Here is a 54,710-nt window from a genome sequence, read left to right as displayed (position 1 = left end):
CCAGGACGCGACCGCCTTCGGCTCGAAGCGGTCGAACGCCTCGAAGTCGAGCCCGTCGAGTCCGGAGGCGTCCTGGTGGGCCTTCAGCGCCCGCAGGGCGGCGGGGAGGAACTCGTGGGGGTCGGGGGCCGGCCAGAGCGGGATCGCCCGGGCATTCGGTGTCGCCGTCCCCAGCAGTTCCGGGTCGTTCTCGGCGCGTTCGTTGAGGGTCAGCAGGTACCAGATGAACCGGCCGTCCTCGTGGTAACGCACCTCGAACGTGCTCTCCTCGTCGCGGTGCAGTACGTGGACGACGTTCCCGTACTCCGCGACCATGCTGTCCAGCGCCCGTGCGCGGGCCTCCGGCTCGGGCAGCGCGACCGTGAGACCGTCCCGCACCGGCGCGGGATAGGACTCGGTGATGTAGACCTTGGTGACATAGCCGATCACCGGACCGCGGCCGCGCACCCGGGGTGAGGGGTAGCGGCCGGGGACCCTCACGGTGGCCTTGTAGGCCATCTCCCAGCCTTGCTCCGGGACGCCCATACCGTCCCAGCCGTCCCTGGCGGGGAACATCGGCGGTGGACGCAGACCGTGGGCACGGTGCAACTCGGCCAGCCGAGGATCATCGGTGCGGCTGCCGAGCAGGCCTTCCAGCAAGGCGAAGGACGGCGAAATGATCACACCTGGACGGTAGCGGTACGCGCGTCCACACGCAGGGCCCGGATCCACTCCGGGCCGTCTGATCCCGCCCATTTCGGCGGTGACCATGAGACCCCGTTCCGGGAATGGCCGGCGATCAGACTTCGTGCCGCCGATTCCCGTCGATGCGGCCGTGTTCTGTACGGTCTCTTCCGAGCCCGTGCGTGTAAGCGGGAAAAATCCAAAGCAGGAGAGAATCATGAAGGGTCTCACGAACCTTCTGACCATCCTCGTCGCAGCGCTCCTAGGCGGGTCCGTCGGCAGCGTGGTCTTCGTAGTCTCCATGGGCGACGTCATCAGCGGGGAGGACGTCGTAGGGGCCGTCATGCTGGGCGGTGCCGTCGGCACCATGTTCGCCATCATCGCCAGCGCGGGCATCGTCCTTCTCGGCAAGGTCGCCTCGCACACCTTGCTGGGCTCCGGCCTCGCGACTCTTGGCCTGATCGTCTTCGGCGCCAAGGCGCCCCTCTTGTGCGTCATCGGCTTGGGCCTCCTCGCGGGCGTCCTCGCCAACTACATCGCCGGCCGCGCCGGTACCGTCAGCGCCGCTGGAACAGTGGCCCCGCAGGGGCAGCACCCCGAGTCCTCCGGTGACGCTTCGCGGAAGTAAGGCCGGAGAACCGACACCGACGGGCGGCCGGGACTCTGTTCCCGTCCGCCCGTCCGTTCGACGGCCACCTACCACCGCCGATTCGCCGAACGAGGTGGCGTCTCAGGCGACCTTGGTGATCTTGCATTCGATGCCCGAAGGGCCGATCGGCGCTTGCGCCGCGGTGGTCCCTTCGAAGGCGTTCGTGCCGCGGACCTCGAAGGTCTGGAGGCCGATCCGCTGGTGAGAGGCCGCGTCCAGAACCTCGACGGTGACCGAGTAGCGCGTCGCGTCGCCTGTGATCGTGCCGCTGACCGTCACCGTGCCCTGCGATCCGGCCGAGTTCACCTGGCATTCGACGTGGGCGCTGTAGTTCTTCGGGCCAAGGGACCGGGTGGTCCCGTCCAGCCCACCGACCAGGTACAGCACGACGAGTAGCCCCAAGAGCACTGGCAAAGCCACGGCGAGGACCGTGAAGGTCTTCCGCCGCGGGCGCGACCGCGAGCCGTAATCATCACCGGCCATGGTCCACTCGTGAGTCGGCATCGCGGCACCGTCACCCCGATCGATCCTGATAGGCGAAGTTTGCGCAGGTCAGCTTATAGCTCAGTACCTGCGGCTTGATCGCGGGCGTCTGGTGGGGGACCGACCGGCACGGATTCCGCTGTCAGGTCAGCGCGGCAGAGAGTCCTGCTTGGCGCGGGCGAGGAGGTCGGCGAAGGCGCGGCGGGTGAGGGCGAGGTGCCCTGCGTCAGGAGCCTTGCTGTCTCTGATACCGATGGCGTGGGGGAGCGCGGCCAGCTCGACGCAGTGGCCACCGGTTTCGTCACTGCGAGTAGACCTGCGCCATGAAGGCAGGGCGAGCTCGACGCAGTTGCCGTGATCTTCCGAACGAGTGGATCTGCGCCATGGAAGACGGGCGACTTCCACGCACTGCTCGGAAGTTCCCGGGTGCTTTGGCTGCTCTTGCGCCACACGGGGCGGTCTTCCGTCACTACGTCTCCTACCTCGTTCCGTGCCCGCATGCGGGCTGGGGGTCAGTGCGGGAGTCTGTCCTGCTTGGCGCGGGTGAGGAGGTTGGCGAAGGCGCGGGGGGTAAGGGTGAGATGACCTGCGTCGGGAGCCTTGCTGTCGCGAATGGCGACCGCGTGGGGGAGCGCGGCCAGCTCGACGCACTGGCCTCCGGTCTCGTCGCTGTGAGTGGACTTGAGCCAGGTGGTCATTTCATCAGTCCTAGCATGTGCTTGATCAGCATCCTTGACTGGTCCTCTCGAAGCGCAAGCGCCCCAATTCGGTCATAGCTTACGCCGAACTCCCGTATTTCCGGAGGGCGTTCGACCAGCCGCCCCATGCGTCCCGACTCCAGGTAGGCGACCTCTGAGTCTCGTGTGGTCATGAGGCTGAGCGAGCCGCTCACTCCCCGCCATCCTGCTGAAACGGGAAAGATGCGCAGGCTTACGTGGTCGAACTCCATCATGCGGAGCAGGTGGGAAAGTTGACCGGACATCACTTCTGGCCCACCCACCTGCCACCACAGGACCGTCTGCGCGAGTATCACCCAGAGGTGAGGTGGGTTCGGCCCATACAGGCGCTCCTGTCGCTCCATGCGATCTTTCACGGCGCTCTCGACGTCCTCGACCACGCCGCCTCTCTGGAACAGCGCGCGAGCGTAGTTCTCACTCTGGAGCAGGCCGAACACGATGTCGGATGTGTAGTTCCTGATGGACGTGGCGTCGCGCTCGTACTGCAGGAAGGCGCCTACACGTGGGCGGTCGTGCCCGTCCTTGGCGTGTTCCGCGAGGGCGGTCAGTAATCCCGCCGTGCCCCATGCCTCGTCCAGCGGCGCGAGGTTCGCCTGGTTGGGGCGGCGGCGGCCCGCCTCCCAGTTTGAAACATGCGACCGGGAGGCGTTTGCCACGTCCCCCACCTGCTGGCACGTCCACCCGTGGTTCAGGCGGAGAAGTCGCAGTTGAACGGCTACGAGGTCCCAGAGGGAAGATCGCGGATCGAGTGAGTCGTGGCTTTCCATTGCCGACCCTTCTGGAGATCGTTCGTTTTCAGTGCGGGTGAAAGTGTGGCCAAAGTAACTCGCTGATCGCACTGTTGTTCGTGAAACCCCGTGAAAGGAGGGTGGTGGAAATGGCTTTAGAAGCCGTGGATGCGGGCGAGGTGGACATTTCTTGCCTTGCCGATTCGACTGTGCCGGGGATGGTGCGGACGGTGGTCGGGTTGCGGCTTTCGGAATGGAGGCTCGGGGTGGTGGCGGACAGCGTTCTGCTGATCGTGGCGGAGCTCGTCACCAATGCCGTGCGGGTCGCCGGGGAGCGGGAGATCCGGATCAGGTGCGTGCGGGAGGTGCGCGGCGTTTTGGTGGCTGTGTGGGATCCGTCTGAGGAGAGGCCCGTGACTCGGCCGGTGTTGGGGCCGGGGGATATGGGGGCGGACGCCCGGGCGCTGGATGACGGGTACGACGACGGGACTGGCGGGTGGGGGTTGCCGCTTGTGCAGGCGCTGGCGTCCGAGTGCGGGGTGGCCGGGGCTGTTCCCGGCAAGTGGGTGTGGGCGAGGGTCTCGTGCTGAGGCGGTGGCGGAGGCGGCAGAAAGCCGTCCGGTATCTGGATCTGTTGGCGCTCGCGGTCGGGGCGCTTGGGTGGCGGTGCGTGAAGCTGTACGGGCGCGAGTTCCCCACGCCGCTGCTCTGGGTGTACGCGAGCGGGGTGGCGGAAGACGTGGGCGTGGTCGTGAGGGCGCGGGCCGTTGGCGGTGCGTGGGTCTACCAGGACGTCCAGCGAGGCCGGGTCCTCTTCCCGTGCGGGGACGCCAAGGCTGCCGGAGAGCGGGTCGATTCCGTGCTGAAAGGGCGGTTGTTCCCGGCTACGTGGTGAGGCGGTGGCGCAGGCGGCGGATGTTGCGTTGGATCAGGGTCTCGTGGAGGGCGGCCTCTGCCAGGGCGACCGCCGCTTCGGCGCCGGCCTGCGCGGTTTCCTCGGGGGTCGGCTGGAGCGTTGATTCCGAGGACGGGTCGGAGCGCAGGTCGTCGACGTCGCCGACGATGCGCGCGGGGGTGTCCTGGAGGGCGGCCAGGTCTTCCTCGGTCCACTTCGCCAGGCGGAGCAGCCAGTCAGGCGGGGGGACGACCTTTCCGCCGCGTTCGGCGCGTGCCTGAAAGCGGGCCGTGACCACCTGGCGGACCCAGTCGGCGTTCTGGCCGCTCCACGCTGTCTGCCGGATGGCCGCGTTCATCGAGGAGAGCACCAGCGTCTCCGGAGCCGTCAGGCCGGTGTGGGCGTGGGCGGCGGGCATGACGGGCGGTTCGGCGAACGCGGGGAGGCCGATCGCTTCGGCGAAGCGCTGCCAGAGGAGGTGCGGGGGCGTGCCGGGGGTGGTGACGATGCTGACACGGGTGGCTCCTGCGTCCGACCAGCGCTTGGCCAGGCCGCCGATGTCGAACGCGCGCCACAGGTGGGCGGACGGGTCGGCCTCGATGTGGTCCCGGCCCTTCTCGCGCTCGTTGGCGAGACCGGTCAGGTAGGTCTCGAAGCTCACCGTGCGGCCGTTGCGGATGTGCTGCTGCCACAGGGAGGGCAGCGAACGGTCGAGGCTCCGTGCTGTGACGACCACCTCCACGTCGCCGGCGCCCAGCGCGTCGAAAAGGCGGCGGATCGCGGGTGTTCGGATGACGGACAGGGCCTCGGCCGACAGGAGCACCGTGCCGGGTGTCGACTTCACGTCGTCCAGGAGTGTCTGCCAGGAGGTCGCCTCCTCGGAGGCGCGGTCGTGCGACACCCAGGGGAACTCCGCCCCCAGCAGGCCGTAGGTCGCCCATTCGTGGTTGGCGACCGTCCGCTTCCCCCGAGCCCAGTCGGGGCTGACGGGGTAGCGGACGCCCGCCTTGACGAGGGCGTCGGCGTTCGCCTGGAGCACCTGCTGCAGGAACGTCGTGCCCGACTTCTGCACGCCGATGTGAAGGATGATTCTCGCTGCCATCCGGGCCACTCCCCCCGCGACCTGTCGGTCACGAAGGGTAGTGGCCCGGACGGGTCAGGCGTGGGACGTGGTGATGGACTTGCCGAGGGCGCTGCCGCTGGTCCACTTGGAGAAGGGGAGCTGCCAGTAGCCCCAGCCGTTCGTCCACTGGAGGCTGCGCTTGGTGCCGGTGATGTTGACGATGTCGCCCCGGTAGGACCAGTGGAAGAACCACTGGGCGTCGCTGGAGGGCGAGCGGACGCAGCCGTGGCTGCAGTTGCGCCGGCCGAGGCAGGTCGGGTCGTCCATGTTCTGGTGGATGTACTCGCCGCTGTTGGAGATGCGGGTCGCCCACGGGACCTTCTCGTCGTACCAGCCCGGGTCGCCCTTCTTCTTGCCGGGCGGGCGCATGCGCTCCAGGCGGACGTGGTCCATGGTGAGGTGGACGCCGCTGGTGGTGAGCAGGTGGTCGACGCCGTCGCCCTGGACGTCGCCGCCGCTGCCGAGGCTCACGCCCCAGGTGCGGACGGTGCGGCCGTTCTTCTTCACGACGGCGCGGTGCGTCGTGGCGCTGATGTTGACGACGTGGGAGTCGCCGATCTTGAAGGTGCGGACCGTGTCACGGTCGCCGAAGACGTTGTCGCCGATCTTCAGGCCCGCGAAGTGGACCTTGACGGTGACGGTCTGGTTCGCCTTCCACGGGTGCTTCGGGCGGAAGACGACCGAGGGCAGCCCGTTGAAGGACTCGCCCGCGCTCAGCCAGCGCCAGGCGCCCTCGGTGGGCGTCGTCGAGGAGATCTCGATGGCGCGCTCGATGGCGGGCTTGGCCTTCTCCGGGACGGCCTTGTTGAACTGGACGAACACCGGCATGCCGGTGCCGACCGTCTCGTTCTGGCTGGGCACGACGTTGTTGACGCGGGTGGCCGCGGTCGAGCGGGTCGTGCGGAACGCGCTCGTCGCGGTGGTGGACTTGCCCTTGTCGGACGTCGCCGTGGCCGACACCTGGTAGCTGCCGCCGGGCTGGAGCGTCCACGTCGAGCGCCACTTGGTCTTGTCGGCGGACAGGGCGCCGGGAACGTCGACGCCCTTCAACTTCACCTTGACGTCGCCGAGCTTGCCGCCCGCGGCGGTCACGGTGACGCCCTGGTCGGGACGCGCCTTGCCGCTGCCGTCCGCCGGAGTGATCGTCAACTGGGGGGCGCCGTCGTCGCCCTTCGTGGTCGTCCCGCCGCCGCCGTCGCCGCCGCTGCTTCCACCGCACGCGGTCGCCAGGCCCAGGACGAGCGCCATCACCAACGCCTTACCTCGCACCGTTCTCCCTCAACAGCCCGCCGGTTCCCGCGCGATGCGGGGCCGGCAACAAGATCGGTTGCGGAACGGCCTTTATTCCGGCCCGCCCGGAGGCGGGACGGCCGGGTTCGGCGTCCGACTCACCTATAGACGTCCATGGTCTCGCAGAGGTTCGCATGCGGTGGCCACTTCGCATGATCTTTCTGGGGCCACGGCCCGGCGCGCGGCCGCGGAGACCGTCCCGTCGATCTTCTCTTCAAGAGTGCGGCGGCCCCGGTTAAAAGCGGCGATTTGTGCTCTGACCAGGTGCGATGCTGATCACCGGCCGCCAGCGACGGCCCCCGCAAGGTGCTTGTCTGTGAAGGGGACGCGCGATGAGAGCCCAGGGGCTGAGTTTCTCCGTCGACTCCGGCGCGGCCCCTCCGGAACTGCTTTCGGCGGGCGGCCGGCCGGTCGCCCCGCGAAGGACGCGGATGCTCGCCGGGCTGTTCCCGGTGAGCCTCGCCGTCCTGGACGGCTGCGCGACGGCGGTCGCCGTGTCCCTCACCGGGGGCGGCGACCTGCCGGGCCTCGCCGCGTTAACGGTCGTCGCGCTCAACGGCGCGGGCGGGCTGTACCGGGCGCGCCGCGCGCCGGCCCTGCTCTCCGACGCGCCGCCGCTCCTCCTCCGCACGCTGCTCGTCTGCGGGATCGCGGCGCTGCTGCGGGCGGACGCCTCGGCCTGGCTGTGGACGGCGGCCCTCTGCGGGACGGTCCAGCTCGGCGCGCGCGCGTGCGCGAACGCGATGGTCCGCACGTACCGGGCCCGGCGCTCCCGGGCCCGGTCCGCGCTGGTCGTCGGGACGGGCGGGACCTCCGCCCACGTGCTCGACGTCCTGCGCGAGCGCGCCGACCTCGGGCTCGCGGTGGCGGGGCAGGTGTCCGCGGGGGACCCGGAGGGGCCCCCGGGCGCGGCGCCCGTCCTCGGGGAGACCGCCGACCTGCCCGCGCTCGTCGAGGCGCACGGGATCGAGACGCTGGTCGTCGTGGCCGAGGACGTGCGGCCCGACCGCCTCGACGCGGTGCTGCGGACGTCGTTCGCGCTGCCCTGCGAGACGCTGCTCGTCCAGCCGCCCTCGGACGTCGTCCCGGTGCCGCCGGGGCGGCGCGAGTACCTCGCGGGGCTGCCGTGCGCGCGGATCGAGTGGGGGCTGCGCGCCCCGGCGGCCCGCCGCGCCAAACGAGTCCTCGACGTCGTCGTGGCGGTCCTGGTCCTCCTGCTCGCGCTGCCGGTGCTCGCGGCGTGCGCGGTCGCCGTCCGGTCCGAGGGCGGTCCCGGCGTGCTGTTCCGGCAGCGGCGGATCGGGCTCGGCGGCGAGGAGTTCGTCCTGCTGAAGTTCCGGACGCTGAAGCCCGCGGACGAGCGGGAGGCCGACACCCGCTGGACCGTCAAGGACGACGAGCGGATGGGGCGGGTCGGCCGGTTCCTGCGCGCCACGTCCCTGGACGAGCTCCCGCAGCTGTGGAACGTCATCCGCGGCGACATGAGCCTCGTCGGCCCGCGCCCGGAGCGGCCGCACTTCGTGGAGCAGTTCTCCCGGACCTGCCCCGGCTACGCGGCGCGGCACCGCGTCCCGGCCGGGATGACGGGCTGGGCGCAGATCCACGGGTTCCGGGGCGACACGTCCATCGAGCTGCGGGCGAGGCTCGACAACCACTACATCGACCACTGGTCGTTCACCGGCGACCTGAGGATCCTGCTGCTGACGGCGCGGGCGATGCTCTTCCGGGACCCCGCATGACGACCTACGCCGCCGCTCCGCTCCTCGCGAGGCCGCTGCCGAGGCGCCCGAGCCTGCTCGTCGCGGCGACCGTGGCGTGCGCCGGGATCCCGCCCGGCGCGCAGGCGCCCGGGGCCGGCACGCAGGTCACGGCCGGGGACGTCGCCAGCGCCGTGCTCGTGCTGGTCGCGGCCGGGATGCTCGCCACGGGCCGGGCGCGGCTGCCGCGCCGGGCGCTGCCGGCGTTCGGGCCGCTGGTCGCGGCGCTCGGGATCAGCACCGTGCACTCGGCCGACATCGGGACCAGCCTCGCCGGGTTCGTCCGCGACCTCCAGGTCTTCGTGCTGGTGCCGCTCGCCGTGGTCGTGCTCGTCCGGGACCGGCGCGACCTCGCCACCGTCTGCTGGGCGGTGCTCGGCCTCGGCCTCGCGGAGGCGGTGTACGGGATCTGGCAGGCGGTCACCGGGAACGGCGCGTCGATGGGCGGCCAGAACATCCGCGCGGTCGGGACGTTCGGCGCGCTCGACGTGATGGCCATGTCGGTCGTCGTCGGGTTCGCGTTCCTCGTGCTGACCGCGTTCGCGCTGACGGCGCCCCGGCACGGCGCCGCCGCCGTCCCGTCCGCGCTCGCCGGGATCGCCGTCATGGGCGCGGCGCTGGCGCTCGCGCTCAGCCGCGGGACGTGGATCGCGCTCGGCGCCGCCGCCGTGCTGACCCTGGTGCTGTTCGACCGGTGGACGGCCGTCAAGGTGCTGATCTGCTGCGGCGCGCTGATGCTCGTCCTGCTCGGCGCCGTGGGCGGCGGGTCCCAGGCCGTCGTGGAGCGCGCGAAGTCGACGGTGGGCTCGGTCAGCGACCCGGACCAGTCCGTGGACGACCGCTACAACCTGTGGGCGGCGGCCGTCCGGATCTGGGAGGACCACCCGGTCACCGGCGTCGGGGTGAAGAACTTCCCGGCCTACCGCGACACCTACGCGACGATCGAGCTGTCGTCCGGCAGCGAGACCGCCGACCCCGTCAACGGCTACGTGCGGCAGCCGCTGCTGTCGCCGCACAACGAGTACCTGCTTTTCCTGTCCGAGCAGGGGGCGGTGGGCCTCGCGGGGTTCGCCGCGCTGCTCGCCGCGATCGCCGCCGGGCTGTGGAGGCGCCGCGACGCCCGCGACCCGTTCTGGCTGGCGAGCGTCGCGCTCCTGGCCTTCCTGCTGATCAACTTCCTGTACGCGGACCTGGGCGGGCCCACGTGCGCGCTCGTCGGCGTCGTCCTCGGCCTCACGGCGGCCCGCGCGTTCGGAGCGGCCGGCGCCTCCCCGGTCATGACGTCCCCTTCCGGGAGGGCGCCGTGACCGGGCGCGGCGGGCGGCCTCCCGGAGGTTCCGTGGGACGGGCCGCGATGGTGTCGGGAGTGCTCATCGCGGCGGGCACCGGGCTGGGGTTCCTGCGCGACCTCGTCATGGCGGACCTGTTCGGCGCCAGCGGCAGCACGGACGCGTTCCTCGTCGCCTGGACGATCCCCGAGACCGTCTCGCCGCTGCTGATCGAGGACGCCATGGCGCTGCTCATGGTCCCCGTCGTCACGCGGCTCCTCGCGCGCGGGGACGGCCTGCGCCCCCTCGTCGGCACGGCCCTGCCGCGCATGGTGCTCGGCCTGTCGGTCGTCACCGGTGCGCTCGCGGTCGCGGCGCCCACCGTGGTGGACGTCCTCGCGCCCGGCCTCGCCGAGCAGGGCCCGGCCGTCCAGTGCGTCCGGCTGACCGCGGTCACCGTCGTCACGTTCGGCGTCGCGGGCTTCATGAGCGCGACGCTGCGCGCCCACCACCGGTTCGGGCCGCCGGCCGCCATCTACCTCGCCTACAACGTCGGCATCCTCGCGCTGATCGCGGGCCTGTCCGGCGCCGCCGGCGTCACCAGCGCGGCGGTCGGGGTCGCCTGCGGCAGCTTCCTGATGGTCGCGGTGCAGCTCCCGGCGTTCCTGCGCTGCCTGCGGGACGCGCCCGCGGAACCGGACGCGGCGCCGTCCGGGAGCGTGGACGTGCGGCTCGGCCTGGCGGCCATCGCCCCCATCGTCGTCTACACGGTCACGCGGCAGTCGCAGGTGTTCGTGGAACGGTTCATCGGGGCCGGGCTGGCCGCCGGGTCGATCTCGCACCTGAACTACGCGCAGAAGGTCGCGCAGGTGCCGATGGTGCTGTCGCTGCTGATCGTGACGGTGACGTTCCCGAGGCTCGCCCGCGCGTCGGCGGACGGGGACACCGCGCAGGTCGCCCGCCGCATCCGGCAGGACCTCGCCGTCGCGAGCGCGACGGTGCTGGCCGCGACCGCGTTCCTGGTCGCGTTCGCGCCGGTCGTCATCGGGGTCCTGTTCGAGCACGGCGAGTTCACGTCCGCCGACACCGCGAGCACCGCGGCCATCCTGCGCGTGTACGCGCTCGGCCTGTGGGGGCAGATGGCGGTCGGCCTCGCCGCCCGCGCGTTCTTCGCGCAGAAGAGGCCGACCTGGCGCCCGGCGGCCGTGCTCGCCGCGGGGCTGGCCGTCACGGCGGCGATCGGCGGCGCGTTCGCCGCGTCCGCCGGGACGCTCGCGCTGGCCGCCGCGAACGCCGCCGGCATCACCCTCGCCGCCGTCCTGATGCTCGCCGGGCTGCGCCGCGGCGTCGCGCCCGTCCCGCTGCGCCGGATCGCCGCGGACGTGGCGCGGCTCGTGCTCGCCGCCGCGGGGGCCTGCGCGGCGGGGACGCTCGCCGCCGGGGCCCTGGACGCGCCGCCGGTCGTCCGCCTGGCGGCCGGCGGGCTCGCGGTCGCCGCCGTCTTCGCCGTCCTCGCCGTCCTGGCGGGACCCGACCTCGTCGCTCCATGGATCGCTTCACGGCCGCTCGGTGGGCGCCACCGGCGCGGCCGCACCGAATCGGGGGACACCAGTGAGCAAGCCGACAGAACCGAGTCACCTGACCGAACCGGCCCAGCTCCCGGCACGGACGGCCGAGGGCGTCCGGCACGCGCCGCCGGTGCTGATGTACCACTCGGTCGACCACTTCGATGAGGACCCGCACCTGGTGACGGTGTCGCCGGCGCGGTTCGGGCGGCAGATGGCCTGGATGCGGGCGCGCGGCCTGCGCGGCGTCGGCATGCGCGAGCTGCTGGACGCGCACGCCGCCGGACGGGCCCGCGGCCTGGTCGGGCTCACCTTCGACGACGGGTACGCCGACTTCGCGACCCGGGCCGTCCCGGCGCTGGTGCGGTACGGGTTCGGCGCGACGGTGTTCGTCGTGTCCGGGCGCATCGGCACCTACAACGCGTGGGACGACGGTCCGCGCAAACCGCTCATGACGGCCGAGCAGATCCGTGCCGTGGCCGACGTCGGGATGGAGGTCGCCTCGCACGGCCGCCACCACGTCTCGCTCCCCGAGACGGACGACACCGAGCTCCGCGAGGAGCTGGAGGAGAGCCGCGCCGTCCTGGAGGACCTCGTCGAGGCCCCGGTCACCGGCTTCGCCTACCCGTACGGGCACGCCACCGCCCGCGAGGTCGAGGCCGTGCGCGCCGCCGGCTACGACTACGCGTGCGACATCCGGCCCGAGGAGCCGGGACGGCACGCGCTGCCCCGCACCTATGTCGGCGACCGGGACGGCCCGCTGCGGCTGCGCGTCAAGCTCGTCCGCCACGAGCTGCGCCGGAGGAGCCGCGTGTGACCCGGGTCCTGCACGTCATCACCGGCCTCGACCACGGCGGCGCCGAACGCCAGCTCGCGCTGCTGCTGCGCCACCTGCCGGTGTCCTGCGAGGTCGCGACCCTCACCCGGGCCGGAGCCCTCGGCGCGGAGATCCGCCGCTCGGGCGTGCCCGTCCACGAGATCGGGATGCGCGGCAACCGGGACCTCGGGGCGCTGCCCCGGCTGGCCCGGCTGATCCGCCGGGGGCGGTACGACGTCGTCCACACCCATCTCTACCGGGCGTGCGTGTACGGCCGGATCGCCGCGCGCATGGCCGGGGCGCCCCGCGTCATCGCCACCGAGCACTCGCTCGGCGAAGGCCACATCGAGGGGCGGGCCACGACGCGCGGCGTCCGGGCCCTGTACCGGGCGACCGAGCGGCTCGGATCCGCCACCGTCGCGGTGTCGCCCGCCGTCGCCGACCGGCTCCGCGCCTGGGGCGTGCGCCCCGGCCGGATCGTCGTGATCCCGAACGGCGTCGACGCCGCCGCGTTCGCGTTCGACCCGGCCCGCCGGGCCGCGACGCGCCGCCGCCTCGGGATCGGCCCGGACGAGCCCGTCGTCGGCGGCGTCGGGCGGCTCGTCCCGACCAAGCGGTTCGACCTGCTGGTCGAGGCGGTCGCGCGGCTGGACGGCGTCCGGCTGCTGCTCGTCGGCGCGGGCCCGGCGCGGGAGGCGCTCGCCCGGCTCGCGCGCGAGCGCGGCGCCGCCGGCCGCGTGGTCTTCGCCGGGGCCACCTCCGACGTCGCGGGCGCCCTCGCCGCCATGGACGTGCTCGCCGCGCCGTCCGTCCAGGAGACGTTCGGGCTCGGCGTCCTGGAGGGGCTGGCCGCCGGGCTGCCCGTCCGCTACACCGCCTGCCCCGCCCTCGACCACCTCCCGCCCGGCGACGCCCCGGACGCCCGCCGCCTGCCCTCCGACGCCGGGGTCTGGAGCGCCGAACTCGGGCGCGTCCTGCGCGAACCCCGCGACCGGACGCGGGTGGCGCCGGCCGTCGCCCGCTACGCCGTCGCCGAGCGGGCCGCCGAGCTCGCCCGGCTCTACCGCCCCGACCCGTTCGCCGGCGGGGCCGAACCGATACGAGAAAGGGCTCATGATGCAGCGACGTGACGCCAGGAGGAGGCCGCCGAGACCGCCGAGGACGGTGCGCCGGGCCGGCCGGTTCGGCCCGGCCGCCCGGCGCCTGCGCGGGCTGGTCACCGCGACGGCGCGGCGCTTCGGCCTGCCCATCGCGTTCGTGCTCGCCGGGTTCCTCGGCGGGCTCGGCTACGCCGTGTTCGCGCCCACCACCTACACCGCGACGGCGTACGTCCTGGTCGTGGACGCCGGGAAGGGCCAGTCCGGCCCGGCGGCGGTCAGCTTCGCGCAGGCGTTCGGGCGGCTCGCGCCGCTCCCGGAGACCCTCGCCTACTCCTCGCTCCCGCTGCCGGACGGGGAGAGCGGCTCCACCCGCGAGCACATCCAGGCGTCCACCTCGCCGGACACGCCCCTGATCAAGCTCGCGGGCAGCGGCCGGACGGCCCGCGACGCCGCCGCGTACGCCAACGCCGCCGCGGACGCGCTCGTCCGGTACGGGACGTCCCACCGCTCCGACACCGGCGTCCGCGTCGCGCTGATGACGCTCGCCGAACCGCCCGCCGAGCCGTCGTCGCCGAACCTGCCGCTCGGCCTCGCCGTCGGCACCGCGTCGGGGATCCTGCTCGCCGGGCTCGCGGCCGCCGTCATGAGCGGCCGGCGCGGGCGGGCCGGGCGCCGGGAGCGGGGCCACGTCCCGTCGGCGGCGGGAGCGGGCGCCCTCGAAGAGAAGATCGCCGGTCCCGTCCCCACCGGACGGGTGGAGGTGGGCTCGTGACCGTGACCGCGCCCTCCCTGCTGACCGCGCCGCCCGGCGCCTCCACCGAGTGGTCGGCCGAGGTGCACCGGGACGAGCAGGCCCTCATCGCCCTGGCCGACGACCTGCGCGACCTCTACGAGCGCAGCCCGGCCGCGACGCCCTTCCAGTCCTACGAGTGGATCAAGTCGTGGTGGGGCTGGTACGGGACGCGCGGGCGGCTCCGCCTCGCCACCGTCCGGCGCCGCGGCAGGCTCGTCGCGGCGGCGCCGCTGGCGTCGGGCGTGCGGCACGGGTTCCCGGTGCTCGTCCCGATCGCCGCGGACCAGAGCGACTTCACCGACGTCCTGCTCGACCCGGTCCACGCCGACGGCGCCGTCCGGCACCTCGCCCGGGCCCTGCTGGACGAACGCGGATGGTGCGCGCTCGACCTGCGCGAGGTGCGTCCCGGCTCGGCGGCGCACCTGGTGGCGGCGCAGTGGCCGCGCGGGACGTGGCGGACGCCGTCCTCGGTGTGCCTCGAACTGCCCGCCGGCGGCGGAGACCCCGGGACCGGCGCCGGGATCGACGCCGTCCTGGACCGGCTCCCGCGCCGCACCGCCGGGAAGATGCGCGCCAAGCTCCGCAAGATCGACGTGCGCGGCATCACGGCCGAGAGCGTCCCGGCGGACCAGGTCCCCGACGCCGTGCACGCGCTGCTCGACCTGCACGCCCGGCAGTGGCGCGGCCGACCGATCAACCCCGAGCACACCCGCGGGCGGTTCCGCCGCCACCTCGCCGAGGCGGCCGCCGGGATGGTCCGCGACGGGCGCGCCGCCGTCCTGCAGTACCGGTGGGACGGCCGGCTGGTCGCCAGCGACCTCGTCCTGATCGGGCACCGCCACGTCGGCGCCTACCTCTACGGGGCGCTGCCGGACCTGCGGTCCCGCGTGGACGTCTCGCTGATGATGCTGCGCGAGGACCTCGCCCTCGCCCGGGACCGGCGCCGCCAGGGCGTCAGCCTGCTGCGCGGGGACGAGCCGTACAAGCTGAAGTGGCGGCCGGCGGCCGTCCGGAACGAGCGGATCATCCTCGGGCGGACCGCGCCGGCCGCCGCCTACGCCGGCCTCGCCCGGACCCGCGCGTACCTGGCGGAGCGGCGGCGCGGGGGGCCGGGAGCGCACGCCGGCCCGTCCGGGAGCGCGTCCCCGCTGCTCCATGACTGACCCGCGGGACGACACCCCGCTGCGGATCCTGCACGTCAGCCAGCCGAACGCGGGCGGGGTCGCCGTCTACGTCGGGCAGGCGGCGGGCGACCAGCGGCGGCGCGGCTGGGAGGTGGCGGTCGCCTGCCCGCCGGGCGGCGACCTGCCCGAGCGGTGCATGGCGGCGGGCGTGCCCTGGCTCAGGTGGGACGCCGGGCGCGCCCCCGGCCCCCGCACCCTGCTGGAGGCGCTCGGCCTCCGCCGCCTGGTGAAGGGCTTCGCCCCGGACGTCGTCCACCTGCACTCCTCGAAGGCGGGCCTGGCCGGGCGGCTGCTGGGCCGCCCGGCCGGCACGCCCACGATCTTCCAGCCGCACGGCTGGTCGTGGCTCGCCGCCACCGGGCGGACCGACACCCTCAGCCGCCTGTGGGAACGCGCCGGCGCCCGGTGGAGCGACGCCCTGGTCTGCGTCGGGATCGGCGAGCTGCGCGAGGGCGAGCGCGCGGGCGTGCGCGGGCCGTACCGGCTCGTCCGCAACGGCGTCGACCGGCGCCGGTTCGCGCCCGCCGACGCCGCCGCGCGCCTCGCCGCCCGCACCCGTCTCGGCCTGGAGGCCGCCGTGCCGCTCGCGGTGTGCATCGGGCGGCTGACCCGGCAGAAGGGGCAGGACGTCCTGGTCGCGGCCTGGCCGGGCGTCACCGCGCGCTGCCCGTCCGCCCAGCTCGCCATCGTCGGGGACGGCGAGGACCTGGACCGGCTGCGCCGCGAGCGCGTGGCCGGGGTCCGGTTCGTCCCGGCCGTGGAGGACCCGCGCGACTGGCTCTCGGCGTCCAACCTCATCGTGCTGCCGTCCCGGTGGGAGGGGCTGCCGCTGACCGCGCTGGAGGCCCTCGCCACCGGGCGCCCCCTCGTGGGGACGGACATCCCGGGCATCACCGAGGTCGTCCGCCCGGGGCTGGGCGCGCTGGTGCCCGTCGAGGACCCCGCCGCGCTCGCCGAGGAGATGGCCGGGCGGCTGCTGTTCCCCGGGATCGCCGAGCGGGAGGGGCGCGCGGCGGTCGCCGCGTCCGCCGCCTATGACATCGGCCGGACGGCGGCGCTCCTCGCGGCCGTCACCCGCGACGTCGCCGGGCTCGGGGAGACCCCCGCGGAGGCCCTGGCGGACGCGCGGGCGGTGGCGGGCGGCCCCGACCACGGCGGCCTCGGCGTCACCGGTTTCGGCGGCCTGGGCGGCTTCGAGGGCGCCTTGACCGACGGCTTGGCGGAGGGCGGCGCGGGCGGGGCCGGCGCGGAGGGCGCCGGAACGGCCGATGCCGGGGCGGCCGGCGCGGACTTGGCGGGTGCGGATGTGGCCGGTGCGGTCGCGGCAGGCGGGGAGGCGGCCGGTGCGGAGGCGGCGGGCGTCGGGGTGAACGGGCCCTTGCCCGGGGGCGGCGGGGCGGTCACTCCGCCGAACAGCTCCCGGTAGGCGGCGGAGGAGCGGGGGTTCCCGCCGCCGCACGACCAGACCCCGTGCGGGCAGTAGTCCGTGATCGACTGGTAGACGACGTCGTGCGACATGATCCAGTCGTGCATTCCCCTTACATACGCGGGATTGTCGGAATTGCGAAACAGGCCCCACTCGGGAAACGAGAGGGGCTTGCCGTGCGCGGTCGCGAACTCCGCCTGCTCGCGCAACCCGTAGGGCTCGTCGACGAAATCCTGGAATGACTTTCCCTCGGGTTGGTCATAACTGTCGGAACCGATGATGTCGACGACGTCGTCACCCGGATAGCAGTCCGTCCACGGGATCGCGTCCGGGCCCCGCGTCGGCGCGAAATCGAAACGGAAGTGCGCGCCCGGCACCGCGCGCATGGTGCCCACGATCCTGCGCCAATAGGCCTTCCACGCGGTCGGATCCGGGGCGCACCGTCCCGCGTAGACCTCGCCGTTCATCTCCCAGCCGAGGACGATGACCGCGTCGCCGACGCCCAGGGAGACGAGCCGTTCGGCGAGCGTCCGGTAGTGGTCGTCGAACGTGCCGCGCATGCCGCCGCGCAGCAGCGAGGCCAGCACCGGAACCGGGATCCCCGCCTCGTTCGGCGCCATCATCGGGACGTTGAGCACGAGCATGCGCCGCTGGTCGGCGGCCTTCCAGTGCGCCCAGGCGGCCAGCATCGCCCGCGGCCCCTCGATCGCCTCCCAGTCGTCGCCCGGCAGGTAGGTGCGCCCGACCGTCACGGTCGAGCCGAGCCAGCGCTCGAAGCGGGCCACCCGGGCCACGCCCTCCGGGCCCGAACCCAGAAACGCCCCCAATGGCACGTGTGCCGCCCATCGGTGAATCGCCCTCGGCTGCTGCCACGTCACCAGTGCCGACGCCATGAGGGCGAACAACACCACGGAAGCGGCCAGAATAGGAGGGAGCGGACACCAGAAAGGCGACCTTTTTCGCCGGGGTTCGAACGGCCGTCCCGTCGAATGGATATCCGCAGCTCGCATGCGTATCGTATGCCCAAGGGAGCCCGTCGCGAAAAAGTCGGCGGGGCGGAAAATGTGAAAATTTACCGTGGGGAAGGGATGCCGGTGCGCCGCGATACGAGGGAATGGGCCTGAGGGGATGTTCTTCGACAGCCGGCCGCGGGCCGTCCAGCCCCGCAACGCGCGCCTCGACCCGGGCCTTCCCGTCCTGCTGCTGCGCACCGACCGCAACCTGTTCCACCACGGCACGCTGGCGGTGATCCGCAGCCTCGGCCGCGCCGGGGTCCCCGTGCACGCCCTCCTCGAAGGGCGCGGCAACCCCGCGTCCCGCTCCCGCTACCTGTTCCGCGGGCACCCCTGGGGGCCGCCCGCCGAACGCCCGGACGAACTGCTGGCCCACCTGCGGACCGTCGGCGAGCGGATCGGCCGCCCCGCCCTGCTCGTCCCGATGGACGACGCGGGAGCGATCTTCGTCGCCGAGCACGCGGACGGCCTGCGCCCCCACTTCGTCTTCCCCCGCCAGGACCCCGGCGTCCCCCGCGGCGTCGCCGACAAGGCCCGGCTGCTGGAGGCGTGCCACCGGCACGGCGTCCCCTGCCCGCCGAGCCTCACGCCCGAGTCGGCCGCCGACGTCGACGAGGCCGCCGCCGCGCTCGGCCTGCCGCTGATCGCCAAGTGGGCGCGGCCGTGGCGGATGCGCCCCGGGATGCGCAGCACCACGCTGGTGCCCACGCTCGGCGAGCTGCACCGGCTGTTCGCCGCCACCCGCGAGCGCGACCCGCACGGCGGCGCGGGCCCGCTCATCCTGCAGCGGCGCATCCCGCCCGCGGGCGGCGACTGGTTCTTCCAGGGCTACTTCGACGACGACGGCGACTGCCTGTTCGGCGGGACCGGCCGCAAGCACCTCGCGCACCCGCCCCAGGCCGGGCACACGGTCGCGGGGGAGTGGGTCGCCAGCCCCGAGCTCGAACGCCACGCGGTCCGGATCGTCCGGCTGCTCGGCTGCCGCGGCCTCGTCGACCTCGACTTCCGGTTCGACGCGGGCGCCGGCGTCCACCACCTGCTGGACTTCAACCCCCGCATCGGGGCGCAGTTCCGGCTGTTCACCGACCGCGACGGCCTCGACCTCGCGCGGGTCCTGCACCTGCACCAGTCGGGCCGGCCCGTTCCCGCCGCGCGGCCGGCGCCGGGCCGCCACCTGCTCGTGGAGAACCACTACCTCGCGCGGTCGGCCCGGCGCCCGCGCCACGGAACGCCCCCGGGTCCCGGAACACCGCGGCTTCCGCGGCTGCGCCCGCTGCGGGAGACCCTCCGCCCGCTGCGGGAGGCCGACGAGTTCGCCTGGTACGCGGGCGACGACCTGCCGCCCTTCCTCGCCATGGGGCGGCGCAGCGCGCTCCGCGCGGTCGAACGGCTCCGCACCAGGTAACACCACGCACACACGGGGGGAATCGAACATGAGCGACTCGGCCAGCGACGTCGTCATCGCCGGCGCCGGGCCCTACGGCCTGTCGACCGCGGCCTACCTGCAGAACCTCGGGCTGGACGTCCGGGTCATCGGCGAGCCGATGCGGTTCTGGGACGCGAACATGCCGCTCGGCATGTACCTCAAGTCCGAGCCGTTCGCCTCCAACCTCGGGGCGCCGCAGGCGGGCCTGCGGTTCACCGACCGCCATCCGGGCTGGCGGATCGGGCAGCCGATCCCGCTGGAGACGTTCGTCGAGTACGGGCGCTGGTTCGCCGCCGAAGCCGTCCCGGGCACCGAGGACGCGCAGGTCGTGAAGATCGAGCAGGGCGTCGCGGGCGGCTACCTCGTCACGCTGTCGTCGGGCGAGGCGATCGCGGCGCGCGCGGTCGTCGTCGCGGTCGGCGTCGGGCCGTTCGCGCACATCCCGGAGCAGCTGACGGGCATGCCGTCCTGGCTCGTCTCGCACAGCAGCGCCCACAGCGACCTCGGCCTGTTCGCGGGCAAGGAGGTCGCGGTCGTCGGCGCCGGGCAGTCCGCGCTGGAGACGGCGGTGCTGCTGGCCGACGCGGGGGCGCGGCCGCACCTGATCGCCCGGCGGCGCGTCCTCGACTGGAACACCGTCCCGGAGGAGCGCCGGTCGCCGCGCACCCTCCTGCGGGAGGGCCCGAGATCCGGGCTCGGCACCGGCTACCGGACGTGGCTGTGGGCGGAGCGGCCCGGGCTCGTCCGGTACCTGCCGGAGCGGACCCGGCGGCGGATCGTCCGCGAGACGCTCCCGCCGGCGGGCTCCTGGTGGCTGCGCGACCGGCTGGACGAGCGGATCCGCGTCTCGACGGGGCGCCTGCTCGCCAAGGCCGTGGAGCAGGACGACGGCGTCGCCCTCACCACCACCGACCACGAGGGGCGCCGCCTCGTCACGGAGGTCGAGCACGTCATCGCCGCGACCGGGTTCGTCCCCGACGTCGAGCGGCTCAGCCTGCTCGCGCCCGAGCTGCGCGACCGGATCACCACCCGGCTCGGGGCGCCGGTGCTCAGCCGCGACTTCGAGGCGTCCACGTCCGGCCTCTACTTCGCCGGGCTCGCCGCCGCCCCCACCTTCGGGCCGGTCATGCGGTTCGTGCACGGCGCCGACTTCGCCGCCCGGCGGATCGCGCGCCACATCGTCCGGCGGACGCCGCGCGTGCGGGTGCCGGCGAGCCGGCCGTCGGCCTTCCTGGAGCCGGGAACCTCCTCCCAGAGGTGAAGAATCCTCCTCCGAGCCGGCGGTGCGCCCCAGGGCGCCCGCCGGCTCCCGGCTCTCCAGGACCGGCGAACCGTCACCCCCAGGGCGGCCGGGCCCGGCGGCGCGCGCGCTCGGCCCTGGCGACGGCCACGGACCACTGAAGTCGCGAGTAGAGCGTCCACGCGCCGCACCGGCCGCGCGCGGGCGCCGGGTCATGAGCGGTGGAAACGGCGGAGAGCATGATCAGGTCGGCGTCGGCGCGGGTGACGAACCGGCGGGTCTCGCGCCGGGGGCGCTGGGAGCGCGCGGGCAGCAGGCGCGCCATCGCGGACGAGGGATCGATCATCGCAGGCTCCTCGCTGGACGGCCGGTTGTGACCGCCCGCTCACTGAATGTAGCGCACCGATACCGTCCGCCATGCTTCTCCCGGACGCCAGGCATGGGGGCGGCGCCTGACGGTCCCGCAAGGGCACCGAGGCTCCGGAGAAAGCCATGCGTCTCGACAAAAAGAAAGAGCCTGGCAAAAAGGGCGACAGGTACCGGGAAACCGGCCGAGATAAAAGCCAGATTAATGCCACGGTAAATGATGGGGAGACACGGCGGGAGACCGGCCAATGGCTCCTTGATCGGCGTTGCGGCGGTGCTACGTTCATGCCGTCCGGAACGACCGGGACCCGAAAACGACCTGGCCACGGCCATGGCGACGAGAGGAAGCGGCTGTGCACACCGAACCGATCCAGCGCGGGGCGAAGCGCCCGCAGGGTCGGCCGCGGCACGCCCTCCTCTCCGTTCTGGTCCGCCTGGTCGCCGTCGCGGGCTTCGCGTTCGCGGGATGGCTCACGCTTTCCGCGCTGACCCACTCCGCCTTCGCCGCCGAGCGGGCCGCACGCCCCGCCGCCGCCCCGGACGACCACGGTCTCCTCGACCAGACCCCGCGCGTCGCCAACCTGGACGGCGCGGCCGCCATCCGCCACCTCACCGCCGACCACGACTCCCAGGCCCGCAGGGGCCAGGAGGGTCAGGCCCGGCACGAGGGTCAGCCCCGCCACCACGGCGGCCACGCCGCCCACGGCGGCCAGGCCCGTCAAGGCGGGCTGGTCCGCGGCGGCGAGCAGGGGGCATCTCTCTCCGAGGCCGTTTCGGACTCCGCTCCCGGCGTTGGCCGTGGCTCTGGCCTCGGCTCTGTTTCCGGGGCCGTCCCGGGCGGTGTGCGGGAGATCGGAGAGCACCCCGTCCGGTACCTGCGGGCACGGCAGCAGGATGTGCTCGACGGCAAGGACCGGGCCGTCCGCCAGGTGCGTGACGTGGCCGACGAGGCCGGGGTGCCGGGCGTGCGCGTGTCCGACCTCCTTCAGGAGCGTCCTGTCATCGGGGGGCTCGTCCACCGGGTGACGGACCAGCAGCCGCTGCTGCAGGACGGCGCACCGGCCGGCGCCCAGCAGGAGCCGAAGGCGCAGCGCGGCGTCGACCGGGCTCGCGACGAGGCGGCGCCCGCCGCCGCGTCGCACGCCAGGCCCGCGGCCGTCCCGGTCGCGGCGAGCGCGGGCGAGCCGGCGTACGAGAGCGCCGAGCCCTGCACGGGCTGCCGCGGCGACCACCGCACTCCCTCGCCCGGTCCCGCGCTGCCGTCCGGCCAGGACGCCCCGCGCGGCGGCGGCTCGGCGGGCGGGCACCCGTTCGCCCCGTTCGCCGACCTGCTGAACCGGCAGTACCCGGCGGCGCCGTCCGCCGCCGACCCGGGCACCTTCCGCCGTACGGCGCTGCGCGACGTCGCCGCGCCCGGCGGCCCCTCCGTCGTCCCCGACTAGAAACCCCCGCCCGGCCGCGAACGGCCGGCCCACGGCGGCCGCGTGCGACGCACGCCGCGCGCCCTCACCTCGATCTTTCCCGGAAACGCAACGGCCGCGCCTGGCCGCTGCCAGTCCTGCGCCCACCCGGACGGTGCCGCGCAGCGATCACCACCGATCACCACCGATTCGCAAAGAACCGACAGGAGCAACACATCATGCGTATCTGGTCCAGGAACACCGGCCGCGCCGCTCTGGTGGCCGCGAGCGCCCTCGCCGTCGGAGCCGCCTTCGCCACCGCGGTCCCGGCCAGCGCCGACGAGTCGTTCGGCGGCGGCCACGGCGGCCGCGGCGGGGTCGACATGACCAGCGCCGGCAACTTCGGCCTGCTGAACGGCACCCAGGTGTTCGCGCCGATCAGCATCCCCGTCAACGTCTGCGGCAACGCCATCGCGGTCGCCGGCCTCTCGCGGGCCCAGTGCAAGGGCGGCGCGTCCGTCAAGAGCAACCACCGGCAGGCCGACTCGGGCTACCGGACGGCCGGCGACTGGGGCGGCGGCGGCTGGGGCGGCCACGAGGGCGGCCGCGGCGGGGTCGACATGACCAGCGCGGGCAACTTCGGGCTGCTGAACGGCACCCAGGTGTTCGCGCCGATCAGCATCCCGGTCGACGTCTGCGGCAACGCCGTCGGCATCCTCGGCGCGGCGCAGGCCGCGTGCAAGGGCGGCGCGTCCGTCAAGCGGCACGGCGACCCCAAGGTGAAGATGACGAGCGCCGGCAACTTCGGCGCCGCGAACGGCACCCAGGCCTACATCCCGATCAAGGCCCCGATCAACGCGTGCGGCAACGCCGTCTCGCTGCTCGGCCTCGCCGAGGCGCAGTGCAAGGGCGGGGCGACCGTCGAGGAGGGCCACGGCCACAAGGAACTGCCGCCCACCCTGCGGACGCCCAAGAAGAAGAAGCCGTACAAGCCGTCCAAGCACCGTCCGGCCGCCAAGCACAAGAAGCTGCCCTCGACGATGCGCTCGGAAGGCCAGCGCATCGCGAACACCGCGCCGAAGACCGCCCCGAACTACCGCCGCGCGGACGCCCTGCCCGCCGTCAAAGGGTTCGTGGACGGGCTCAGGCGCACGGTGAAGGTGCCCGGCGTGGACGTCAAGCCCGGCCAGATCGGCCCGAAGGTGCCCGCGGGCAAGGACACGCCCGTCACCCTCGGTTCTCCGATCCTGCGCTGAGCACGTGTCGGCCTGGATGACGATCCGCGGCCGATGAACAGCGGAGAAGGGGCGGCAGACGTGCCGCCCCTTCCCATGCCAGCAGAGTCCCGAGCTATGGAGAGGGAGCCATGCTCGACCGAAAGTCCCTGTTCGCGGCGGCTCTCGCCGCGTGCTGCGCGGTGCCCGTCCTCGGCGCCGTGACCGGGGCGCGGGCCGCCGGAACGGCGGCCGCCGCTCCGGCGGCGGCCACCGCCGCCCGGCCCCGGACCGGCGCGATGATCGCCCAGATCCGGATCAGGCGGATGGGCCTGAAGATGGGCGTCCGGCAGGGCGTCACCGAGGCCGTGCTGCGGCGCGGCGTCGGGCACTACCCGGGGACGGCGCTCCCCGGGCGGGAGGGCAACGCCGTCCTGCTCGGGCACCGGACGACCTGGCGCGCCCCGTTCTTCCAGCTCGACCGGCTGCGGCGCGGCGACCGGATCGTCCTGCGGGTGGGCCGCCGGTCCTACGTCTACCGGGTGCGGACCAGGCGCGTCGTCGACCCGCGGGACCGGCGGGCGCTGGAGCCGGTCCCGTTCAAGCGGGCCAGCGCGCCCCACGGCAGGTACCTCACGCTCGTCACCTGCACGCCCAAGGGCTCGGACCGGCGCCGCCTCGTCGTCGTAAGCAGGATGGACTCCGGGCGCTGACCCGCGCCCCCGCGGCGGGACGCTGGGACGGCGCGTGCGGCTCGCGCCGCTCAGCGCCCGCCGTAGAGGGCGATCAGCCCGTCGTAGTCGCCCTTGCCGAGCGTGGCGGGCCCGTTGTCGCAGGACGCGAGGGACGGCGTCATCGTGAGCATGCGGTGCTCGGCGCCCTCCACGTGGGAGAGGCCGAAGACGTGGCCCGCCTCGTGCGCCGCGACCGCCTCGGCGGAGTAGCTCCCGGACGGGCACGTCCCGCCGGTCCACCACCGCTTGCCCCGCGCCTGCACGGCCATGTCCGTCTCGACCGTCGTCGGGCCGGAGAACCACGTGCAGGTCGCCGCGAGGACGGGCGCCTCGGCGCTCGGCATGGCCAGCCAGCCGAACGTGTTGACCCGGTCCCGGGTCCCGCAGGCGGCCGAGCTCGTCACGTTCGGGGGCCTGCTGCTCTGGCCCGCGTAGCTCTCGGTCACGTCCGGCGAAGGCGTGAAGCGCCCCGTGCTCGTGCAGTCGGTGCGGGCCTCGGGGACGGCGGCCACGCCTCTGGCGATCGGATCCCTCGGCAGCCCGGCCGTGCCGGCGTAGTAGTTCCACCGGACGGCGGTGCCCTTCGGCCACTTGCTGGGCTGGGGACGGTACGCGCCGTCCTGGCACGCCTGCGCCGGCGCCCGGAACTGGCGCGGCCTGCCCTGCGGCACCCGGTCGCCGTGCGTCCCGATCGTGATCTCACCCGCCCGGGAGTTCACCCCGATGTGCAGCTCGGCGGCCCCGTCGGTGCGCAGCGCGTACGCGATCAGGGAGGTCCCGTCGGCCGGGACGGTCGCCGTGAGGCCGTTCGCGCCGCGCACCGTCCGGCCGCGCAGGTCGCAGTCGGCGATCTTGATCTTCTGCGGCATCGCGCGGGCGGTGAGCGTCCCGCCGGGCTTGCACCAGCTGGGCGGGCGCCGGACCGCGGCGGTCCCGGCGTCCGTGAACGCCGTGCACGCCAGGGCGGCCGCAACCGCCGCCGCCGTGGCCGCCACCGCGGCCGCCCGTGGGGCCGCGAGTGAGGCCGGCTCCGCCGTCGACCGCCGGCCCGCCCGAGAAAAGTCGCGCATATCGGTTCTCCGATGTGTGGGAACGTCCCTCGCAGTCTTCGCGCGGAGCGGGGCCGGGAAAACCGCGCCCGGATAAAATGATCACCATCTTGACAAAGGTGCCATTCGCCAATGAGTTGCTTGTGGGTTTATGTCGGAAAAGGTGTGATGGAGACCGCGGGGTGCTCGCTGTAAATATGTGGTAAATCGTTCCCTATAGTTCTGCAAACGCGTTTATAGCGACCGTGTCCGGAAAAGCAGCAGGTAACGCGGCAACTCGGGATCAACTGAACACCGCTACCGATAGGCGGGCTCCACCTCCCCCCGGCCCCCCGCCGTCCGGAAGCGTTCACGGAAGCGGAGGTGCTCAACGTGCAGACGCAGACACAGGTGCGGGAGCTCATGGGGATGAGCGTGACCGACACCCATGGGACGAAGGTCGGCACGGTCAAGCAGGTCTACCTCAACGACGACTCCGGTTCCCCGGAGTGGGTGACCGTGCACACCGGCTGGTTCGGAATGCGTGAGAGCTTCGTACCGCTGTCCGGGGCCCGCAAGGCCGAGGACGCCCTGCAGGTCCCCTACGACAAGGAGACCATCAAGGGAGCCCCGAACGTCGACGCCGACGAGCACCTGTCGCATGCGCAGATCGTGGACCTGTACAGGCACTACGGAGTGCGTCCCCCGGGCGGCCGCCGCACGGGCGGGGAGACGGACACGGGCACTTCCGAGAAGACGGCCGAGAGCGCGGGAACGGCGGGAACGACCGGCACCACCGAGCCGGGCGAGGCCGCCGGCACGCGGGGCGCCGCCGAGACCGCGGGCACCACCGGAACGGCCGGAACCACCGAGGCCGCCGGGACGACGGGGACCGCGGGGACCACGGGCGCCGCGGGAATGGCCGTCCACCCCGAGCGCGGCAAGCGCGGCTCGGCGGGCGAGCGGGCCGGCGGGCGGGCCATGCCGCCCCAGTCTGCGCGCGAGGGCGCCGAGGCGCCGATGACCGAGATCACCCGGTCGGAGGAGCAGCTGCGCATCGGCACCGAGCGGCACGAGGCGGGCCGCGTCCGGGTGCGCAAGTGGATCGAGACCGAGACGGTCGAGCAGACGATCCCGGTCTCGCACGAGGAGATCCGGATCGACCGCGAGCCCATCGCCGGCGGCCGCCCGGACCCGGAGGTGACGATCTCCGAGGCGGACCAGGAGATCATCCTCTACGAGGAGCGCCCGGTCATCTCCAAGGAGACCGTGCCGGTCGAGCGCGTCCGGCTCCGCACCGAGCAGGTGCAGGACGAGCAGACCGTCCGCGGCGAGCTCCGCAAGGAGCGCATCGAGGTCACGCGCGACGACGGCGCCCGCGGCCCCCGTCCCGAGGGGCGCGGGGAGGGCGGCGAGCCCTCGGCGTGAACGCCTTCCGCGTGACCTGACACCGACCACCCCGGATGGCGGAGCGTCCCGCCGGTCGATACTCACCCGCCGGCCGGCGGGGCACCCGCTCCGGCGCTTCGCGGCGGCCGGTCTCCGCACCGGCGCCTGCTGGCCAGGTGTGGCCGACGAGGCCGGAGTTGCGGCATGTTCCGGCGGATGCGCGCGTCCCGGAAGCACGGCGGCCGGACGGGTGGGGCCTGTGTGCCCTCCACCTGTCCGGCCTGCTTTGTTCGGTCCATGATTCAACGTGTGAACTTAGTTCCCGTCAAGCCCTCTTCCATGTTTTCCACAAGGCCGCGGCCGGGCCGGTGAAGATCCGTTGACAGCCGCCCGGCGGCGGGGGAGGTTCCAGATGACGTCGCCGGCGCAGGGGTCACGGCCGTCCGGGCGAGCCGTGACCCCGGCGTCCGGCCGTGCGCGGTCCGCCGGGCCGCGCGGCGTCCTTCGGAGCGACCCAGGAGGGACGAGTTGCCACACTCCCGCAGACGTGCCGTCGCCACCCGGATCGGGCGATCACTGGTCGCGCTCGCGACCGTCGCCGCCCTTCCGTCGGCCCTCGCGGCGCGGCCCGCCACGGCCGACGCCCCCCGGCAGGCCCCGTACCTGAACCCGCGGCTGCCCGCGGCGGACCGGGTGAAGGACCTGCTCGGCCGCATGACCCTGGAAGAGAAGGTCGGCCAGATGGCGCAGGCCGAGCGCGGCGCGATCGACGGCGACCGCGACCAGATCACGAAGCTGGCCCTCGGGTCGGTGCTGTCCGGCGGCGGATCGACGCCCGCCGGCAACACCCCCGCGGGCTGGGCGGACATGGTCGACGCCTACCAGTCCAAGGCCCTGGCGACCCGCCTGAGGATCCCGCTCCTGTACGGGGTCGACTCGGTGCACGGCCACAACAACCTCGTCGGCGCCACCGTCTTCCCGCACAACATCGCGATGGGCGCGACCCGCGACCCCGGCCTCGTCCGCCGGGAGGAGCAGATCACGGCCGTCGAGACGAAGGCGACCGGCCCGCAGTGGGTGTTCGCGCCCTGCGTCTGCGTCACCCGCGACCTGCGGTGGGGGCGCGCCTACGAGAGCTTCGGCGAGGACCCGCGCCTCGTGATCCAGATGGAGACCGGCTTGGAGGGCTTCGAGGGACGGCGCGAGAGCGACCTCGCCACGAACCGCCACGTCCTGGCGACGGCCAAGCACTTCGCCGGCGACGGCGACACGGTGTTCGGCTCCTCCACCAGCGGCACGTACACCATCGACCAGGGCGTCACCGTCACCGACCGGAAGCACTTCGAGGCGGTCGACCTCGCGCCCTACGTCGTGGCGGTCAGGAAGTACGGCGTCGGCAGCATCATGCCCTCGTTCTCCAGCGTGGACTGGAAGGAGGACGGCGTCGGCGACCCGCTCAAGATGAGCGCGCACAAGGAGCTGCTGACCGACGTCCTGAAGAAGAAGATCGGGTTCGACGGCTTCCTCATCAGCGACTGGGAGGCCATCCACCAGATCCCGGGCGACTACGCCACGCAGGTCCGCACGTCCGTGAACGCCGGCATGGACATGTTCATGGAGCCCTACAGCACGCCGCAGTTCGTCCAGACGCTGCTGGCGGAGGTGCGGGCGGGCCGCGTGCCGGCGTCGCGGATCGACGACGCGGTGAGCCGCATCCTGAAGGCGAAGTTCGAGCTCGGCCTGTTCGAGCACCCGTACACCGACCGCTCCAACGCCGGGACGATCGGGTCGCCCGAGCATCGCGCGGTCGCCCGTGAGGCCGTCGCCAAGTCGCAGGTCCTGCTGAAGAACTCCGGGAACGCGCTGCCGCTGCGCAAGGACCGGCGCATCTACGTGGCCGGGGCCAACGCCGACGACATCGGCAACCAGGCCGGCGGCTGGACGGTCACGTGGCAGGGCTCGTCCGGCCCCATCATCCCGGGCACGACGATCCTGGACGGCATCAGGCAGAACTCGTCCCATGTCACCTACAGCCGGGACGCGTCGGCGCCGACCGCCGGCAGCGACGTCGGGATCGTGGTGGTCGGCGAGAAGCCGTACGCGGAGGGCGTCGGCGACGTCGGCAACGGCCACACGCTGAACCTGTCCGACGCCGACCGGGCCGCGGTCGACAAGGTCTGCTCCGCGATCAGAACCTGCGTCGTCCTGGACGTCGCGGGGCGCCCGCAGATCGTCACCGACCAGCTGGCGAAGACGGACGCGTTCGTCATGTCCTGGCTGCCCGGCAGCGAGGGCGCGGGCGTCGCGGACGTCCTGTTCGGCAGGCGCCCGTTCACCGGCAGGCTCCCGGTGACCTGGCCGCGCAGCGAGGCCCAGGAGCCGATCAACGTCGGCGACCGCGACTACCGGCCCCTGTTCCCCTACGGATACGGCCTGAGGACCCGCGTCCGACCCTGACCGGCGTCCGGCGGCGGGGCCGGTCGCCTTCGGGCGGCCGGCCCCGCCGGTCATGGCCCCGCAGGTCATCGGCCCGCCCGCCCAAAGCCCGGTTTATCCCGCTTCCGATGGGTGAGGCTGCCTCCAGCGCCCGACGGGCGGCGCACGCTGCTGGATCGGCACAAGGGGAGACCGGGTGGAACGGGAGCCGCGGACGGCGTTCGTCCTCGGAGGCGGGGGCGTGCTCGGCGCGCACGAGGTCGGCATGCTCCGGGCGCTGCGGGAGACCGGCGTCCGCCCCGACCTCGTCGTCGGAACCTCGATCGGCGCGCTCAACGGCGTGTTCGTCGCGGCCGGGCCGGACGCGGCGGTCGAGCGGCTCACCAGCCTGTGGTCGGACGAGTCCGTCCGCGACGTGTTCGGCTCGCCCGTCCTCGCCCGGCTGTGGAGGCTCGCCCGGTCCGGCACGCACCTGCACTCCAACGAGCCGCTGCGCCGCATGCTGGACGAGCTGCTCCCCGTGCCGTCGTTCGAGGACCTGGAGGTCCCGTTCCAGTGCGTCGCCGCCGGGATCGAGACCGCGATGGCGCACTGGTTCACCGAGGGCCCGCTGATCCCGGCCGTGCTCGCGTCGTCGGCCGCGCCGGGGCTGCTGCCGCCCGTCCGGGTGGGGGAGCGGCACTACTACGACGGCGGCCTCGTCCACAGCATCCCGGTCAGCCGGGCCGTGATGCTCGGCGCCACCGACATCTACGTCCTGCACGTCGGCCGGATCGAGCGGGACCTCGCGCCCCCGCGCTGGCCCTGGGAGGTCGGCCTCGTCGCGTTCGAGATCGCGCGCCGGCACCGGTTCTTCGAGGAGATGGCGAACCTCCCGGAGGGCCTGACGGTCCACGTCCTGCCCGCCGGGGCCAGGCCGCAGAAGGCGGGAGTCGACCTCACCCAGGTCCGCTACAGGAACGCGTCCGGAATCCAGGCTCACATCGAACGCGCCTATCAGGCATCTTTGAATTACCTGAAAGAGCGAGCGTGAGATGCTGCCACCCCGATTCGTGCGCCGCCTGGTGTGCACGCCACTGCTGTTCGTCCTGACCCTTCTGGTCGTGGTGCTGTTCCCGGTCGCCTTCGTGGTGACGTCCCTGGCCGGGCGCGAGCGCAAGCGGGCCCAGCGCCTGCTCTGGTTCAGCCTCACGTGGGGGACGCGGGAGACGGCGGCCGTCCTGGAGTGCGGGTGGCTGTGGCTCCGGCGCCGCACCCACGACGACCGGCACTACGACATCATCCGCCGCTATGTCGGCGCCCTCTACGCGTCCGCGCAGCGGCGGCTCGGCCTGCGCGTCGAGGTGGACGGCACCTGGGACGGCGCTGCTGACGGCCCTGGGGACGGCTCGGCCGCCGACCGGCCCCTGATCGTGCTCAGCCGGCACGCCGGGCCGGGCGACGCGCTCCTGATCGTCCACCACCTGCTGTCCGAGTACCGGCGCCGCCCCCGGGTGGTCATGAAGGCGCTGCTCCAGCTCGACCCCTGCATCGACATCGCCGCCAACCGGATCCCGAACGTGTTCGTCACCCCGGGCGGCGCCGCGGACGCCGTCGGCGAGCTCGCCGAGGGACTCGGCCCCGGCGAGGCGCTGCTGATCTTCCCCGAGGGCGGCAACTTCTCCCCGGAGCGCCGCCGCCGCGCGATCCGCCGGCTGGCCCGGATGCGCCGCGCGGACGAGGCGGCCCGCGCCGCCGCGATGCGCAACGTGATGCCGCCGCGGCCCGGCGGCGTGCTGGCCGCGCTCGACTCCGCCCCGTCCGCCGACGTGGTGTTCGTCGCGCACTGCGGGCTCGACCACATGGCCACGGCCGGGGACGTCTGGCGGCGCGTGCCGCTGACCGTTCCCGTCCGGGCCCGCTGGTGGCGCGTGCCCGCCGAGGACGTTCCCGGCGACCGCGACGCCCGCGTCAGCTGGCTCTACGAGAACTGGGAGCGCGCGGACGCGTGGATCAGTGCGCAGCGGGCGCCCGCGCCGAAGTGACATCATGGACGCATGGGCGATGAGGGGTCCGTGCGGGTCGATCTGTGGATCTGGTCCGTGCGGCTGCTGAAGACCCGCTCGATGGCGTCGACCGCGTGCCGGGCGGGCCACGTCCGGGTGAACGACGAGCGCGCCAAACCGTCCACCTCGGTCAAGCCGGGCGACGTCGTCAGGCTCCGCCACGACGGGCGGGAGCGCGTCGTCGTCGTGCAGAAGACCATCCGCAAGCGGGTGTCCGCGCCCGTCGCGCAGGAGTGCCTGATCGACAGGAGCCCGCCCCCGCCGCCGCGCGAGGCGCTCATCCCCGTCGGCCGCCGGGAGCGCGGCGCGGGCCGTCCCACCAAGCGCGACCGCCGCGAGCTCGAACGCGTCCTCGACCGCTACCGCATCCTGAACGAGCCCCCGAAGGACGACTAGGAGCCGGTGGCGTAGCGGCGTTCGGACTCCAGCGCCGACGCCACGTCCCGGGGGTAGGTGCGCCGCGCCCTGAGCAGCAGCAGACCGTTGCCCAGCAGCGGTATCAGCGCCAGCAGGAACACCCGGTCCAGGCCGACGCCCGCCGCCCGGCCCGCCCCGAGGACCCCCGACAGCCAGCCGAACAGCACCGGCGCGGCCGCCTCCCCGGACATGCGCACGATCGTCCGGATGGCCTCCGCGCGCCCCCACAGCCGGAAGTGGACGACGTCCAGCCGCACCGCGTCCAGCGGCGGGTTCGCCGCGGCCAGCGCGGCGGAGGCGAGCGTGAACAGCGGCAGCGCGACCAGCGCCCGGTCGGTGAGCAGCGCGGGCAGGAACAGCAGCGCCGACGCGGCGAACGCCACGCCCGGCACGCCGACCCGCGAGGTCACCCGCCCGCCGCGCAGGAGCCGGTCGGCCAGCCGCCCCCCGACCAGCACCCCGAACAGCGCCGCCGCCCCGGCGACCGGCAGGAACGCCGACAGCCCGCCCTGCCCGACCGCGTACCGCTCCATCACGAAGACCAGCGCGAACGTGCGCATCCCGGCGAAGAAGAAGTAGCCGACCGCGGACGCCAGGATGATGATCACGTTCGTGCGGATGGCGAGCACGTACCGGGCCGCCTGCGCCAGCGTCATCCGCTCGGGGTCCTGCGCCAGGACGTTGCGCGGGTCCGGGCGCACGCCCGCCCGGTCCACCTGCCGCTGCGCGAGCTCCTCCCCGCTCCGACCGCCGGAGGTCCCCTGCGCGCCGCGCGCCGGCTCGGGCAGCATCCTCCACAGCAGCACGGCCAGCACGAACCCCAGGCCCGCGACGAACCAGAACGAGACCCGCCAGCTCGCGAACGCGGCGATGTTGCCGCCCGCCAGCAGCCCGAACCCGACCCCGACCAGCTCTCCGGCGAGGATCCGCCCGTACGTCGCGGCCCGCTCCTCGGGCGGGAACAGGTCCCCGATCAGGGACGCCACCGTGGGTCCCGCCGTCGCCGTCACCGCGCCCAGCGCCACCCGCGACGCCAGCAGCCACTCGTACGACTCCGCCAGCCCCCCGAGGACCATCGCGGCGCTCCACAGCACCACGCTGCCCGCCAGCAGCGGCACCCGCCGCACCCGGTCGGTGAGCTGCCCCACCGGCACCGTCGCTATCGCGCCGACCGCCGCCGGCGCGGCCGTCAGCACCCCGACCTGCGTGTTGCCGATGTGCAGGGAGCTGCGCAGCTGGTGGACGATCGCCCCGATGACCCCGGTGTCCGCCGCGTTCAGCGCGAGGACGCAGGCCATCAGCACCACGACGCGCGCCCGGCGCCTCCCGCCCAGCCGGTCCGCCAGCGCGGTGCTCATCCGCCTCCACGGCCGCGGGGCCGACGCCGGTGCCATTGCGCTCTAGTGCCCCCGCGCGGCCGGGGTATGTCCCGGCCGCGACCATGATGACCTGGGGTTCCGCTGCCCGCCCTGCCCCGGCGTCAGTCTCCGCGCGCGCCGGCGGGCGGGGCGATGAGCGCGTACATCAGCAGGATGCACAGCGCGATGGTCAGCACCGACCAGATCGGGAACGCGGCCAGGAACGCCAGGTGCCCGAGGGCGGCGAGGAAGGCGAACACGACCCCGACCACCCGCGCCCACATCTTCCCGGTCAGGATCCCGACGCCGACGACGACCTGCAGGGCGCCGAGGACGAGCCAGTACCAGCCCCACGCGGTGAAGTCGAAGACCAGGATCTGGTTGGAGTTCACGACGTAGTAGCTGTCCTTGAACAGGGCCACCACCCCGTCGATGACGTTGAACGCGCCCACCACCATGGAGAGCACTCCCGCGAAGGTGAGCCATCCGGAGAGCTGGTAGCTCTGGCCCGTCGATACCGATCGGCCCCCGTGGGTCATCCTCGTCGTCATGAGACCTCCCGATCGAGCTGCATGTTCATGTCGAGAAGTCCCCTTTGTTGCATATTGGGCAAACCATGCCGCCCAGTTATTTGACGTCCCTTTGAGGCAAATGTGGCGGCGGTGTGCCCCCACCGTCCGCTCCGCCCGCCGGGCTCCGCGGTCCGGCCTCCCCATGTTGTGCAAGAAGTCTTGCGCAATAGTTCTTGTGCATGTGACGATGGCCGCATGACCGAGCCGGACGACGTGCCCAAGGTGACCGACTCGCAAGTGCTGGCCGCGATGTCGCACCCCCTCCGGCGGCGCCTCCTGGACGTCCTCAAGGTCCACGGCCCGTCCACCGTCAGCACTCTCGCCGACCGGACCGATCAGGCCGTGGCCAACATCAGCCACCACCTGAAGGTGCTCGCCGCCGCCGGTCTGACCGTCGAGGCGCCGGAACTCGCCAGGGACCGCCGCGAACGCTGGTGGCGGCTCGCCGCACCGGAACTCCGCTGGGTCACCGGCGACTTCGACGACGACCCCGCCCGCCAGGCCGTGGCCGGCGCGGCCGTCTCGCTCGCCCTCGACCGGCAGATCGGCCTGGTCCGCGCCTGGCACGCCGTCCGGGAGCAGCGGGGGGCATGGAACGGCGCGGCCTTCTCCGCCGACACGTGGCTGCACCTCACGCCCGCCGAACTGGGCGAGCTGGAACAGGAACTCCTCGCGCTGCTCGCCCGGTGGGAGCGGCGGGACGTCCCCGACGACGGGCAGGCCCGCGAGCCGGTCTTCCTGTTCGCCCACGGCGTCCCGGCCGAACCGTGACCACCGCCCCGACCGCCGCCGCCCCCGCGCGCGGCGGCCTCGGCGGGCACCGCGACTTCCGCCTGCTCTGGATCGGCCAGGCCACCGGCAAGCTGGGAAGCAGCGTCACCGGCGTGGCCCTTCCGCTGGCCGCGGTCGCCGTCCTCGACGCGAGCACCTTCCAGGTGGCGCTGCTCTCGGCCGCGGCCTGGGCGCCCTGGCTGCTCCTGGGCCTCCCGGCGGGCGCCTGGGTCGACCGCCTGCCGCGCCGCCCGGTGATGCTCGCCTGCGACCTCTCGGCCCTGCTGCTCTTCCTCAGCGTCCCGGCCGCCGCCTGGCTCGACCGGCTGACCGTCGCCCACCTGGCGGCCGTCGCACTGGGCGCCGGCTGCGCGGGCGTGTTCTTCCAGACGGCCTACCAGGTCTACCTGCCGTCCCTGCTGGACCGCGGCGACCTGGCCGCGGGCAACGCCAGGGTCCAGGCGACCGAGGCCGCCGCCCAGGTCGGCGGCCCTGGACTGGCGGGGCTGGTCATCCACCTCGCGGGAGCGGTGAACGCCGTCCTTCTCGACGCGGCGAGTTACCTCGTCTCGGCCGCCTGCCTGCTGGCGATCCGGACCCGCGAGGCCCGCCCCGCCCGCGACCGGCGCGGGACGCTGCGGCAGGAGATCGCCGAGGGCCTTCGCTTCGTGGCCCGCGACCCCTACCTGCGGGTGCTGACCCTGTTCTCCGCCGCCAGCAACATCTGCCTGTTCGGGTACCAGTCGATCCTGGTGGTGTTCCTCGTCCGCGAGGTCGGCGTCGGCCCGGCCACGGTCGGCGTCCTCGCCGCCGCGACCAGCCTGGGAGCCGTCCTCGGCGCGGCCGCGGCCTCCGTCCCGTCCCGCCGCTTCGGCTCGGCCCGCACCCTGCTCGCCGCCGAGATGGGCGCCGCGCCGTTCGGCCTGCTGGTCCCGCTCGCCGCACCGGGCGCGGGGCTGCTCCCGGCCTTCGCGGGAGGGTTCGTCATCGCCGCGGGCGTCGCCGCGGGCAACGTCCTCAAAGGGACCTTCCGGCAGGCCTACAGCCCTCGCCCGCTGCTCGGCCGGATCACCGTGAGCATGCAGCTGGTCAGCTACGGCACCATCCCGCTCGGCGCCCTGCTGGGCGGCGCCCTGGGTACGGCCCTGGGCGTCCGTCCCGCCATGTGGATCACTACGGGCGCGCTGGCGCTCTCAGGGCTGACGCTCCTGGCAGGCCCCCTCCGCCACGACCGAGACCTCCCGTCGCGTCCCGGCTGAGCGCGCGTTCAGCCCGGCGATCCAGGCTTGCGCGCCAACACGAGCCGTCCCCGCGGACTGCCGTCCTCACGCGTCCCCAAGGCCGCCAACGGGACGGTCGTCACCCCGAACCCGGCCGCTGCCAGATCGCTCCGGAGCGCGTTCAGCGGACAGGTCCGGTAGTACATGACGAACGGGGGACGCCACACCGCGTTCCGGACCCGCATGACCAGATCGAACCCGAGCAGCGCCCAGTACAGGCGGGACATGATGGGCGGCGGCGCCCCCACGGGGAAGGCGAAGAGCCCGCCGGGCCGCAGCGCCCGGTACACCCCGCCGAAGAGCGCGGGCCGCTCCGCGGGCAGCAGGTGCCCGAGCGCCCCGAAGGTGACCGCCAGGTCGAAGGCTCCGTCGAAGGGCAGGGCCCGGACATCGGCCCGCACCCATCCGGCCTCCGGATGAGCCCGCCGCGCCTGTTCGAGCATGCCCGCGCTGAAGTCGACGCCCGCACTGCGCGCATCGCACAACCGTCCGAGCACCCGCATGCCCGCACCCGTGCCGCAGCACACGTCCAGCCCCTCACCGAACGGCCCGTACGGCAGCAGCGCCTCGGCGGTCGCGTCGAGGACCCTGTCGGGCGTCCGGAAGGGCGTCTCGTCGAACTTCGGAGCCAGCAGGTCGTACCCGCGCTCGACCGACGACAGCGCCTGAACCGCCAACTCCCGCAAGGAAGGGCCCCGAGCCGAGAACACGCCCCAACCCTACTTCCAGGGAGCCGGGAGCCCGCGCCTCACACCTCGGCGCCGCACCTCGGCGTCCGGGCCAGGTGATCGGAGGGTGAGGAGGGCGCGGCCGGTGACCGCGCCCTCCCTGTCGACGCCCGGTGACCTACGAGGCGCGGCTGAGGAAGGACCAGCCGATCTTCGCCGTGTCACCGAGGATTCTCAAGTCCCGCTCCAGGCTGGCGCAGTGCGCGTCCTCGATGTCGTCCTCCGACCGCCGAAGCAGGAACCCTTCACTCTGCGGTTCCAGGCCAATGCTCCTGTTCCCGAACGTGCTGTACATGCCGGGCCGGCCGATGGTCGTCGCCCAGTCCCACTCCCTGTACACGGAAGAGGGCAGGACTTCTTTCATCAGCTGCCGGTCGAAGCGCAGCAGGGGACGCGGGTTGGCCATCGACATGTGCCCGCGGAGCACGTGGTACACCTCCAGGAACTGGTCGAAGGTGCCCTTGCGCAGAACTTTCCCGCGGCGGGTCGCCCGAGGGTCGTCGGAGCCGCGGCTCGCGTCCGTCCCCCGGGTGTCCCGCATCGTCCGGACGTGGACGAGCCTGAACGGGACGCCGTCCTTACCGATCCGCCACTGGCGGAAGAGCGGCGCACGGCCGTCCTCCAGGAACATCAGCGAAGCTCCGACGGCGGCCGTTGGCACGAACACCGGGGAGACCGCTGTGGCGATCAGCAGGTCGAGCGCCCTTTTCTCAGCGCTGAGAGTCCAGGCGGGTCCGGTCAGATTCGCTCCAGGGAGATCCGAGATCGTTTCCCGGATCGCCCTGAGCCTCTGCTGCAGTGCATGCAGCGGTTCTTGTTCTTTCATTTCGTTTGCGGGCACAGGATCAAGGTGCCCCCTCCTTCAGCCCCTACTCTGTCGGCGGGACGAGGGGGAAGCCACCTATTCCGGTCCGTCACCGCATGAGTTTCCGGACGACCGCACGCTGCGACGCCGACCGAAATATCGCGGCGACCGCTCAGAATGGCTTGGGCCGGAATCGCGGATCGTTCCCGAACCGGGTCTTCCTACCAAGGCCGAAGCCGCGCCGCCGGTTCGGGCTACAACTGGTCAGGGCCGTACGGGGGCGGGTGGGATGCCGGCCAGGCAGGAGGTGCCGGGGACCCGCAGGTCGCGGATGAAGCCCGTCTGGATCGCGGCCACGCAGCCGCTGGGTTCCTGTTCGGCCACGTGACCGACGTTGGGCGCCTCCACCACCGCGGCGCGGCGGAACTGGCGCGCGGCCTGCCGGCCCACGGCCGTCGGGGTGTCGGCGTCCAGGTCACCGGACACGACCAGCACCGGGACGTCGGGGAACGGCCCGCCGGTCGGCTGCACCGGGCCGCGGCGGTCCGGCCAGCGGACGCATGCGTCGCCCTGGTCGTAGCTCATGCTGGTCCAGGCCGTCTTGCCGAACGGCCAGTAGGCCCGCTCGGGCAGTGCCGCGCGCCCGGCGGAGAACTGGCGGAGGCGGGCGGCGACCGGCGACCGGCGGTTCCACAGCGTCGGGTAGTCGTTGCACATCACGGCCGCGGCCAGTTCGGGGTTGAAAGGCTGCTGCTCCTCTCGGCGGAGCGCCGACCCGCTCAGCGGTGCCACCCGCCGGGCGGCGTCGACCAGCGCATTGGTGTCGCCGCGCAGGGCGTCGCGGACCATCGCGGGAACGTCGCCGATCCCGGCGGGGGCCGATTTGGCCGAGTCGTAGACGATCGCGGCCAGTGCGGTGTCGTCCAGCAGCCGCTGCGGGCCGTCCAGCGTGTAGGGGACCGGGCGTGCGTGCAGCCGCTGGGCGAGCCGCGCGACGTCGCGCAGGACCCGGTAGCCGTCGCAGGCGCCGGCGCTGCGCCCGCACACCAGCCGCAGCGACCGGCGGGCGGCGCTCGCGTTGGGGCGCGCCCACATGTCGAAGTCGAGCGGGTAGGCGCTGGAGAGCACCACCGAGCGCACGCGGCCCGGATGCCGCTGGGCGTAGACGGTCATCAGGTAGGTGCCGTAGGACTCTCCGAGCAGGTCCAGCCGCTCGATCCGCAGCCTGGCGCGGACGGCGTCGATGTCGTCGGCGGTCTCGGCCGAGGTGTAGCCGCGCCCGCGGGCCCCGAGGGTCCGGCCGCACTCGCCGATCGCCCGGACGAAGCCGTCACGGGTGGCGGGCAGCGAACCGAGGGCCCCGCAGGCGACCGGGCCGGAGCGGTTCACCCCGCGCGGATCGACCAGGAGAAGGTCGTGGTCCTCCAGCAGGGCGCGGTACATCTGCGCGTACTGGGAGGCGGACGCGATCGCGGAGTTGCCGGGACCGCCGGGGTTGATGGTCACCGTCCCCTTGACGGGCCGGGAGGTGTCGCGGTGCCCGATCAGCGCAAAGGCCACGGTGGTGCCGCCGAGTTCGGGACGCGCCCGTACCAGCGGCACCCGCACCGTCCCGCACACCGCGCGGGGCACCGGCACGCACTCGGCCGGCCCGCTCCGCGGCGTCCCGGCCGCCCCTGCCTGCCCGGCGGCCATGCCGCCGGACGCGATCACGGCGGTCGCGGCCGCCAGCAGGCCCGCCGTCCTGAAGATCAGTCGCATGCGGGGAGCATGATCGCTCGCTGGCCGACCGCGCATCGTCCCGCAAGGGGAACCCGCCGCCGATACCCGAGAGGGACTCGGCCGCGGTGCGCACCGGGGCCGGGATGCGCGGGCGTCCGCCGCGAGTCGCCCGCCCGTTTCAGCGCGAGGGGCGGGTCGCCCGCACGAAGGCGACCCGGCCGAACCTCAGGTCGGCGTGCGCGACCTCCCGGGCGTCGTCGAACCCGGCCTCGGCGAGCAGCGCGATGACGCCGTCGCCGTGGTCACGGGACGCGACCGGGCCGTGCGCTCCCTGGGAACGCTTCGACCAGGGCAGGTGCCGGAGCGCATGGGCGAGGCCGCGGCCGTGGCCGTGCTCGTGGTGGCCCTCGTCCCCGGCGTCGGAGGAGGGCCCGCCGAAGTCGGCGACGGTGACCGTTCCTCCCGGCCGAAGGGCGCGCAGAGCGGCGCGCGCGAACGCGCTCCGGCCGTCGTCGTCGAGGTGGTGCAGGGCCAACGCCGAGACCACATGGTCGAGCGAGGCGTCCTCGGCGGGGAGGCGGTCGGCGTATCCCTGCACGAGCGTGAGGTCGACGCCGCGGCGCCGCGCCTTGCGCGCGGCCCTGCGAAGAGCGTCCGCGTCGGGGTCGAGACCGGTCACTCGCGCGGCGGGCTGGGCGGCGAGCACGGCGAACGACAGGTTGCCCGTCCCGCAGCCGACGTCGACCACCGTCTGGCCCGGCCCGATGCCGGCGAGCCGGGCGGCGCGCTCGTGCAGGGCGCGGACCCCGACCACTTTGGAGAAGACGTCATAGAACGGGAGGAGCCAGGTCTTGCCCGCTCCAGGCAGGAACGGGCGGTCCCGCTCCTCCGGGGTTCGCTGGTCGAGGATGCGTACGTCCATGGGTGGGTGCCCCTTTGCGCGTCCGGTGGCGGGTCTGCCGCGAGAAGCCGGTGGCAGACTTGGGTGCCGTCACCGTCAAGTCTTGGACATTTCGCGGCCGACCAGCAGGACATACCTTTGGAGTCATGGGACATTCTTCGGTCGGGACCTCGCTGGGCCCCCCGTCGAGGCTGCGCACGACACGGTTCGACGGGACGCCCGTCTACCGCTACCAGCAGCGCCCCGGGCTGCCTCCCGTCACGGTGACCCGCTTCGACGCCGAGACCGCCCACGCCGACCTGCCGCCGGACCACCGGCACGCCCACGACTTCCTCGTCCTCGTCTACGTCGAGGAAGGCGCGGGCTCGGTCGCCATCGGAGGCGTCGAGCGGCCGCTGCGCACCGGCGAGGTCCACGCCGTGTCGCCGGGGCAGGTCATCGGCGTCACGGAGGTCGCCGAACTCGCCCACAGCCGCGCGTGGTCGGTGGCGTTCACACCGGACGCCGTCCCCGCCCTGGCCTCGGTCTCCCCGCTGACCTGGACGCACCACCCCCTGCTGGCCCTCTTCGCTCCCGGCGCGGGGCACGCTCGGGTCGCCGAATCCCATCGACCAGGATGGTCGGCGCTCCTGGCGGACCTGGCCGGGGAACTCGCCGACCCGAGCCGTCTCGGGGCGCGCGAGGCCGTCTCCGCCACGCTCACCCGGCTCCTGGTCGCGGCCGCGCGGCTGGCGCCCGCCGCCCCGGGCGGCCCGGACCCCCTCGTCGAGCGGGTCTTCGCCGAGATCGAGGCGACGTTCCGCGAACCGGTCTCCGCCGCGGACGTCGCCCGCGCGCTCGGCTACACCCCCGGACACCTCACGACCGTGCTCCGCAGGCGCACCGGCCGCCCCCTCCTCGAATGGATCACCGAACGGCGCATGATCGAGGTCCGGCGGATGCTGCGCGAGACCGATCTGCCGCTCGACGCCGTGGCCGCCCGGACGGGACTGCGCGACGCCGCCTATCTCGTCCGCCGCTTCCGCAACCGCTACGGCGTCACCCCGCAGCGATGGCGCCGCGCCGAGCGGGCCTGGCCATGACGGCGCGGTGCCGTCGGCGTCCAGCCTCGTCGACGGCGCATCAGGGGCGTCGGCGCGTCCTGCCGGTGAGGGTTGCCGCTGGTAGGGTGCCCAGCGATCCGAGGGGGCGATCATGAGCTGTGCCGCGGAGCGGCGAACCGGACCGAGCGGCAACCGGCCGGCGAAGGTGAGCCTGTTCTTCGCCGGCTTCGGCGTCGCGGCACTGGCGAGCTTCGCCACGGGCATCGCCTGGATCAACCCGGCGGTGTTCGTCGGTCTGGCGATGCTGTCCGCACTGGCGGCGGTCATCGCCGGGCATGTCGGCCGATTCCGGGGCCGCCGCCTCGACGGGGACGGGCGCGGAATGGCGCTGCTGGGGATCGTCCTGGGCTGGCTGCTGATCATCGTCTGCGTGCTGGCGGTCGTCGTGGTGCTGGGGCTCATCACCGGCCTGGCCGTGCTCTCCGATGCCGCCGGCAGTGGATGACGCCGGCTCGCCGACGCTCACGTCGCCGGTCGCCGGGCCTTGACGTCGTTCATCCGTCGTAGGGGCGTTCAAGGGTGTGGAGGGACGGGCCGTCGACGACGGTGTCGGCGTGGCCGCCGGCCTTGGAGCCGACCTTGAGTTCGATGAACTCGTGGCCGCCGCCAGAGTAAATGAGCGAAACCGGAAACGTGATGAAGGTGCCCTCGGTGTTCCAACTCGTCGACCGAGCGCTTCCGACGTCGAAGGCCACGAGACGCGGCCCGCTCGACAGAAACGCTTCGCAGTCGGAGTCCCGGGAGCTGTCGTCCTGCATGGCGCAGGCCTTCGTCCAGTTGCGACCCCGCACGAGAGCCAGGTAGCTCACCAGGGTCGCGCGAGCTCGTGCCTCGTCTCGTTCCTTCGCGGCGTGACCCTTGGAGACGAAGGACCACACTCCGATGGCGCAGCAGATCAGGAGGACAGCGAGCCAAGCTGACCGGCGCGGGCGTGCCATGGCGGTGAGGCTACGCGATGCGTCCCCGACGAGATACGACGATCACGGATCGCCGTTCGACGGCAGCGCCATGTCACGACAGCGTGCAATCGACTCCGCTTCAACGGCCCTTGCTCGCGAACGGCAATGAAAACGATTAGCGGCATGAAACGATCTTCCGTATCGCTTGGGTCACGCTCCTGTGAGCGACTGGAAGATCGGGTCAGAATCCGGACGTTTTCGGTTACGTTTACGGCCATATCGGGCCCCCTCGCAAGGAGTACCCCCATGCGCACGAAGACGCGCCGTCTGGCCACCACCGTGGCCGCCTCCGCCCTGCTCGCAGGCGGTCTCGGCTACCTGGCCACCCCGGCCATGGCCTACACCGAGAAGTGCACCAGCTCGCAGGACACCACGATCGGCACTCCCGGCACCAACGTCAGCGTCCACATCAAGCTGTGCATCGTCGACAGCGGCGGCTACCACCAGGCGGTCGCCAACGGGACCTTCAGCGGTGGAGGCGGCACGACCGACAAGTTCGACAACTTCGACCTCAAGGTCCGGGTGGAGCGGTACGACTCCGTCTACGACACCTACACCTGCGACTTCACCAACCTGATCAACAACAACAGCAGCAGCGCCTTCTCGTGCGGCTGGGCCGTCTCCGGATCCTCCCTGAACAACGGGTGGAGCGCCGACGGGGCGGTGAACTACGACATCAACCTCGACGGCCTGGGCGGCAAGACCTGGAACCTGACGGGCACCCCGACCATCTACTGAGCGGAGAACACGCGAGGCGTCCCTCCACCCGGATGGACGCCTCCCCGCACGCCGGGGGCCTGGAGCCGCCCCCCGAGCGACGGGCGCCGTCAGCCCGGCCCCTGACGGTACGGTCAGGCGATCAGTGGCCGTACCGGAGGGCATCATGGCGGGTCCTGCACCTGGGCAGATCGAGCACTATGTGCAGATGTTCAAGCGATTGAGCGACCTCTCGGAGTACTTCTCCATCGAGGAGAACCTGTCGTGGACGGTGGTGCGCCCTCACAAGGCGCAGCTGACCGTGGAAGAAGTAGTACGCCGATTGCACGGCGAACCGGACGCCATCACGACGGACCGGCCCGCCGATTGCGTCTCCAACCTCGAATACGACGACCTGGCTGACACGGTTTTCCTTGAGCAGCGCGGCGACGCGTTCATCATCGTGGGATTCGGCACCAACACCGCCGAGGAAGAGACGCTGCGGCGGCTCAGCCAGAACGCCACCGTTCACACGGTGTTCTGGGCTATCAACAACTTCAACAGGCTCTCCTACATCGTCGACGGCGCAGTGGTCACCGAACTGGACACCCTGTGCCCCCTGGACCGGTGGGGTACCGACCCGGAGGCACTGACCGACCACCTCGATGCGTTGCTCGACCTCCACGAGCATTCCGACCCGGGCCCGGACTGGGAGACCGCGATGGCCACCCTTGAGTCGTTGACCGGGCAGCGCCTCGACGCCGACTGGTTCACCCGTCCACAACTGCTCGCAAAGGTGAACCGCCGTTAGCCGCGCCCCCTGCTGTCATGACCGCATTCTTCAAGTGAGAGGTCTCCGGCGGCGTGTCGCCGCCAAGTTCGGAGTATCGGCAATGCTTTTCGACGTCGCCCGCAGCGAACACGTCACCTTCTTCGGCGAGGAACGGCTCGCGACCCTGCCCGCCACCGCCTTCCCGCCCTCCGCCGCGGGCACTGAGGGCGCCCGTCTCCTGCAGACCGTCGGCGTACCCACCGGGACGTTCTGGCTGCGTGAGCCCGACGAGGAATCCGGTCGGCTGGCCCTCGTCCATGAGGTCGTCAACACCGAGGACTTCGAGGACGCGGGCGAATGGCCCGTCATCGGCTGGCTCCTCAACGCCCACCTCGCCCTCGACCCCGGTTCCGGCAAGGTGCACGCCTTCGATCCCGACGAGGAGACCGCGCAAGAACTCCACACGGACGTCTCCTCCCTCGTCCAGGTCACCTTCCGTTTCCAACGCCTGCTCGACGAGTTCACCTTCAGCGGCGACGAGGAAGCCGAATTCGAACGCCTGGAACGCGAGGTCGCGCGTATCTGTCAGGAGACCAGCAGCATCGACCCGCTCCCCTTCCAGGACGACGAGACCGTCTGGTCGGTGGTGGGCGACGAGATCGCCGCGGGCCAGCGCTTCAAAGGCGACAGCCCGGGAGCCCGCTCACGTCGCTGATTGGGGCCGCCGAGTCGGTTTTCGGGGCCCTAAGGCCCTAGGGACCAGGCATCGCGCTCCGTAGCGTTCCTGCTGATCAGTCGGGGACCGACGAAGCGAGGAGCATCCATGCGCCAGACCGCAATCCTGATCGGCCTTTCCGCCGCCGTTGTGACGGCCGGAGGGCTGATCTCGGCGACGACGCTGGGCCCCACGCCTCTGAAGGCGACGTCGATAGGCGCCCAGGAGGCCGAGGAGCTCGTCGTCCACGTGACTCCGGGAGGGAAGGCGGGGACGTCCGCCAGGCGGGGAAACACCGCCTCGTCCATGGCCGAGGCGGAGAAGATCCTGGAGGACAAGGGGGCGTCCAAGGCCACGGTGCTCGTCAAGGGCGGCACCTACAAGGACGAGGAATTCGAGTGGGACTACGCCCCGGCGGGTGGGGAGTTCACCGTCCGGCCCGAGTCGGGGACGGGTCGCGTGGTCTTCGACGGCGGCGGCCGCGACGGATACTGGGCCACCGTGCGCCCCGGCGCCGCGAAGATCCACTTCAGCGGCATGACCATCCAGAACTACACCGCGGGCGGCATCCTGTTCAGGGGCGACAAGGCCACCCGCAAGAAGATCAGCGGCGGTTCCGTCCGGGACATGACCTTCCGCAGGATCGGGACCAAATACGGTTCCGGCACTGAGGGGTACGGCGCCGTCCACATGTACTACTCGTGGAACATGAAAATCGAGAGGAACAACTTCTGGAACCTGGAGAACGACACGGTTCTCAGCCGCATCCACGGCGTCTACTTCTCCAACGGCTCTGGAAAGAACTCCGTGTCGGGCAACGCCTTCTACAAGGTCAGCGGTGACCCGGTGCGGGCCAGCGACGGTGCGAGCGGAAACCGGGTGACCGGCAACAAGTTCCAGACGACCGGCTGGTACGGCCTCTTCTCCTACTTCAAGTTCGACCGCGACCCGGTGTGCGGGAAGAACAACTACTTCGCCGGCAACACCTACGGGAAGGTGTACCCCCGCCCCGGCCGCAAGAAGAGCTTCAAGAACCAGCCCGTCGATTGGGACAAGCGAGGAAAGCGCGGCGCCTGCAAGCCGGACCCGATCAAGGTCGGTCCGGGCAACCGGTACCGCCCCAACCTGCGCATCAGCATGGTGGGCACCGCCGGATGACCCTCACGGCCGACCACGTCTAGACGCACAATGCCCGTGTGACCCGTCCCAGAATCCGCGTGGCCGCCTACGTGATCAGACATCGCGACGCACCCGAACTCCTCGTCTTCGACCACGTGGGCATGCCCCAAGCCGGCACCCAGATCCCAGCCGGCGGCGTCCACCCCGGCGAGGATCTGGAACAAGCCGTCCTGCGCGAGGTCTTCGAAGAGACCGGCCTGCGCACCGTCACAGTCGTCAACCAAATCGCCGTTGAGAACAAACCCCACCCCAACACCAACCAGCCGCGCAGGACCACGTACTTTCACCTTCAAGCGCCAGCAACCACGGCAGACGCATGGAACCACAAGGTAAGCAGCGATGGAGATGACGCCGCCCTGACCTTCGCCTGCCGTTTCCACCCGCTACCGCTGCCCCAGCCCCTGGCAGATAACCAAGACACCTGGCTGAACAGCATCAACCCCCAATGGGCCACCACGACCAACAACCGAAACTAAACCGCCGTACCCCCTCCGGCCCGCCTGATTTCCCAGTGCCCTTGAGCCGAGGCACCTGATTACAGGCAAGATCAGGGATGTCCAGAACCATCTCCACAGGCCCCTCGAAATCGGAGACGGACCAGCGGCCGGCCCGGCCGCTGGTCACGCTCGTGTTCAGTGCAGGCGGGCCTTGCGCAGCAGGCCGACGAGGCCGTGCGTCTCGTCGTTCGGGCCGGCCGAGAACCAGACGGCGTCGGTGCCACCGGTCGTCGGCGTCCCGCGCAGGAGCGACCACAGACCGTCGATCTCGATCGGGCGGCCGTCTGGCCGGCGCAGCGCGCCCCGCCAACGGCCATGCCGGGTGAAGGCGTTGATCCGGCCGTCGCCGAAGTTGCCGACGAGGACGTCTCCGGCGAAGTCACCGAATGATCGGGGCGCGATCACCAGCCCCCACGGCGCGTTCAGCGGACCGCGGGAGGCGAAGCGGTGATGGAAGCGACCGAACCGCCGATACTCCACGACGAAGCCGAGCCCGGGGCCGGGGACGTCGTCCTCGGCGTCCGCATCCTGCTTGGCGTAGGTGACGAACACGGAGCGGCCGAGGACGGCGACGTTGAACGGCGCGAAGCCTCGTGGGATCGACGGGTCATTGAAGCGCTTGCCGGGCAGCCTGAGCCGCCGGAACCTACCGTCGAAGACGTCGATGCGCCCGTTGTGGAAGTCGGTCGCCAGCAGGAACGCTCCATGGCGGGTGTGCAGCAGCGCCAGTCCCTTGTAGATGGCGCCTCGCGCGCCCGCCACGCGGACTGCGGTGGTTCCCGTGTTGCGGTTCCATGCGGTGATCGCGCCGCTCTCGCTGCTGAAGATGAAGGTGGCCGGCGCGCCCTTCACCGCGAACTCGGCGGTGTTGTTGAACACCTCTCCGGTGGGCGCGCCGCCCTCGACGGTGACTTCCAGCGCCTGCTTCTTCACGCCTTTCGCGCCACCCGCGTACACGGTGGCGACGCCGGTGCCGTTGTTGGCGGCCCACAGCGGCCCGGTCGGGCTGAGCGCCAGCCCCCATGGGTTGACGAGCTTGGGGTCCTGAAGAGGCGCCCGGCCTGGGATGTCGGAGACCAGGTCGGTCTCGGTGAACCGGGTGTGCCGGCCCAATCCGTCGGCGCGGCCCGGGGATTCGGCGGACGCGGGACGGGTCGGGGCCATTCCTGCCAGCAGGGCCAGGGCGGCCATGAGCATACCTAGAGTTCTTCGCATTCAGATCTCCCTGAATCGATCAGCGGGCCCGGTCGGACCGCGGCGATAATTACCCTGGGCAGGTTCGGCGAATCCGGCCGCCGCACCATGCGACGGAATCCTGACCAACAACGATGGCCGCTTTACGTTTCGGGGCGATCAGTGCACCACCCCGTAAACCCGAGCCCGAGGAACCAACCTCATGAGCAACTCAGCCCGCCCGGACACCCAACTCGCGGGCTGACCTGCGGCGAGGGGCCGTCCACGGTCAGAGCACCAGAAGCCCCGCGGCAGCGACCGCCCCGCTTTCGCGCACCCAACCACGCACGGCGATCGTCCCGGACCTCAGCCATGGGATTGGCGCGCGAGTCAGGAGATTGACGCCCCCACACCAAGCCTCGGTGGCGGCGTCGGATGCCTACACCTTTGCAGTAATCACTCTTACCGGATTGGTCGGCCACGGGACCACCGCGATCTGCTCCGCCATAATTCCCGCGAGAGAAATTTCGCGAGCTAGATCAACATTCCGTATTCAAGGGGTCTGGCCTCGATCAGCTAAAGGTCGGCGTGGCGTCAGGTTGGCGGGGGACAGTCAGACTTCCTGCCTGCGCCGGTTGCTGTCAGAATGAGACGCCCCGGGCCGTATGGCTCCGGGGCGTTCTCGCTGGTCTTGGAGGTGGGCAGGGGCGGGGTCGAACCGCCGACCTTCCGCTTTTCAGAAGCAGCAACCCCTGCCGCCACCCCGTCGACCAAGGTCAGACGGTGCCCGACGTGCGCCCCTGGTGCCGCTTGGCGGCCGCCGTTGCCGTCAACGTTGCCGTCACTGTCCGGCCCTTCGACCTCGCGCCTTCAACCGTCGGACGTGCCGCTCGTGCTGCCCGACACGGCGCCGCTGGGCGCGGTCGATGAGCAGCGTCCGCGGGTCGGCCGCCAGCTCGTACAACTCGACCTCGAACGGGTCGGCGTCGTACTCGATGAGACGAGCCAAGGCGTCTCGATCCTGCTCGGCAGTGCCACGCCGGCGCACCTGTTCCCGCCAGACAAGCTCGCTCGCCTCGGCCTCGTCCATGCTCCGACGATAACTCCTCGCCCCGCCGTGACCACCTGGATGCGAACCACCGGCCTACCCCACGTGCCACCGCTTACCCCAGCTACACCGTGGGCCGACGACTTGCCCGCGTAAGCCCATGGGAGCCTCCGTTGCGGTACCCCACTGCTGTACAGCAGCACACCAAGAGCGTGTCCACGCTCTCAGCTTGGGAATCAAACCGATCCGGGCCGTCAGGGCGGCTGACCTGGCCTCTGCCCGTACCGCGAGTGACCGTGCCCCCCTGATCGCCCGGCTGGCCGAACTCCACGGCCAGCCCGACGCGCCTGCGTGGGAGGCGCCCGTGGCCCTCGGCGCCCGGCAACGCCTGCCCGCCTTCCCCGCCGACGCGCTTCCCGACTGGGTCTGTGCACAGGCGACCGCGGTCGCCGAGTTCACCCAAACCCCGATCGACCTCGCGGGCTGTCTCGCGCTGGCCGCGCTGTCGACCGTCGCCGGTGGCCGCGCCATCGCCCGCAACACCAAGCCCGTATCGGCGCTGTCCGACCCCAAGGTCATGCGGGCCGTTCTCGACAGCGCGGTGACGCTCCTTGACGGGTCACTCGCTGCGCCCTCGACCGTCCAACGCAACCGCGCGATTCTCCACAACGCGTGTGAATACGCGGTGGAGTTGAACCTGCTCGCGCGCAATCCTGTCAAGGTCATCAAGTGGAAGGCGCCAAAAGCCTCGTCCGAGATCGACCGTCGATCGGTCGTCAACCATGGCCAGGCTCGGCGCCTGCTGAAAGCCGTTTGGGATCAGCAGCCAAGCGGCCCGCGCCTCGCCGCATTTTTCGCCGTGCTCTACTACGCCGGTCTACGCCCGGAGGAGGCCGTCAACCTGCACCGCGAGAACGTCACTCTTCCCCAGTTGGTCTGGGACGAGCAAACCGAGAACTGGCACGAACCAGCGGACGACTGGGGAGAGTTGCGCTTCTGTACCGCCTCGCCTGAGGTCGGAGCAGAGTGGACCGACAATGGCGCCCGTCGTGAGCTGCGGCGCCTAAAGGGCCGCGGTGAAGGGGAATGGCGCCACGTCCCGGTGGCGCCGCCGCTCACCCGAATCTTGCGGCGGCACCTGGAAACCGTCGGCCCCGGCCCCGGTGTGCGTGCGTTCTGCGGTGTCCGCGGCGGCGAACTGGCCACCATTACCTACCGCCGCGTGTGAGACCGTGCGCGCCTTGCCGCGCTTTCTGACGCCGAGTACGCCTCGCCGCTCGCTAAGCGTCCGTACGACCTGCGCCACGCGTGCGTGTCCACCTGGCTCAACGGGGGCGTTACGGCTACGCAGGTCGCTGAATGGGCCGGCCATAGTGTGGAGGTCCTGCTACGCGTCTATGCGAAATGTTTCGAAGGGTAGGACGAAGCGGCTAAGCGACGTATCGAGCAAGCCCTACGAGACTGAAAACGGGACGAGTGCAGTGCTCCCCTGTCCTGCCTCTGGGCAGGACAGGGGAGCGCTATCTCTAATAGCGTTTCGGCTGATAGTTGGGGGGCAGCCCAAGATCGCGCGCGGCTGTGTCGAGAACCTTGCGGAGTGGATCACCAGCGATCATGGGACTGATGACTTTACCCGTTTGGATCAGGCAGATTGGTGTCTGAATAATGTCTGGCCTGCTTGCGCTGTCGGCAGGGACGTCTAGGAGGGAGAGGTTGCCGTCATCGCCCTGATGTAGGTAGCTCGTGGCTGTGGTAAGGGTCGTGTGGCAGTATCTAGACAGATGGCGGTAGACGGGATACATCTCCGGGGTGCCATAAGCCTTGACTAGATTCGGGAAGGTTTCAATCTCCCCCCGTAGGCTGTTATGAGTCTTCTCCTCCGCTGAGTCCTTGAAGTCGAAGACCGGCGTGGGCTCGTCAGGAATCTCCTCTGCTGCTGGCCAGTTCTTCTCCCGCATGTCCTTAAGCAGGGTGTTGGTTTGCCTGACGGTGTAGTCCTGAAGCGCTCGCAGGGCCGCGACTCCGTTGTCAGCAAGCCAAATCGAGGCGTACGTGTGACCGATCAGGTTTCGGACCAAAGGAGCGGCTTCCACACGGAAGCCAGCTTGATCTAGGTGCCAGATCGCCTCGGCGGTGCGGGTGACGAACCTCCACCAGCCGAACAGGATCGGGAACACCTGCTGATGTTCGGCATGGATGTCCACCCCCGTCTCGTCCCCTGCAATCTTGTTTGCCTCCGCGATCAATTGGGGGGTGATGGCGCGGGCTCGTCTGATGGTTTCTTGGTTATCGCCGAACTGGTACATGGCCAGCACGCTAGAGCGCCGAGGACGTAGCTGGCATCTAGTTTGCCTAGGGGCTACGGTCCGTGCGGAACTAGGGCACGTATTCGGCACGATCAACCGCTGCGAGCCGGTGACGGTCGGACATGGCCGGACAGACGAGAGAAGCGCCCGGGCCTGTTCTTGCAGGTCGGGCGCTTCTTGTTGCTGCTTGGTGAGGTGGGCAGGGGCGGGGTCGAACCGCCGACCTTCCGCTTTTCAGGCGGACGCTCGTACCGACTGAGCTACCTGCCCAGGACGCGTGTTGCGTGCGTCTGGCGGTCCTGACGGGATTTGAACCCGCGGCCTCCACCTTGACAGGGTGGCGAGCACTCCTAACTGCTCCACAGGACCTTGCGTCTCCCGAGCCTATCGGCTCTGGAGGGGTGTCTTGGCCGGTGTTCCCGGCGCTTGGCGACGTCCGAGAGCATACGCGATGGCCGAGGGGGTCGCCAACTCGGTTACGCCGGGCGGGTGGGGGGACGATCCGGGCGGGGAGAAACCGGGCGGACAAGAGTGTTTCGTGTTTGTGCTTGGGGCTCCTACTCTGTCCGAGTTGCGCAACGGTGCGTGATCGGAGGGTGGCGCTGTTCCCCCCTTGCGGGGGCGGCTGTAGAGAGGAGGCCGCGTGGTCGCGAAGCTCCCAGACCAGAGCGCGGAGGACTACCAACGCGGGCTTGGGACCCGCCAGATCCAGATGTTGGCCATCGGCGGGACGATCGGCACCGGGCTGTTCCTGGGCGCCGGGGAGAACATCGCCAAGGCCGGGCCCAGCCTGATCCTGACGTACGCGGTGGCGGGGCTGGCGCTGTTCTTCGTCATGCGGGCGCTCGGCGAGCTGCTGACGTACCGGCGGGCGGAGGGCGGGTTCGCCGGGTATGCCCGGGAGTTCCTCGGGCCGTTCTGGGGTTACGCCACGACCTGGACGTACTGGATCATCTGGGTGACGACCGGGATGGCGGAGCTGACCGCGGCCGGCAAGTACATCCAGAAGTGGTGGCCGGGCGTCGAGCAGTGGCAGACGGCGCTGGTGGCGCTGGTGGTGCTGTTCACGGTGAACCTGATCTCGGTGAAGCTCTTCGGCGAGCTGGAGTTCTGGTTCGCGATGATCAAGGTCGCGGCGATCGTGATGATGATCCTGGTCGGGCTCGGGGTGCTGGTGTTCGGGTTCAGCGACGCCGGGGACACCGCGCGGGTCGGGAACCTGTGGGACCACGGGGGCGTGTTCCCCGAGGGGGCCGGGGCCACGATCATGACGCTGCAGATGGTGATGTTCGCCTACCTGGGCGTCGAGCTGGTGGGCGTGACGGCGAGCGAGGCCAAGGACCCGGAGAAGAACATCCCGCGAGCGATCAACGCGCTGCCGGTGCGGTTCGCGCTGTTCTACCTGGGGTCGCTGCTGGTGATCCTCGCGGTGGTGCCGTGGACGGCGTTCAAGGGCGGGGCGAGCCCGTTCGTGCTGGCGTTCGACCGGATCGGCATTCCGGGCGGGGCGGACATCGTCAACTTCGTGGTGCTGACGGCGGCGCTGTCGTCGTGCAACGCGGGCGGGCTCTACTCGACGTCCCGGATGCTGCGGACGGCCGGTGTGAACGGGGACGGGCCGAAGGTGCTCGGACGGCTCAACGGGCGCGGTGTGCCCGTGCTGACCGTCGTCATCTCCGCGCTGGTCATGGGGATCGGCGTGGTCGTCAACGCGGTCGTGCCGGAGAAGGCGTTCGAGTACATCACGTCCGTCTCCACCGGTGGGGCCCTGCTGGTGTGGACGGTCATCCTGCTCGCGCACATGGCCTACCGGCGGCGGTCGGCGGCCGGGGAGCTGCCCAAGGCGCCGTACCGGATGCCGTGGGCGCCGTACACGAACTGGGCCGTGCTGGCGTTCTTCGCCTTCGTCACCGTGACGATCGCGTGGGAGGCCGACACGCGGATCGCGCTGTACGTGATGGCCGCCTGGGCGGCGCTGGTCGTGATCGGCTGGCCGTTCGTCCGGCGCGGCTCGCAGGAGGCGCGGGTCCCCGTCCCGCTCGCGGAGGAGAGCACGAGCGCCTGAAAAGGGCATCCCACGGCGGGGAGGCGCCCGCCGTGGGATGATCCCTTATGGCGGTTCCTTCCTCCGGAGGCGCGCGTGACCAGCATGCTTGAGATCCGGGTGCGGTGGGTCCTGCTGGTCGTGGTGGGCGTGGCGAACGTCATCGGTTCGCTGGTGGTGCTGCTGTTCGCGACGTTCGTGGTGCCCGATCCTCCGTTGGACGACCGCGACTACGTGCATCTGGTCAACGCGGTGGCGTTCTTCAGCTATCCGGTGGTCGCGGCGCCGGCGGCGCTCCTGTGCGGTCTGTGGCTGTGGCGGCCCGTGGTCACGTTCGTCCGGGACGGGGGAGAGCCCGACCGGCGGCAGCGCCGGGCCGTGCTGCTCGGGCCGCTGCGGCTGACGCTGCTCGTCGGGGCGCTGTGGGCGGTCGGCGCGCTCGGCTGGGCGGCGCTCGACCTGATGCTGTTCACCGGACGGCTGGCGGTGAAGACGGGGCTGACGTGCCTGCTCGGCGCGGGCACGACCTGCACGATCGTCTACCTGCTGTCGGAGCGGCTGCTGCGGCCGGCGGCGGCGCTGGTGCTGGGCGCGGAGCGTCCGAAGAGGCTCCGGCTGCCCGGGGTGACGACGCGGGTGATGCTCGCGTGGGCGCTCGGGACGGCGATCCCGGTGTTCGGGCTGATCTGCGTCGCGATCGCCGCGCTGGCCTCGCCGGACATCAACGTCACCCAGCTCGCGATCACGATCCTCGGCCTCGGCGGCGCCGCGCTGCTCGCGGGGGTCTGCGTGATCTACATGGCGACGCGGGCGATCGCCGACCCGATCAAGGCGGTGCGCAGCGGGATGGCGCAGGTCGAGCGGGGGGACCTCGGCGCCGAGGTGGACGTGTACGACGCGAGCGAGGTCGGGCAGCTGCAGGCCGGTTTCAACCACATGGTCGCGGGGCTGCGCGAGATCGAGTGGCTGCGCGACCTGTTCGGGCGGCATGTCGGCGAGGAGGTCGCCGACCTGGCGCTGGAGCGCGGCGTCGTCACGCTCGGCGGCGAGACGCGCGAGGTGGCCGTGCTGTTCGTGGACCTGACCGGGTCGACCCGGCTGGCCGACACTCGCAGCCCGGACGAGGTGGTGGGGCTGCTCAACCGGTTCTTCGGCGTGGTGGTGTCGGCGGTGGCGAAGCACGGCGGCTGGATCAACAAGTTCGAGGGGGACGCGGCGCTGGCGATCTTCGGGGCGCCGACGCAGGTGGAGGACTCGGCCGGCGGGGCGCTCGGCGCGGCCCGGGAGCTGGCGGTGCGGCTGCGCGCCGAGGTGCCGATGCTGGACGCGGGGATCGGCGTGTCCGCGGGCCCGGTCGTCGCGGGGTACATCGGCGCGGAGGAGCGGTTCGAGTACACGGTGATCGGCGATCCGGTGAACGAGGCGGCCCGGCTCAGTGACCTCGCGAAGGACGAGGAGGGGCGGGTGCTCGCCTCGGCGACCGTGCTGGAACTCGCGCACCTCGCCGAGTCCGACGAGTGGGACCTCGGGCGGTCGGTGACGCTGCGGGGGCGGAGCCGTCCGACGCGGCTGGGCACGCCCCGGCACCCCGCGCGTCCCCTGGTCCCCGCGCCGCGGCGGCCCGGGCCGGAGACGGGACGGGCGAGGTTCCCGCGCCCGCTCAGGCGCAGCAGGAGGCTGCTGTTCGGGGCGCTGGTGCTGGCGAAGGCGGCCAAGAGCGCGCGGGCCGCGGGGCCGGGCGGCGCGGAGGAGCCCGGAGGGGATTCCGGCGGTCCGGCCGTGTCTGACTCGTCCTGACGGGACCCGCTGCGTATCGTCACCTTCGGTACACAGTCTGCTACCGATCCGTAACTCCGGCGTCACCGGACGGTCCGAGGGTTGGGGCGGACAGCCCCGGCTCCCGAGAGGTGACTGATGCACCGGCGGAATCGTCTCGCGCTCATCGCCGTCCTGGCCACCGCGGCCGTCGCCGTCCCGGCGGCGCCCGCCGGCGCCCGGCCAGGCCCCGACCCGCTCCTGTCCGTGCTGCCGGGCGCCCCGGAACCGCGGCCGCGCACCGCCCCGGTCCGGGCTCCGGATCCGGACTCCGGCGTCCTGGACGTCGCGCACCGCGGCGCGTCCGCTTACGCGCCGGAGAACACGCTGGCGGCGTTCCGGCTCGCCCGGGCCAGGAAGGCGGACATGTTCGAGCTGGACGTCCAGGAGACGAAGGACCATCAGCTGGTGATCATGCACGACACCACCCTCGCCCGGACGACGAACGCCGAGGAGGTCTACCCGGGCCGCGGGCCGTGGAAGGTCGCCGACTTCACTCTCGCCGAGATCGGGAGGCTGGACGCCGGCGGCTGGTTCGCGAGGAGGTACGCGGGCGAGCGCGTCCCGACGCTCGGCCAGGTGCTGGCCGCGATGCGCGGGCAGGGCCTCGGCCTGCTGCTGGAGATCAAGAGCCCGGAGCTCTACCCGGGCGTCGAACGGCGCATCGCGGCGGAGCTGAAGCGGTCCCCGTCCTGGCTGCGGTACGACCCGCGGGGGCGGCGCCTCGTCGTCCAGTCGTTCGACTGGGCTTCGGTGCGCCGGTTCCACGCCGTCCTGCCGAAGGTGCCGACCGGCCTGCTGGGCACTCCGAAGGCCGCGGACCTGCCGAAGCTCGCGAAGTACGCGGACCAGGTCAATCCGCCCTTCGGCGGCCTGACCGGGTCCTACGTCGACGCGGTGCACGACGCCGGGATGGACGTGCTCACCTGGACGGTCGACGACCCCGGCGCCATGGAGCGGGCGATCGACCTCGACGTGGACGGGATCATCACCAACCGGCCGGACGTCCTGCGCGGCGTCGTGGACGGGATCCGACCCAACGGGAGCGTTCGGCGGCGTAGTACGCGGCGCCGTCGGGCC

The 54,710-nt window shown here is 72.2% G+C and carries 53 protein-coding genes, 3 tRNA genes and 1 pseudogene (1 of these 57 running past the window's edge); 34 read left to right on the top strand and 23 right to left on the bottom strand.

Features of this window, described 5'->3' with window-relative positions:
* On the bottom strand, window positions 1-663 hold the 5' portion of the coding sequence (locus AB0C69_RS01120) for a hypothetical protein (RefSeq protein WP_360348138.1). 390 nt of this gene lie to the left of the window's left edge; the window shows 663 of its 1,053 coding nt (coding positions 1-663); the start codon lies at window positions 661-663; the stop codon falls past the left edge of the window.
* Window positions 664-880: 217 nt separating this feature from the next.
* On the opposite strand from AB0C69_RS01120, the gene AB0C69_RS01115 reads away from it, so the two are divergent.
* Entirely contained in the window at window positions 881-1,291 is a 411-nt protein-coding gene (locus AB0C69_RS01115) for a hypothetical protein (RefSeq protein ID WP_360348135.1), read from the top strand.
* Window positions 1,292-1,393: 102 nt separating this feature from the next.
* On the opposite strand, the gene AB0C69_RS01110 is transcribed toward AB0C69_RS01115, so the two are convergent.
* From AB0C69_RS01110 to AB0C69_RS01095, 4 genes are all read right to left on the bottom strand, one after another.
* Window positions 1,394-1,816: a hypothetical protein gene (locus AB0C69_RS01110; RefSeq protein ID WP_360348132.1), complete on the bottom strand. Its 423-nt coding sequence runs from the start codon at window positions 1,814-1,816 to the stop codon at window positions 1,394-1,396.
* 126 nt (window positions 1,817-1,942) lie between these two features.
* On the bottom strand, window positions 1,943-2,200 hold the full coding sequence (locus AB0C69_RS01105; RefSeq protein ID WP_360348129.1) for a DUF397 domain-containing protein: 258 nt from the start codon (window positions 2,198-2,200) through the stop codon (window positions 1,943-1,945).
* A gap of 107 nt (window positions 2,201-2,307) precedes the next feature.
* Complete coding sequence (locus AB0C69_RS01100; RefSeq protein WP_360348126.1) at window positions 2,308-2,493, bottom strand: DUF397 domain-containing protein; 186 nt, start codon at window positions 2,491-2,493, stop codon at window positions 2,308-2,310.
* Window positions 2,490-3,299, bottom strand: a complete 810-nt coding sequence (locus AB0C69_RS01095) for a helix-turn-helix transcriptional regulator (protein ID WP_360348123.1) — start codon at window positions 3,297-3,299, stop codon at window positions 2,490-2,492. The genes AB0C69_RS01100 and AB0C69_RS01095 overlap by 4 nt, the downstream gene beginning before the upstream one ends.
* An 80-nt stretch (window positions 3,300-3,379) precedes the next feature.
* Here AB0C69_RS01095 and AB0C69_RS01090 point away from each other — a divergent pair, with 80 nt between their 5' ends.
* Entirely contained in the window at window positions 3,380-3,850 is a 471-nt protein-coding gene (locus AB0C69_RS01090; RefSeq protein ID WP_360348120.1) for an ATP-binding protein, read from the top strand.
* Window positions 3,851-4,144: 294 nt separating this feature from the next.
* Here AB0C69_RS01090 and AB0C69_RS01085 read toward each other — a convergent pair whose 3' ends face one another.
* Both AB0C69_RS01085 and AB0C69_RS01080 read right to left on the bottom strand, forming a co-directional pair.
* On the bottom strand, window positions 4,145-5,257 hold the full coding sequence (locus tag AB0C69_RS01085) for a hypothetical protein (RefSeq protein WP_360348117.1): 1,113 nt from the start codon (window positions 5,255-5,257) through the stop codon (window positions 4,145-4,147).
* 54 nt (window positions 5,258-5,311) lie between these two features.
* A complete protein-coding gene (locus tag AB0C69_RS01080; protein WP_360348114.1) occupies window positions 5,312-6,526 on the bottom strand; it encodes an Ig-like domain-containing protein in 1,215 nt (404 codons plus the stop codon).
* Window positions 6,527-6,900: 374 nt separating this feature from the next.
* Between AB0C69_RS01080 and AB0C69_RS01075 the strand changes: the two genes are divergently transcribed.
* From AB0C69_RS01075 to AB0C69_RS01040, 8 genes are read left to right on the top strand one after another with little or no spacing between them, the layout of a single operon-like run.
* A complete protein-coding gene (locus AB0C69_RS01075) occupies window positions 6,901-8,307 on the top strand; it encodes an exopolysaccharide biosynthesis polyprenyl glycosylphosphotransferase (RefSeq protein ID WP_360348111.1) in 1,407 nt (468 codons plus the stop codon).
* Window positions 8,304-9,632, top strand: coding sequence for an O-antigen ligase family protein (locus AB0C69_RS01070; RefSeq protein ID WP_360348108.1), 1,329 nt, complete (start codon window positions 8,304-8,306; stop codon window positions 9,630-9,632). The genes AB0C69_RS01075 and AB0C69_RS01070 overlap by 4 nt, the downstream gene beginning before the upstream one ends.
* 32 nt (window positions 9,633-9,664) lie before the next feature.
* Window positions 9,665-11,326 (top strand): lipid II flippase MurJ, encoded by a 1,662-nt coding sequence (locus tag AB0C69_RS01065; protein ID WP_360348105.1) that lies wholly within the window; start codon window positions 9,665-9,667, stop codon window positions 11,324-11,326.
* Window positions 11,298-11,975, top strand: coding sequence for a polysaccharide deacetylase family protein (locus AB0C69_RS01060; protein ID WP_345178176.1), 678 nt, complete (start codon window positions 11,298-11,300; stop codon window positions 11,973-11,975). Before AB0C69_RS01065 ends, AB0C69_RS01060 begins: the two co-directional genes overlap by 29 nt.
* On the top strand, window positions 11,972-13,105 hold the full coding sequence (locus tag AB0C69_RS01055; RefSeq protein ID WP_345177978.1) for a glycosyltransferase: 1,134 nt from the start codon (window positions 11,972-11,974) through the stop codon (window positions 13,103-13,105). Before AB0C69_RS01060 ends, AB0C69_RS01055 begins: the two co-directional genes overlap by 4 nt.
* Window positions 13,089-13,847: a Wzz/FepE/Etk N-terminal domain-containing protein gene (locus AB0C69_RS01050; RefSeq protein WP_345177981.1), complete on the top strand. Its 759-nt coding sequence runs from the start codon at window positions 13,089-13,091 to the stop codon at window positions 13,845-13,847. Before AB0C69_RS01055 ends, AB0C69_RS01050 begins: the two co-directional genes overlap by 17 nt.
* A complete protein-coding gene (locus AB0C69_RS01045; protein ID WP_345177982.1) occupies window positions 13,844-15,031 on the top strand; it encodes a GNAT family N-acetyltransferase in 1,188 nt (395 codons plus the stop codon). Before AB0C69_RS01050 ends, AB0C69_RS01045 begins: the two co-directional genes overlap by 4 nt.
* Window positions 15,024-16,478, top strand: a complete 1,455-nt coding sequence (locus AB0C69_RS01040; protein WP_360348100.1) for a glycosyltransferase — start codon at window positions 15,024-15,026, stop codon at window positions 16,476-16,478. Before AB0C69_RS01045 ends, AB0C69_RS01040 begins: the two co-directional genes overlap by 8 nt.
* 239 nt (window positions 16,479-16,717) lie before the next feature.
* Here the strand turns inward: AB0C69_RS01040 and AB0C69_RS01035 are convergent.
* Window positions 16,718-16,945 (bottom strand): annotated as a pseudogene (locus AB0C69_RS01035) (glycosyl hydrolase); the annotation flags it as partial.
* 91 nt (window positions 16,946-17,036) lie between these two features.
* Between AB0C69_RS01035 and AB0C69_RS01030 the strand changes: the two are divergent.
* From AB0C69_RS01030 to AB0C69_RS01020, 3 genes are all read left to right on the top strand, one after another.
* On the top strand, window positions 17,037-17,213 hold the full coding sequence (locus AB0C69_RS01030) for a hypothetical protein (RefSeq protein ID WP_345177985.1): 177 nt from the start codon (window positions 17,037-17,039) through the stop codon (window positions 17,211-17,213).
* 393 nt (window positions 17,214-17,606) lie between these two features.
* A complete protein-coding gene (locus AB0C69_RS01025) occupies window positions 17,607-18,896 on the top strand; it encodes an ATP-grasp domain-containing protein (protein WP_360348097.1) in 1,290 nt (429 codons plus the stop codon).
* 28 nt (window positions 18,897-18,924) lie between these two features.
* Window positions 18,925-20,178, top strand: coding sequence for an NAD(P)-binding domain-containing protein (locus AB0C69_RS01020; protein ID WP_360348094.1), 1,254 nt, complete (start codon window positions 18,925-18,927; stop codon window positions 20,176-20,178).
* Window positions 20,179-20,251: 73 nt separating this feature from the next.
* On the opposite strand, the gene AB0C69_RS01015 is transcribed toward AB0C69_RS01020, so the two are convergent.
* Window positions 20,252-20,503 (bottom strand): hypothetical protein, encoded by a 252-nt coding sequence (locus tag AB0C69_RS01015; protein ID WP_345177991.1) that lies wholly within the window; start codon window positions 20,501-20,503, stop codon window positions 20,252-20,254.
* Between the two features lie 373 nt (window positions 20,504-20,876).
* On the opposite strand from AB0C69_RS01015, the gene AB0C69_RS01010 reads away from it, so the two are divergent.
* From AB0C69_RS01010 to AB0C69_RS01000, 3 genes are all read left to right on the top strand, one after another.
* Window positions 20,877-21,965: a hypothetical protein gene (locus tag AB0C69_RS01010; RefSeq protein ID WP_360348091.1), complete on the top strand. Its 1,089-nt coding sequence runs from the start codon at window positions 20,877-20,879 to the stop codon at window positions 21,963-21,965.
* 197 nt (window positions 21,966-22,162) lie between these two features.
* Window positions 22,163-23,179, top strand: a complete 1,017-nt coding sequence (locus AB0C69_RS01005) for a chaplin family protein (RefSeq protein WP_360348088.1) — start codon at window positions 22,163-22,165, stop codon at window positions 23,177-23,179.
* Window positions 23,180-23,289: 110 nt separating this feature from the next.
* Entirely contained in the window at window positions 23,290-23,850 is a 561-nt protein-coding gene (locus AB0C69_RS01000; RefSeq protein ID WP_360348085.1) for a class E sortase, read from the top strand.
* Between the two features lie 50 nt (window positions 23,851-23,900).
* Here AB0C69_RS01000 and AB0C69_RS00995 read toward each other — a convergent pair whose 3' ends face one another.
* On the bottom strand, window positions 23,901-24,866 hold the full coding sequence (locus AB0C69_RS00995) for a matrixin family metalloprotease (protein WP_360348082.1): 966 nt from the start codon (window positions 24,864-24,866) through the stop codon (window positions 23,901-23,903).
* Window positions 24,867-25,292: 426 nt separating this feature from the next.
* Between AB0C69_RS00995 and AB0C69_RS00990 the strand changes: the two genes are divergently transcribed.
* From AB0C69_RS00990 to AB0C69_RS00970, 5 genes are all read left to right on the top strand, one after another.
* Entirely contained in the window at window positions 25,293-26,327 is a 1,035-nt protein-coding gene (locus AB0C69_RS00990) for a PRC and DUF2382 domain-containing protein (RefSeq protein WP_360348079.1), read from the top strand.
* A gap of 489 nt (window positions 26,328-26,816) precedes the next feature.
* Window positions 26,817-28,745: a glycoside hydrolase family 3 N-terminal domain-containing protein gene (locus AB0C69_RS00985; protein ID WP_360348076.1), complete on the top strand. Its 1,929-nt coding sequence runs from the start codon at window positions 26,817-26,819 to the stop codon at window positions 28,743-28,745.
* A gap of 175 nt (window positions 28,746-28,920) precedes the next feature.
* Window positions 28,921-29,757 (top strand): patatin-like phospholipase family protein, encoded by an 837-nt coding sequence (locus AB0C69_RS00980; protein ID WP_360348073.1) that lies wholly within the window; start codon window positions 28,921-28,923, stop codon window positions 29,755-29,757.
* A 1-nt stretch (window position 29,758) separates the two neighbouring features.
* Complete coding sequence (locus tag AB0C69_RS00975; protein ID WP_360348070.1) at window positions 29,759-30,748, top strand: 1-acyl-sn-glycerol-3-phosphate acyltransferase; 990 nt, start codon at window positions 29,759-29,761, stop codon at window positions 30,746-30,748.
* Window positions 30,749-30,760: 12 nt separating this feature from the next.
* The gene (locus AB0C69_RS00970; protein ID WP_360348067.1) at window positions 30,761-31,165 is read left to right on the top strand and encodes an RNA-binding S4 domain-containing protein; all 405 of its coding nucleotides are present in this window, start codon (window positions 30,761-30,763) and stop codon (window positions 31,163-31,165) included.
* Here the strand turns inward: AB0C69_RS00970 and AB0C69_RS00965 are convergent.
* Window positions 31,162-32,544, bottom strand: a complete 1,383-nt coding sequence (locus AB0C69_RS00965; RefSeq protein ID WP_360348064.1) for an MFS transporter — start codon at window positions 32,542-32,544, stop codon at window positions 31,162-31,164. The two genes, AB0C69_RS00970 and AB0C69_RS00965, sit on opposite strands and share 4 nt — an antisense overlap.
* Before the next feature lie 122 nt (window positions 32,545-32,666).
* Complete coding sequence (locus tag AB0C69_RS00960; protein WP_360348061.1) at window positions 32,667-33,095, bottom strand: hypothetical protein; 429 nt, start codon at window positions 33,093-33,095, stop codon at window positions 32,667-32,669.
* 216 nt (window positions 33,096-33,311) lie between these two features.
* Between AB0C69_RS00960 and AB0C69_RS00955 the strand changes: the two genes are divergently transcribed.
* Together AB0C69_RS00955 and AB0C69_RS00950 are read left to right on the top strand one after the other, a co-directional pair.
* Entirely contained in the window at window positions 33,312-33,887 is a 576-nt protein-coding gene (locus AB0C69_RS00955; protein ID WP_360348058.1) for a metalloregulator ArsR/SmtB family transcription factor, read from the top strand.
* Window positions 33,884-35,146 (top strand): MFS transporter, encoded by a 1,263-nt coding sequence (locus AB0C69_RS00950; RefSeq protein WP_360348055.1) that lies wholly within the window; start codon window positions 33,884-33,886, stop codon window positions 35,144-35,146. The genes AB0C69_RS00955 and AB0C69_RS00950 overlap by 4 nt, the downstream gene beginning before the upstream one ends.
* An 8-nt stretch (window positions 35,147-35,154) precedes the next feature.
* Here AB0C69_RS00950 and AB0C69_RS00945 read toward each other — a convergent pair whose 3' ends face one another.
* The 4 genes from AB0C69_RS00945 to AB0C69_RS00930 all read right to left on the bottom strand — a co-directional run bounded on the left by AB0C69_RS00945 (window position 35,155) and on the right by AB0C69_RS00930 (window position 39,344).
* On the bottom strand, window positions 35,155-35,844 hold the full coding sequence (locus AB0C69_RS00945) for a class I SAM-dependent methyltransferase (RefSeq protein WP_360348052.1): 690 nt from the start codon (window positions 35,842-35,844) through the stop codon (window positions 35,155-35,157).
* Between the two features lie 169 nt (window positions 35,845-36,013).
* On the bottom strand, window positions 36,014-36,721 hold the full coding sequence (locus AB0C69_RS00940; protein ID WP_360348189.1) for a sugar transferase: 708 nt from the start codon (window positions 36,719-36,721) through the stop codon (window positions 36,014-36,016).
* 243 nt (window positions 36,722-36,964) lie between these two features.
* Window positions 36,965-38,461 carry an alpha/beta fold hydrolase gene (locus AB0C69_RS00935; RefSeq protein WP_360348049.1) on the bottom strand — a complete coding sequence of 499 codons (1,497 nt, stop codon included), beginning with the start codon at window positions 38,459-38,461 and terminating at the stop codon, window positions 36,965-36,967.
* Window positions 38,462-38,600: 139 nt separating this feature from the next.
* Window positions 38,601-39,344 carry a class I SAM-dependent methyltransferase gene (locus AB0C69_RS00930; RefSeq protein ID WP_360348046.1) on the bottom strand — a complete coding sequence of 248 codons (744 nt, stop codon included), beginning with the start codon at window positions 39,342-39,344 and terminating at the stop codon, window positions 38,601-38,603.
* Window positions 39,345-39,469: 125 nt separating this feature from the next.
* Here AB0C69_RS00930 and AB0C69_RS00925 point away from each other — a divergent pair, with 125 nt between their 5' ends.
* Entirely contained in the window at window positions 39,470-40,405 is a 936-nt protein-coding gene (locus tag AB0C69_RS00925; protein WP_345178024.1) for an AraC family transcriptional regulator, read from the top strand.
* 112 nt (window positions 40,406-40,517) lie between these two features.
* On the top strand, window positions 40,518-40,871 hold the full coding sequence (locus tag AB0C69_RS00920) for a DUF4190 domain-containing protein (RefSeq protein ID WP_360348043.1): 354 nt from the start codon (window positions 40,518-40,520) through the stop codon (window positions 40,869-40,871).
* A gap of 49 nt (window positions 40,872-40,920) precedes the next feature.
* Here the strand turns inward: AB0C69_RS00920 and AB0C69_RS00915 are convergent, their stop codons facing one another.
* Entirely contained in the window at window positions 40,921-41,364 is a 444-nt protein-coding gene (locus tag AB0C69_RS00915) for a hypothetical protein (RefSeq protein ID WP_360348040.1), read from the bottom strand.
* Window positions 41,365-41,631: 267 nt separating this feature from the next.
* Between AB0C69_RS00915 and AB0C69_RS00910 the strand changes: the two genes are divergently transcribed.
* The 5 genes from AB0C69_RS00910 (at window position 41,632) to AB0C69_RS00890 (ending at window position 45,223) form a co-directional block, all read left to right on the top strand.
* Complete coding sequence (locus AB0C69_RS00910) at window positions 41,632-42,123, top strand: hypothetical protein (RefSeq protein ID WP_360348037.1); 492 nt, start codon at window positions 41,632-41,634, stop codon at window positions 42,121-42,123.
* 124 nt (window positions 42,124-42,247) lie between these two features.
* Entirely contained in the window at window positions 42,248-42,892 is a 645-nt protein-coding gene (locus tag AB0C69_RS00905; protein WP_360348034.1) for a DUF6461 domain-containing protein, read from the top strand.
* A gap of 82 nt (window positions 42,893-42,974) precedes the next feature.
* Window positions 42,975-43,568, top strand: coding sequence for an SUKH-4 family immunity protein (locus tag AB0C69_RS00900; protein WP_360348031.1), 594 nt, complete (start codon window positions 42,975-42,977; stop codon window positions 43,566-43,568).
* A 108-nt stretch (window positions 43,569-43,676) separates the two neighbouring features.
* Window positions 43,677-44,726, top strand: coding sequence for a right-handed parallel beta-helix repeat-containing protein (locus AB0C69_RS00895; RefSeq protein WP_360348028.1), 1,050 nt, complete (start codon window positions 43,677-43,679; stop codon window positions 44,724-44,726).
* A 59-nt stretch (window positions 44,727-44,785) separates the two neighbouring features.
* Window positions 44,786-45,223: an NUDIX domain-containing protein gene (locus AB0C69_RS00890; protein WP_360348025.1), complete on the top strand. Its 438-nt coding sequence runs from the start codon at window positions 44,786-44,788 to the stop codon at window positions 45,221-45,223.
* Window positions 45,224-45,379: 156 nt separating this feature from the next.
* Here AB0C69_RS00890 and AB0C69_RS00885 read toward each other — a convergent pair whose 3' ends face one another.
* The 3 genes from AB0C69_RS00885 to AB0C69_RS00875 form a co-directional block, all read right to left on the bottom strand.
* Window positions 45,380-46,459, bottom strand: a complete 1,080-nt coding sequence (locus AB0C69_RS00885; protein ID WP_360348022.1) for a TIGR03118 family protein — start codon at window positions 46,457-46,459, stop codon at window positions 45,380-45,382.
* Between the two features lie 656 nt (window positions 46,460-47,115).
* Window positions 47,116-47,182, bottom strand: a tRNA-Phe gene (locus AB0C69_RS00880).
* 76 nt (window positions 47,183-47,258) lie between these two features.
* Window positions 47,259-47,507 carry a hypothetical protein gene (locus AB0C69_RS00875; RefSeq protein ID WP_360348019.1) on the bottom strand — a complete coding sequence of 83 codons (249 nt, stop codon included), beginning with the start codon at window positions 47,505-47,507 and terminating at the stop codon, window positions 47,259-47,261.
* A gap of 187 nt (window positions 47,508-47,694) precedes the next feature.
* On the opposite strand from AB0C69_RS00875, the gene AB0C69_RS00870 reads away from it, so the two are divergent.
* Window positions 47,695-48,693, top strand: a complete 999-nt coding sequence (locus AB0C69_RS00870) for a hypothetical protein (RefSeq protein WP_360348016.1) — start codon at window positions 47,695-47,697, stop codon at window positions 48,691-48,693.
* A 298-nt stretch (window positions 48,694-48,991) separates the two neighbouring features.
* Here AB0C69_RS00870 and AB0C69_RS00865 read toward each other — a convergent pair whose 3' ends face one another.
* From AB0C69_RS00865 to AB0C69_RS00855, 3 genes are all read right to left on the bottom strand, one after another.
* Entirely contained in the window at window positions 48,992-49,771 is a 780-nt protein-coding gene (locus AB0C69_RS00865; protein ID WP_360348013.1) for a DUF5677 domain-containing protein, read from the bottom strand.
* 196 nt (window positions 49,772-49,967) lie between these two features.
* Window positions 49,968-50,041, bottom strand: a tRNA-Phe gene (locus AB0C69_RS00860).
* Window positions 50,042-50,062: 21 nt separating this feature from the next.
* A tRNA-Asp gene (locus tag AB0C69_RS00855) sits at window positions 50,063-50,140 on the bottom strand.
* 274 nt (window positions 50,141-50,414) lie between these two features.
* On the opposite strand from AB0C69_RS00855, the gene AB0C69_RS00850 reads away from it, so the two are divergent.
* The 3 genes from AB0C69_RS00850 to AB0C69_RS00840 all read left to right on the top strand — a co-directional run.
* On the top strand, window positions 50,415-51,836 hold the full coding sequence (locus AB0C69_RS00850) for an amino acid permease (protein WP_345178079.1): 1,422 nt from the start codon (window positions 50,415-50,417) through the stop codon (window positions 51,834-51,836).
* Between the two features lie 84 nt (window positions 51,837-51,920).
* Window positions 51,921-53,612, top strand: a complete 1,692-nt coding sequence (locus tag AB0C69_RS00845) for an adenylate/guanylate cyclase domain-containing protein (RefSeq protein WP_360348186.1) — start codon at window positions 51,921-51,923, stop codon at window positions 53,610-53,612.
* A 117-nt stretch (window positions 53,613-53,729) separates the two neighbouring features.
* A partial coding sequence (locus tag AB0C69_RS00840; RefSeq protein WP_360348008.1) for a glycerophosphodiester phosphodiesterase family protein occupies window positions 53,730-54,710 on the top strand: 981 nt, incomplete at its 3' end.

The organism is Actinomadura sp. NPDC048032, from assembly GCF_040653175.1.
In the GTDB taxonomy this organism is placed as follows: Bacteria; Actinomycetota; Actinomycetes; order Streptosporangiales; family Streptosporangiaceae; genus Spirillospora; species Spirillospora verrucosospora.
The sequence above is the reverse complement of the archived record's forward strand: the minus strand, read 5'-3'. Positions and strand labels throughout refer to the sequence as shown.

Excerpts from the sequence above, each read along its gene's own strand:
- AB0C69_RS01095 (WP_360348123.1), bottom strand. The coding sequence starts at position 3,299 with ATGGAAAGCCACGACTCACTCGATCCGCGATCTTCCCTCTGGGACCTC.
- AB0C69_RS01040 (WP_360348100.1), top strand. The coding sequence starts at position 15,024 with ATGACTGACCCGCGGGACGACACCCCGCTGCGGATCCTGCACGTCAGC.
- AB0C69_RS01080 (WP_360348114.1), bottom strand. The coding sequence starts at position 6,526 with ATGGCGCTCGTCCTGGGCCTGGCGACCGCGTGCGGTGGAAGCAGCGGC.
- AB0C69_RS01015 (WP_345177991.1), bottom strand. The coding sequence starts at position 20,503 with ATGATCGATCCCTCGTCCGCGATGGCGCGCCTGCTGCCCGCGCGCTCC.
- AB0C69_RS01075 (WP_360348111.1), top strand. The coding sequence starts at position 6,901 with ATGAGAGCCCAGGGGCTGAGTTTCTCCGTCGACTCCGGCGCGGCCCCT.
- AB0C69_RS00970 (WP_360348067.1), top strand. The coding sequence starts at position 30,761 with ATGGGCGATGAGGGGTCCGTGCGGGTCGATCTGTGGATCTGGTCCGTG.
- AB0C69_RS01085 (WP_360348117.1), bottom strand. The coding sequence starts at position 5,257 with ATGGCAGCGAGAATCATCCTTCACATCGGCGTGCAGAAGTCGGGCACG.
- AB0C69_RS00975 (WP_360348070.1), top strand. The coding sequence starts at position 29,759 with ATGCTGCCACCCCGATTCGTGCGCCGCCTGGTGTGCACGCCACTGCTG.
- AB0C69_RS00915 (WP_360348040.1), bottom strand. The coding sequence starts at position 41,364 with ATGGCACGCCCGCGCCGGTCAGCTTGGCTCGCTGTCCTCCTGATCTGC.
- AB0C69_RS00960 (WP_360348061.1), bottom strand. The coding sequence starts at position 33,095 with ATGACGACGAGGATGACCCACGGGGGCCGATCGGTATCGACGGGCCAG.
- AB0C69_RS00900 (WP_360348031.1), top strand. The coding sequence starts at position 42,975 with ATGCTTTTCGACGTCGCCCGCAGCGAACACGTCACCTTCTTCGGCGAG.
- AB0C69_RS01110 (WP_360348132.1), bottom strand. The coding sequence starts at position 1,816 with ATGCCGACTCACGAGTGGACCATGGCCGGTGATGATTACGGCTCGCGG.
- AB0C69_RS00925 (WP_345178024.1), top strand. The coding sequence starts at position 39,470 with ATGGGACATTCTTCGGTCGGGACCTCGCTGGGCCCCCCGTCGAGGCTG.
- AB0C69_RS00875 (WP_360348019.1), bottom strand. The coding sequence starts at position 47,507 with ATGGACGAGGCCGAGGCGAGCGAGCTTGTCTGGCGGGAACAGGTGCGC.
- AB0C69_RS01005 (WP_360348088.1), top strand. The coding sequence starts at position 22,163 with ATGCGTATCTGGTCCAGGAACACCGGCCGCGCCGCTCTGGTGGCCGCG.
- AB0C69_RS00965 (WP_360348064.1), bottom strand. The coding sequence starts at position 32,544 with ATGAGCACCGCGCTGGCGGACCGGCTGGGCGGGAGGCGCCGGGCGCGC.
- AB0C69_RS01020 (WP_360348094.1), top strand. The coding sequence starts at position 18,925 with ATGAGCGACTCGGCCAGCGACGTCGTCATCGCCGGCGCCGGGCCCTAC.
- AB0C69_RS01030 (WP_345177985.1), top strand. The coding sequence starts at position 17,037 with ATGCCGCCGCGCAGCAGCGAGGCCAGCACCGGAACCGGGATCCCCGCC.
- AB0C69_RS01115 (WP_360348135.1), top strand. The coding sequence starts at position 881 with ATGAAGGGTCTCACGAACCTTCTGACCATCCTCGTCGCAGCGCTCCTA.
- AB0C69_RS01100 (WP_360348126.1), bottom strand. The coding sequence starts at position 2,493 with ATGACCACCTGGCTCAAGTCCACTCACAGCGACGAGACCGGAGGCCAG.
- AB0C69_RS01050 (WP_345177981.1), top strand. The coding sequence starts at position 13,089 with ATGATGCAGCGACGTGACGCCAGGAGGAGGCCGCCGAGACCGCCGAGG.
- AB0C69_RS01025 (WP_360348097.1), top strand. The coding sequence starts at position 17,607 with ATGTTCTTCGACAGCCGGCCGCGGGCCGTCCAGCCCCGCAACGCGCGC.
- AB0C69_RS00955 (WP_360348058.1), top strand. The coding sequence starts at position 33,312 with ATGACCGAGCCGGACGACGTGCCCAAGGTGACCGACTCGCAAGTGCTG.
- AB0C69_RS00920 (WP_360348043.1), top strand. The coding sequence starts at position 40,518 with ATGAGCTGTGCCGCGGAGCGGCGAACCGGACCGAGCGGCAACCGGCCG.
- AB0C69_RS00935 (WP_360348049.1), bottom strand. The coding sequence starts at position 38,461 with ATGCGACTGATCTTCAGGACGGCGGGCCTGCTGGCGGCCGCGACCGCC.
- AB0C69_RS00930 (WP_360348046.1), bottom strand. The coding sequence starts at position 39,344 with ATGGACGTACGCATCCTCGACCAGCGAACCCCGGAGGAGCGGGACCGC.
- AB0C69_RS01060 (WP_345178176.1), top strand. The coding sequence starts at position 11,298 with ATGTACCACTCGGTCGACCACTTCGATGAGGACCCGCACCTGGTGACG.
- AB0C69_RS00895 (WP_360348028.1), top strand. The coding sequence starts at position 43,677 with ATGCGCCAGACCGCAATCCTGATCGGCCTTTCCGCCGCCGTTGTGACG.
- AB0C69_RS01000 (WP_360348085.1), top strand. The coding sequence starts at position 23,290 with ATGCTCGACCGAAAGTCCCTGTTCGCGGCGGCTCTCGCCGCGTGCTGC.
- AB0C69_RS00885 (WP_360348022.1), bottom strand. The coding sequence starts at position 46,459 with ATGCGAAGAACTCTAGGTATGCTCATGGCCGCCCTGGCCCTGCTGGCA.
- AB0C69_RS00910 (WP_360348037.1), top strand. The coding sequence starts at position 41,632 with ATGCGCACGAAGACGCGCCGTCTGGCCACCACCGTGGCCGCCTCCGCC.
- AB0C69_RS00845 (WP_360348186.1), top strand. The coding sequence starts at position 51,921 with ATGCTTGAGATCCGGGTGCGGTGGGTCCTGCTGGTCGTGGTGGGCGTG.
- AB0C69_RS00940 (WP_360348189.1), bottom strand. The coding sequence starts at position 36,721 with ATGAAAGAACAAGAACCGCTGCATGCACTGCAGCAGAGGCTCAGGGCG.
- AB0C69_RS00865 (WP_360348013.1), bottom strand. The coding sequence starts at position 49,771 with ATGTACCAGTTCGGCGATAACCAAGAAACCATCAGACGAGCCCGCGCC.
- AB0C69_RS01070 (WP_360348108.1), top strand. The coding sequence starts at position 8,304 with ATGACGACCTACGCCGCCGCTCCGCTCCTCGCGAGGCCGCTGCCGAGG.